The organism is Algoriphagus aurantiacus (assembly GCF_035156405.1).
Taxonomy (GTDB): Bacteria; Bacteroidota; Bacteroidia; order Cytophagales; family Cyclobacteriaceae; genus Algoriphagus; species Algoriphagus aurantiacus.
Genome location: NZ_JAXRUT010000005.1, coordinates 115,343 through 173,013, shown reverse-complemented (window position 1 = coordinate 173,013; position 57,671 = coordinate 115,343). Strand labels below are relative to the sequence as shown.

Sequence of the window (57,671 nt, the reverse complement as noted above, 5' to 3'; positions counted from 1 at the left end):
GGAAGTGATGGAAGCATTGGTGCAAAGAACAGAAGATCTGGAAGATCACAATATGCCGCTCATGCTTTGGTATGCATTAGAACCATTGGCAGACCTTGATGCAGACCGCGCGTTAGCCTTGGCAGAAAAAGCCTCCAACCCTCTTATTTTGAAATACACAGTGCAGAAACTGAGCGAGCTAAATACTAGTGAGGCAACTGCAGCATTGCAAAGACTCAGGAAATCACTGGATGAATCCGATTCACACAGCAATCATGCATTGAAAATACAATTAGCCAAAATCACTTTAAAACCTTAACAACAAAGCACTATGAAGAGTATCAATCTCAACAAAACTGGCAAGGGTCTGATTGGTTTATTAGCTTTTTCCTTCTTTACAAATACTGCCCTGAGTCAGGATAAACCTGAGTCTGACTTCAAAAAAACGGTGATTTCCCGGGATTTCCTTTCCGAAGGTGTCGCTGTAGCTGACATTAATAAAGACGGTCAACTCGATATTATTGCTGGTTATTATTGGTTCGAAGCGCCTGATTGGACACGACATGAAATCTCCCCATCGCAGACTTTTGACCCACGGAAAGAATACAGCAATTCCTTCCTGAATCTCGGGATGGATGTCAATCTGGATGGATGGGATGATGTGGTGATCATAGATTACCCAGGCACTCCAGCCTATTGGTTTGAAAACCCAAAAACTGAAAGTAGCAATTGGCAAAAGCACATCATTGCAGACTCAGTGGGAATTTCGAATGAATCACCAGGTTTTATTGATATTGACGGTGATGGCAGACTCGATATACTTTGTGGAGATCCGGAAAAGAAGCAAATCATCTGGCTTCAAGCTCCTACCAAACCCGGAGAAACTGAATGGAAACGCTTTGCAATTTCCGAAGAAAATGTACCCGGCACTGACCGTTTTTCGCATGGTCTGGGCTATGGCGATATTAATGGCGATGGGATCAATGATGTGGTGATAGCTGAGGGTTGGTTTGAAGGAAAAGCAGATAAAAAATCCGGCGATTGGACTTTCCACGAAGTCCAGATCAGTGAACCCGCGTCGCATATGCAGGTCTTGGATGTAAATGGAGACAAGAAAAATGATGTGGTCAGTGCATCGGCACATGCGCTAGGCGTATGGTGGCATGATCAAATAAATGATTCCACTTTTAAAACTCATCTGATTACAAATTTGACAGCCCAAACTCATGCCACAATCATGGCTGATCTCAATGGGAATGGGAATTTGGAAATGATCTCAGGTAAAAGATACTTGGCACACAATGGGAATGACGCTGGAGACGGCGACACCCCTTATTTGTTCTATATAGAATTCACTCCTGGAATCGAACCGTTTTTCCGTGAGCACATCATAGACAATGACTCAGGGGCTGGGTTGAATATCACGGTGGCAGATATGAATCAAGATCAAAAGCTAGATATAGTCATTGCCAATAAGAACGGAATTTTCCTTTTTGAAAATCAGATAAAATAAGGATCGAAGCAGTTCAATTTTATTTTCAATAATGCCTGATTAAAGAGTTTAAATCGTTGATTTAATTTATTTGACACACCATTTATCAATGTATTTCTCCTACGAACAAAGGAAAATGAGAAAACATGCTTCTTAAAATGGGATTCTAATATATTTGAAGGCGCAAAGCGCAACTTCCAAAACAATAAACCTCTTTCACACTTTTAGCATGTCTAAAAATTTATTCCCAATAATAGCCCTAATCAGTTCCCTTCTGGCATTTGGGTGCTCAACCCCGGATACTCGAAAAGCAGATCTAGAAGAGCTTTCTAATTTCTATCCAAAATCTACGGGGGACACTATAGCAGCTGACAGTACTGAGCTGATCATGACCAATTTTGCCGGTCCGGACATCGTCCCTAGTCCAGCTGCCCTGGCAGTATCTCCCAATGGAATTGTATTCGTGGGTGTGGATATGATGGGTTCACTTGGTAAAGAACCTGGAAAAGGTGCAATAGTTCGCTTAGTCGATAGCAATAATGATGGTGAACTGGATTCTCATACTGAGTTTGTGAAAGTGGACAATCCACGGGGAATCATCGCAGTGAGAGATCAAGTGTTCGTTCTTCACACGCAATTTTCTGAAGAAACCGGAAAGGCCGAAGGAATGAACTTGGTGGTTTTTGAAGACAAAGACAATGACGGCGTGGCTGATGGACCTGCGAAAATGCTCATCGAAGGCATCTCCTCTCCAGAATCTATTCGCTCCCGTGGTACCGATCACTCTACCAATGGTATAAGAATGGGTATCGATGGCTGGATTTATATTGCCGTAGGTGATTTCGGATTCCACAATGCGACAGATAGAGATGGCAAGCAAATGACCATGCTGGGCGGAGGCATAGTCCGTGTTCGTCCTGACGGAACAGAAATGGAAGAATATATCCATGGAACAAGAAATATCTACGATGTGGCTATTGATCCATTTATGAATATTTATACCCGTGGCAATACCAATGACGGTGGTGGCTGGAATATCCGCTTCATCCACTATACACAGTCTGGCGAATACGGCTACCCTAACTTTTTCAAAAACTTCACAGAAGAAACCATTCCTGCTCTAGCTGATCTAGGCGGAGGTTCTGGCACAGGAAGTTACTTTATGGATGATGATCGCTGGCCAGCCAAATACAATCACGTGCCGATGATGGCAGATTGGGGCAGAAGTCAATTGTATATACACCGCGTAACCATGGATGGACCAGGATTTACTCAAGAGGATGAGGAGTTTATCAAGCTTCCTCAGATTTCAGATCTTGATGTTGACGGTTCTGGACGTATGTTCCTTGCTGCCTGGGATGGTGCCGGATATTTTGGGAGCGAAGAGAAGGGTTACGTGGTACGCGTAGTTCCAAAAGATTGGACTTACGAAGCTTTCCCAGACCTAAAAACTGCCACGCTGGAAGAATTGACAGAATTGCTAAAAGCGCATAGTTCAGTTTCACGTTTTCATGCCCAGCGTGAAATGCTGGCCCGATTCCCAAATGAAGCTGGAGCTGCTGCACTTTCTGTAGCAAGTGACAAGACTTTATCGCTTGAAGTAAGAGTAGCAGGTATTTATACCTATGCGCAGGCAACCTGCGAAAGCGGCAATGGAGAATTGGTGAAACTAAGCCATGAAGAGAAAATTAGAGAGTTCGCACTGCGTGCATTGGCAGATCGCAAGACCTGCCTTCAAGGTGTTCCGTTAGATCCATTTATCGAAGGAGTGACTGATCCAAATGACAGGGTGAAATCAGCAGCAATCGTTGCGTTGGGAAGAATTGGAAATCCAGAAGCAGCTGAGGAATTATTGAAGGTCAAAGTACCAGGTTCATTCAAGCAGCCAGAGAAAGGAACAGAAGGTCCTCACGCTACTCCAAATTCAGCGATTATTCTACCACACATAGCTGTGAAAGCACTGGTTGAACTTAATGCAGTTGATGCCGCGGTAGATGCCATTGGCACAGAAAATTCTAAGCTTGCACTTTGGTCCTTACGCTACATGCATGATGCAAAAGCAGTGGATGGGTTAATCAAAGCCTATGGCGACACAGATGACATGGAGTTGAAGGCTGAGATCTTGGGTACACTTTCTCGATTGTACAAGAAAGAAGCTCCCTACGATGGATCTTGGTGGTGGGGCACTCGCCCTGACACACATGGACCTTATTACAAAGGAATTACTTGGGAGTCCTCGGACAAAATTAAAGATTTCTTGATCGGCGAGCGTGATGCCTTTGCCGACCCTACCAAAAAGCAGTTCTTCGCTGATCTCAACGAGAGAAACAGAATGGAAATTGAAGAGTTTGGTGCCGATGAATCAAACTTGGTCATCCAAGAAACTGAAGTTGATCTGGAAGAAATAAAGAGCAAAAAAGGCCAGGTTGGTGCCTCGTCTATAGAGGATGTCATGATCGCAGTAGCAGACATTGAAGGTGATCCAGTGAAAGGGAAAACACTTTTCACCAGTCAAGGATGTGTGGCTTGTCATAGCATAGAAAAAGGTCAGCCGCTGAAAGGTCCATTTATGGGACAAATCGGTTCGATCATGAATCGCTCTCAGATCACTGAATCTATTCTGAAACCAAATGCTTCTATCTCACAAGGCTTTGCTTCTGTATTGATTGATACCAATGACGATAAGAGTTACATGGGTTTTGTCACGGCAGAGACAGCAGATGAAGTGGTGATTCAGGACATCACTGGTACAGCTACCAAACTGGATAAAAACACCATCAAAGCACGGAAGGTAATGGAAACATCCATGATGCCTCCAGGCTTAGCCAATTCACTTTCCTATGAGGAACTGGCTTCATTGATCACTTATTTGCAGCAGCAGAAATAGGCAAACGCTATTTTAATTGATTACCGAAACACTTTGGGATGTTAGAATCCCAAGGTGTTTTTTTCTATCATTTTTTACCATATGGATCGTTAATGCAAAGTCAATTTTAATGGAATTTCAAAAATTAGAAATTTTAAAATCTCACATGAAATTTGATAATAATAAGATCGGAGTACTTACCAAAAATAATTATGTAATAGGCACATCTAAATCAGCGATTTGGCGTCTGGCTTATTTTATCCAATATTCTTTCTTTTATGAAAAAACAATGAATTAAAACGTTAGTAAAATATTGATATTAAACCAAAAACAAAATATAATTTTTTTTGTCGACAATTAATTTTTTATGTGAACTGAATCATACATTTGGTGCTTTAATCCATCACCATTTATGAAAAATCCATTCCTTTATTTAATATTATTTGTAGTTGTTTTCTCGTGTGACACAGCAGATCCAGATCCAGTGATTGATGATGAGCCGGAAGTAATTTCAGAAGGTGTCTTTACGGTAGATCTCCCAACAGGCTACCCTTTCGGTACAAGCGAAGTTTGGCTAATTCTTCATGATCTTGAGGGTAATCCGATTGATTACGAGAAAGTAGGTTTAGGCGGAAAGGCGGAATTTGACGTGGATAGAAAACAGAGATACCATTTGAGCTTGTATATGCGAACCACATCTTTTGATATGGATATCAATTTCATTCAAACTTACACGAATATCAAAGCTACACGAGATATAACTTTTGGATTATCAAGAACAGGATATAGTATTCCAGAACCAACTGGTAATTTTGACGTGACGATTAAGCTGAGTGATTATGGGAATACAGCATACACTTCCACTTCATTTAATACCTATAATCCTATTACAAACTTTCTTGAATACGATATCCAATTGATAGCTCCTATATATCCAAATGAAAAGAAATACTTAGTAACTGCTGAAAGTAAAGGAGAAAGCAGATACACATTTATCACAGATCCTGTGAAAGACAAATCCTATATTTTTGATTTTGAATCTCTGAAAACCTTTGATAAGGTCATTAGTATAGGAGATATTTCATCAACTAATATTTATTATTCAGTAAATGCAATGAATGAGATGGATGGCTTTTACCTTTCTGGATATCTGGTCAGTAGTAACAAATTTGGTAGCTCTTCACTAGAATTAGGCTATCTAAATGAATTCCAAATTTATTCAACTTCAGTTAATGCATCTCAACGTACAGATGCTAAGACTACATCTAATTACTATAAAATTGGTGAGATACCTGAAAAAATCAACCTCCTTGATATCCCTGAAATTCAGGTGCAAAAGAAACAGGTTACTGACTTCAGCGTTTCTCTTTTCACTGGGTCAACAGATTATGTTGTTGTATTCGATTACCCAAATTTATCCACCTATCCCGAGCCCATTAAAAATGTGAGATGGTTTGTTTATGGCAACTCCTCCACATTCAATCTTGAACTCCCTGAGGAAATAAAAAACACCTATCCACTACTATCTGATCTTAACAAATTGCAACTGGAATCAGTAGATATAAATAAAAGCAGTATATCCTATGATCAGTATATTATCGATGAATTAGTGGAGGCTCCAATTCTCAAAAAAGTTGAAATATCATCCATTCGACAATCCTTTCCGAAGAATTAGCAGCACTTAGTTTCTTTATCCCCACTCACTTAGTTTCTTTATCCCCACTCATTAATCAGATCATATTGTGAATTACTCACCTTAGAATCTATGAATTCTAAGGTGTTTTTTTGGAAAAAGAATCTAACCAATGTTGATGCAGGGGGTTTACATGGATAGCATGAATTAATATTATTCAAGTTCCGCTTGATTCAAGCCTGTGTATTAACTGTGACCACGAAGTGGTATGTAATGAGGGGATTAAAAATGGTCAGGATTTGCTATAGCAACCCAGAAAGGGTTGAACTCTAAGTGCACTATTTTTCCCTCGCCACGGGTCTGCGTCATAGACTACTTCTCCGCCGCCGTGGGCTGTGTCCTCACAGCCCACATCTCTGTCTACTCCTTATTCGTGACAAAATAAACCATCGAGGTTCTGAATACCTCAACGGTTATTGCAACACACTATGCTTGCTATGTGGTTGATAAAATGATCAATTTTCAATTCTCAAATTCAAGGATCAAGGAATTACCAATCGTAATAATCATAGGCTTTTTGGTTATAAAAATCTTTGCCCTGGTATAATAACCTAGACCACGGCAAAGAATACCCAATAATCAAACTCTACTTTTCGACTAAGATCATGCTTCCAGACACATCCACTACATCTGCGATCTTTGAGAACACAATCGTTGGGATTTCAATCTTGTAATCTTCCAGTTTCACTGGGAATTTGAAGTCAAGCTTCAGTTGCTTTCCATCGGACACAATCGTACCGGGAATTAGGATCTGATGGGAAACTCCATGTATGGTCAATGTGCCTTCTGCAGTTACCTGATAAGTGCCAGCTACAGTAAAGTCACCCTTTTCTTTGATCTTTCCCTTAAACACACTTGTAGGATACTTCTCACTTTCCAGATAGTTTTCATTGAAATGTTCCTGCATTAGTTTGTTTGGAAACTGGAAGTCTGTAATCTTCATCTGAACTGCCATTTCATTGGTTTCAGCATTGATTATGGCAGCTGTTTTTGAATTATCAGCTTGAATATCTTCCAAAGGCGTGTCTGAGTAGAATGACACGGTTCCCTTGGTCGTGGAGAATAAATGCTGCGCAAACAGGGTAATGCTGAAACAGCTCAGCAGGAGTACTAGGGATATTTTTTTCATTTTCATCTGTTTATAATTGATTTTTAATGGTCAGATGGAATCACGCAGGTCATATAATCATACCTCTATGTGACTCTTGAATCACGCTCGATTTCATTTGTTTTTATTTATCACGACTTAAACTGAATGTTCTTGCGATATTGAATCCATAATAGATATCTGCATTTTCCCAGGTACCCGTATTCAGCGCGATAAAATGTCGCTCCACCATTCCTCTTGCATTGGTGAAATGAAGTTGGAACACATGCCCTCCTGTTTCTATATCCACTCCCACGGAAAGTGAGTTATGATAGGGATATGGATTGCTTGTCGCCAGTTGAAAACCATCCCGATCTACAAAATTGTAATAGTATTCCGCAGACAAGGTTACTCTTTGGGTCACCTTATACCTACCTCCCATTCCAAAAGAAAAGAGGTTATTGTCCATGTAGGTATTTTCCACCTTGTTCATATGGATGAAGGTCGGAATCAATTGCAAAGAAATTTTTTCGCTGAATTTTCTTCCGATCAGCACTTGACTGGTATAGGTAAGTCTCTCCTCATTCGAGTAGAATTTCATTTGACTTTCCGAGTTCATCACATATCCTGTAGCCATGGTATTCAAGGCCATACTACCATAGGCCGAAAGCGTAAATGGGAATACATCGGACTGTCTGAGCACCTTGTATTTGGTATAGAAGTCATAAGTCTTCTCTTCCGAGCTTCTCCCCACTCCTACCAGCAATCGATCAGTAATTCCATATTCTAAACCCAGACGAATTCTGGCTTCATCCAGTCCAAAGAAATTGGAAATAAAGCCACTGTTCACGGAGCCAAATCGATGGGAAATCCAAAAGTTTAAATGGTTTTTGGAAATTGTCTCCATCGTCTGCCCATTGATCAGACGTGTTGCTTTGAAAGTTGCCTGAGTATATATAGTCTCTTTGGGCAATTCTTCATTCAACATATTCAACAAGTCATCCTGCCCATAAGAGGCATGGACGCTAAGTAGCACAGTAAGCAATGCCAGAGTTTTCTTTAGCCCTTTCATATGATTATAATTTGTTTTCAATGGCCATATGGAATCTCGCTTGATAGATAATCATCCCTCTGTGTGTCGCCTTCGACATGCTCGATTTCATGTGTTTATAATTTGTTTTTTATAGGTCACATGGAATCTCGCATTATGGATAATCATCTTTCCGTGTGACGCTTGAGTCATGCTCGATTTCATGTCAGTTTATCAGAAGGATCAGGCAAAGACATGAAGTGAGTTTCCAGACAATTCTGCTTTATAGGCTTGGATGCCTTTCATTCCATCAGAATTCAGACCGGTACCAGTAAGGTTATATCGTGCTCCATGCTCAGTGCAATAGAATTCATTATTCTTATAGATCACACTGGATTTATTTTCATGCGAGCAAACTTGAGTCACAGCTGCAAAAGTATCAGCAGAAACTCGGGCTATCACAATCCTATTTACAACGAGATACCCACCTGTCTTCAATAGTTTTGCATTGGCAGAATCATTAAGATCGAGCGTGAAATCCACGCCAGTAGGTCCATTCGTTGGATCACCTGCTTCATTGATACAGGAAGTAATGGCTGAGGCACCGCAGTAGATTGCAAGTAGAGAAGCCCCTTTGAATCCCATTGATTTAAGGAATTCATTTCGTGAAATTTTCTCTTTCATGATTTCTAGTAATTTTATGGTAGATATAGTCGTTGAGCACATGCCCAGCAGTTTTCGTTTAAACTTTATTTTTCAGTTCTCATCCTAAATTTACTCCGAACAGGTATCCAATGAGAGCAGTAATTCCCATATCCCCTGTCCTCCAGAAAGTAATCCGGTGTACAGGTTTGAGAATAGGTGAACCACTAGTCTTAGCAGAAACAGCCCCGATAGCTAAGCACGATGTGAACAAAATCCCATCATTTGCACCTAGCACAGCGGCTCTTAGCCAATTGCTTCGCTGGACAAAAAGCACGGCCAGACAATCATCCTCTATTTCTGCTTTCATTACCTGAATTTATTTCTTTTGCCTTTAAAACTGGCCTACAACTTGGCCTTTGACCATATCTTAAGCATATCTTAAGCTCCTCTTAAGCTCCTCTTAAGTTTTCTCTGTGGAACAGGGCTATTCTCCATCCATCTACAAGCTGCAACTCTTCCCAACTACCCAAACCTTTTAGGTCCGGAAGCTCTTTCTTCAGAATCCATATAGAATGATTTGGTGCTTTTTCAATGATCCATCTAGAATCTGACTTCAAATTGATCAAGGGTGATTCCCACTCATTATTCTGCTGAAACCGCGTCTCGCGATTCAAACTTTCATCTCCACCATAAATCGAAATCACTTGCATATCCGAATTGAAAAGAATTGACGGCAGCTTCCTGCATGAAGTTTATATGAATTCTGACAAACGGGATAGTTCGTATTCCCTGATTTTATACTTTTGAAAGCTAGTCTATACTAAAACCCATCTCCATGCGAATCACCCTTTTTACTCTGCTTACATTTTTAATTGCAAGTTCTTCATCCTTTGCACAGAAGTCTTTTCACAAAAACAAAGTAATCGCCCATCGTGGTGCCTGGAAAGCTCAATCCCACCCGCAGAATTCTATTGCTTCCCTAAAAGAAGCTGTGGAACTAGGTTGTGAAGGTTCTGAGTTTGACGTTTGGATGACTTCCGATGGGATTTTGGTGGTGAATCACGATGCGGATTTCGAAGGGATGGACATCGAAACTTCAACTTATAAGGAGCTTTTAACCAAAAAACATGAAAATGGAGAGAAGCTCTCTACGGTGGAAGAATACCTGAAAGCAGGTAAAAAACAGAAAGGTACCAAGTTGATTTTTGAAATAAAGCCTTCCAAAATCTCTGTAGAACGGAGTATTGAAGTGGCAGAAAAGTCAGTGTTGGCCGTGAAGAAAATGAAAGCTGAGAAATGGGTGGATTACATCACATTCAGCTACGAAGGAGGATTAAAAGCAATTGAAATGGATCCAGAAGCAAATGTCGCTTATCTCACCGGAGACAAGACTCCAGTAGAACTCAAAGACGCTGGATTTTTTGGATTTGACTACAATATCAATTTGCTAAGAAAGAATCCTCAGTGGATCAAAGAAGCTAAAGATCTAGGATTGACTGTAAATGCCTGGACAGTGAATAATCCTGAAGACCTGAAATGGTTCCTAGATCAAGACCCGGATTTCATCACTACCGACGAACCGGAATTACTTTTTCAACTTATGGAGGAACGTAAGTAAGGAATACCGACAAATATTATTGGAGCAAATACATTCTCACGACTCGACTTTAGTTAAGGGCCGCCATTTTTTAATTATATTTTGCTAAGTAAAATTGCCATTACTTAGCAGCAGCATTTTTTAGGATCATGAATGAAGCAATCAAGCTATATAACCAAAGCCAAGATTCAACAAACAACGAAATTTGTGATAGGCTTGCCTTGTCCATTGATGAAATTTTGACCGAAGCAGAATGTAAGATCTGGCATGGCCATCCAGTGTGGTTTTTGGAAGGAAATCCAATAGTGGGATATAGCAAGCAAAAACCGGGAATACGGCTAATGTTTTGGAGTGGGGCTGATTTTGAAGAAGATGATCTGAACAAGAAAGGTGAAAAATTCAAAGACGCATCTATTTTTTACAATTCAATCCTGGAAATCGACAAAATCAAATTGGAACGGTGGCTTGATAAATCAAAAAATATCCAATGGGACTACAAAAACATAATCAAACGAAAAGGGCGACTTGATCGATTGAAATGAAGGCCTAGCATCCTCGATAAAAAGTAGCGCAGCCTACAGTAATTTAATTTTTTTGAATTTATAAACCTCTATTGGTTGATTTGGTTAAGTCCTAATCTGGTAATCATTACCTGGCCCGAAGACCCGCACTATCAAAAGATCAATATTATCCACTTAGGCCTTGTTTTTGGGCTCGTTATTAGGGATTAACCCAAAATTTATGGATAAGATTTTAAGAAATATTTTTACAGCTAGCGCATTGCTTTTTTCTTTTATCCTATCCAGCTATGCTCAATCATCCAATTATACTTTTCAGATCAATGATCAGCTAGACGAGAGAATCTATGCCATCGACAGATTGACTTTTTATGAAGATGAAAGCAATGAACTTGGGTTAGCTGATATTCTTTCAAGCCCCATTTCCGACAAACTTAAGATCAATCCTGACTTCAGTAAAAATCAATTTTCTACTGAAAACACGTATTGGGTAAAGGTGGCTATTCAGAAAACCCCTCAGAGTGAGAAGCGATGGCTTTTGGAGTTTTATGATCAGACGATAGATCAAATAACTGCCTATATACCTTCAGAAGATGGATTTCGTGAATTAAAATTGGGGGATAAAGCGCCATTTGGAGACAGGGTTTATTCCCATAAAAACTTCCAAATCCCCGTAGACAACGATTCCGCTGGTATCGCAACCTACTATTTTAAAATCAAATCCTCCCAAAAAGCTGACATACGGATAGCATTCAGATCTTACAATCGATTCATTTATTATGCACTGAATGAGTATTTTCTTTACGGGATTTTCTATGGGATGATCCTTATTATTTCTCTCTACAATGGCCTGATTTATTTGGCGATTAAGGAAGTGAAATACCTCTATTATGTCTTCTATCTAATGAGTGTAGCGATTTTTGCAGCCTGTATGGACGGTATTGCATTTCAGTATTTATGGCCAAATCATCCCGAATGGAACCAACCATTCTCAGGGTTTTCCAGCTATTTGATTGTGGTCTTTGCGTTGCTTTTCTCTACTCATTTTCTCAATTTGAAGAGAAGATTCCCCAGCATGCATCGCTCTTTTCAGGTTATTCTAGCCGTTAAGACAATTCTTTTCGCAGGAGGAATTGTGTTTTTACCCGCACTATTGGAGATTCAGATTTACGATATTATTCCGTTTTTTCTGATTCTATTTTCTAGTATTTATGTCTGGGTGAAAGGCTATAGTGTTGCCAGACTTTTTGTGATTGCTTATGGGATTTTATTTTTGGGAGTAGGGCTGAAAGCTATGGTTCATACCGCTGTCATCCCTCACAGCACAGTCTTGTACTACAGTCTTCATATTGCATTTCTGTTGGAAATGCTCCTCCTCACATTGGCACTTGGAGATCGGGTAAAAATACTTAAGGACAACCGAGATAGAGCTTTACTTAGATCCCTGAGACAGGCAGAAGCCAATGCTCAATTGAAAGAAAAAGTCAACCGTGAACTGGAGCAACGTGTGGACGAAAGAACTCAAGAACTGGAAAAGAAGAATCAGTTACTATTGGATTACAATCAGCAGATCCTGGCAAAAGACGAGGAAATCAAGCGTATCAATTCATTACTGGATAAGGATATCTGGAAGCTAAAATCGCAGATCAAAGAAAACTTACAGGCTAGAATCACAAATAAGCGAATGAGCTATGCCGATTTCAAGAAGATCTTTCCAGATTCGAGCGCTTGCCTTCGCTACCTTGAGCAAGTCAAATGGGAAAACGGTTTTACTTGCAAGGCTTGTGAGCATGGCAAGTTTTCTAAGCAGTCAAAGATTTTTCACCGGAGGTGCTCAAGGTGCGGACATATAGAATCGGCTACGGCAGGGACAATTTTCCATGGCATCCGGCTTCCTCTTGAAAAGGCATTCTACCTTTCCTACACGGTCATCGCTGAGCACAACAAACTCACTTTGGAAGATCTTTCGAAGTTGCTTGATCTGAGAGTAAATGCCATCAGTAGCTTCCGGGTAAAAGTGAAATTACAGCTTGAATTTAAGGGGATTCATTATCCAGATTGGGAGGATATAGTGCTTGAGAGATCACACGAGCTCAACTGATTTTGTCCTATAATAACTAATGAAAAATTCCTGATAATAAAGCGTGAATCAAATAAAAAAATAGGCTCTATTTCAAATCAAGAGTATTTTTTAATGCAATTAAAGGAGGAATTGGAGGCTTAACTTTTAAAGTTTTTAAAGGGTTTTTCATACGATTTCGAAGTTATTATAAAGAAGGAGTCATCTGGCTGACTAGTTTCAGTTGTGGCTCGATATGATTCGCATCACACAACGAAAACTATAACCAAACCCAATTAGCTCGATGGAAAAATTGCTACCTGAGAGGGAAAATGCTTGGCATCACAGCAAGTATTTGATGTTATCCCTTATTCTATTCTCATTGTTTATCGTCCAAGATTCTTTCGGACAAACCAATGTTCCCGTTCAGGGAACTGTACTCGAATCCTCTGGGCAGCCGCTGCCCGGAGTGAATGTGGTCATTAAAGGAACCACCAATGGCACCGTCACAGGTCTTGATGGTAAGTACTCCTTAGAAGTACCCGAAGACGCCGTGCTTGTTTTTACCTTTGTAGGATTCAAAACCCAAGAAACTCCGTTAAATGGTAGATCTACCATAGATGTCACGCTGGAGGAAGATCTGGGTGATTTGGATGAGTTCGTAGTCGTCGGATATGGTATTCAGCGGAAAAGTGATCTCACGGGAGCAATATCCAGTGTGGATTCCAAAGACATTAGCCGTCTTCCAGTTTCAGACGTGACACAATCACTGCAAGGACGTGTGAGTGGTGTCCAAATTACCCAAAACTCCGGAGCGCCAGGAGCAGGTTCCACCGTCCGGATTCGTGGTGTCGGTACTCTGAATAACTCCTCTCCTCTCTATGTGGTAGATGGAATGCTTCTAGATGACATCAATTTCCTTAATCCAAACGATGTGGAATCTATGGAGGTGTTGAAAGATGCTTCAGCAACAGCCATTTACGGTTCCCGAGGTGCAAACGGAGTAATCATCGTTACTACAAAGCAAGGATCATTTGATGCTGAAACCCGAATATCTGTAGATGCATATACTGGTGTGCAGCAAGTAGCCAATAAAATTGACTTGGTCAATGCTCGGGAATTTGCTCAGCTAGCTAATGAGCTTGAGCAAAATGTAGGAAACCAGCCTATCTATAATGTGAATGATTACAATGAAGGGACGGATTGGCAAGATTACATTTTCAGAAATGCTCCTATCAACAACGTAAGCTTAGGTGCAACAGGAGGATCGGCAAAATCGAACTTCAATCTGAGCGTAAATTATTTCAATCAACAAGGCGTTGTAAAGGAGTCTGAATTTGAGCGACTGACTTTCCGATTGAATAATCAATACAAATTCAGCGATGCGGTGACTTTCGGTCACAACCTTTCCTTCATTTATTACAATCAGCAAAACGAACCCGGAGTAATTGGCAATGCCTATCGAGCTTATCCGATTTTTGACCCAATGCAGCCGGATGGCAGCTATACGAATACCAGTCCTGTAGGAAACGCTGCCGCTCAGTTTGAATACAACTCAAACAATCAGACCAACAATTACCGTGGAGTTGGTAATTTCTTTATGGATGTCAAATTCTTAAAGAACTTCACCTTCCGAAGCAATTTAGGCTTGGATCTGGCTTTCCAAGATTCTAAAAGTTTCACACCTGTTTATTTCGTATCACCAACTCAGCAAAATCCTGAGAATTCGGTTAACGTAGGAAATCTTAGAAACAGAAATATTCTTTGGGAAAACACAATTAACTATTCCAAAGAGTGGGAAGACCATCGTCTTAACTTGCTCGGAGGTATTACCACACAAGACTTCTACACTGAGTCTCTCGGCGGAGGCAGAAGAAACCTGCCTGGTCAAGATCCTTCACTTTGGTACTTGAATGCTGGCGAACTAACCACCCAAACCAATTCCAATTCTGCTGGAGACTGGGCGATGCTTTCATATCTTTTCAGAGTAAATTATACGTTCAGAAACAAGTTCCTCTTCACAGGAACTCTCAGAAGAGATGGCTCAAGTCGATTTGGTGAAGAAAACAGGTTCGGTAATTTCCCTTCTGTTGCTCTCGGATATAACATCATCGAGGAAGCATTCCTTCAGGATCAATCATTCCTTTCTAATCTTAAACTCCGGGGGAGCTGGGGTAAAGTCGGAAATGACAAAATCGCCTTTTACGAAGGAAGACCAGTCGTTACTGGAAACCAAAATGCTGTTTTCGGTGAAAATGAAGACCTGATTTACGGTGCAACCTTAACTAGACTGGCAAATCCTTTTATCAAATGGGAAGAAACCGTGACTTCAAATATCGGTTTGGAGTTTGGCTTGTTTGATGAAAAACTGACCGGAGAATTTGATTATTACACTCGTCAAACCAATGATATTTTAGTGGGTGTTCCTATTCCTAATTATGTAGGGTCTGCAAACAATCCTATCATCAATGCGGCCAGTGTGAAAAATAGCGGGATTGATCTGACTTTGAACTGGAGAGATCAGAAGGGTGATTTTGCCTACAACTTTGGCATCGTCGCTTCTACTGTGAACAACGAGGTATTGGACATAGGTGAAGGAAATGAAGCCATCTTTGGCGGTGGTGTAGGTATCAGCGGATATTTAGGTTCGAGAACTACCATAGGGCAATCAATCGGACATTACTATGGCTACAAAACTGTTGGGGTTTTTCAAAACGAGTCAGACTTATATTCCATTCCAAAACGCGGACCGGAAGTAGCTGGTGATTTGATCTTTCAGGACACGAATGATGACGGGGTTGTAGACAATAATGACCGGGTAATCTTGGGAAGTCCTATTCCTGACTTGGTCTTCGGATTCAACCTTGGTTTTGATTACAAAGGTTTTGATTTCAGTACCGATTTTAACGGAACGTATGGCAACGAAATCTACAATGCCAAAAAGCAAACCCGCTTTAACACATATAATTTTGAAACAAGCTATCTCGACAGATGGACAGGCCCAGGCACTAGTAATACGGAGCCTAGAGTGACAAATGGTGGACACAACTACGAAGTCTCAGACAGATTTATCGAGGATGGTTCTTTCCTTCGCCTAAGAAATGTGCAAATAGGTTACAGCTTCCCTGAGGTGGCTTTGAACAAATTCAAAGTTCAAAACTTCCGAGTTTACTTATCAGGGACAAACGTATTCACCTGGACAAAATACTCTGGTTATACTCCAGAAATCGGCGGTGGGAATGTACTCGGAACCGGATACGATAGCGGTCTTTACCCACTCGCACGAACCTTCAACGTAGGTGTTTCAGCTAGCTTCTAAACCCAATAAAACCATGCAAAATAAGATTAAATATAAAATAGCAGCAGTTGGACTCAGCATTCTGATGAGTGTAGGTCTGATGTCCTGCGAAGATTATTTGGATAAAGCACCTTTAGGTGAGCTCACTTCTGAGAATTTCTTCAAAGATGAACTGCAGGCAACACAAGCTGTGAATGCAACCTATTCACATCTGAGAAACTTCAACGTACATGTATTCTCCTACATTGGAATCACAGATATTGCTTCAGATGATGCCGACAAGGGGTCTGTGCCAGGCGATGCAGGCTTTCTTCAGGATATAAACGACTTCACCTTTGATGCAAATAATACTGCTGTCAATGGGATCTGGTCCGGATACTTCCAAGGAGTCTTTCGTGCAAATCAGGTGATCGCAAACGTGCCTGAAATCGATATGGATGGGCAATTGAAAACAAGACTTATCGGTGAAGCAAGATTCTTAAGGGCATATTTCTACTTCTTTCTCGTTCGTACCTATGGTGATCTTCCATTGATCGATCATCCGCTGAATCCAGATGAATACAAGCAAACCCGCGTTTCAAAAGATTTGATCTATGACTTCATTGAAGAAGACCTAAGCTTTGCGGCAGCAAATCTTCCTGAGAAATCTGAATACCCAGCCTCTGAGTTGGGAAGAGCTACAGCAGGAGCTGCAAAATCGTTTTTAGCAAAAGTGCATCTCTTCCAAAATGATTACCAAGAAGCATTTGATCTAGCCCAAGAAGTCATTACTAGCGGTGAATATGAACTATACCCTGATTACGAAGAAATTTTCCGCAGAGAAGGCGAGCATTCTTCAGAGAGTATTTTCGAAGTTTCCACCGTAGCTCTAGAAGCAGGCGGAGGCGGAGCCCAGTTCAATGAAGTGCAGGGAATCCGTGGCAATCCAAATAACGGCTGGGGATTCAATAGCCCCTCAGATGATTTGATGGCAGCTTATGAGGAAAATGACCCTAGATTAGCCGCTACAATCATCAATGATGGAGACACATTACCTTCCGGAGAAGTAGTGGCAGCCGATCCTAATATGGGTGAAAATGCGCGATTCAGCAGAAAAGTTTGGCTTCCTGAGAGACCACCTTCTGGTTTTGGAAACAGTGGTGCAAATATTCGTTTATTCAGATATGCTGATCTGCTATTGATTGCCGCCGAGGCTGCGAATGAGATTGGAAATCCTACCCAAGCATTAGAGTATGTAAATATGGTGCGTGAAAGAGCACGCCAAGGTGATGACAGTATTTTACCAGATGTGACGGTAACTGATCAAGCCGACTTGAGAACAACTATTTACCAAGAGCGTAGAGTAGAGCTTGCTATGGAGCAGCACCGCTATTTTGATCTCGTAAGACAAGGTCGTGCTCAGGAAGTCTTTGCAGAATTGGGCATCACTTGGACACCTAATAAGCATGAAGTCTATCCTGTGCCTCAGTCTGAAATCGATATTAGCGGAGGTTCTATTATCCAAAACCAAGGCTACTAAGCACATTGACTCCTGCCTACTTACGTGGGCGGGAGTCTCTACTTTATCCTTACTTTCCAATTATTTTTAAGTCATGAAATCGAGCATTTTGCAAGCAACACACGGAGGGATGATTATCAACTATGCGAGATTCTCCCGAATCAAGTTCGGAACAGGCTATATGACTATTGAAAAACAATTATAAACAGATGAAAACCCAATCCATATTCTCCTTAATCTGCCCGGCAGTACTTACTCTTGCATGCTCTAAATCTGAAGAACAAGTAAACACCATCAAAGCAACCCCATACGATATTCATGTGGAACTGGCTTGGGAAAAAGCTCCAGAGGTAGATTCCTATGAGGTCTGGGTCAGCATGGATGATGAAAATTATACGAGAAGAGCGGTGCTGGAAGATACTATTTACCTGGATTTTGTAAACGATCTGGGGACCGAACTTGAGCTGGATTATGAGATAAGGGCTCACTCCGGAGATGATTCTACAATCGTCGGAAGAGCCACTACCAAAACCCATAAAATGACGGATGAAGAGCTGTTGGATATGGTGGAGTTTTACACGTTCCGCTATTTCTGGGATGGTGCAGAGCCTAATTCAGGAATGGGACCAGAACGGATTCACCTGGATGGGGAATATCCGCAAAACGATGCTCATGTAGTGACCACCGGCGGATCTGGAATGGGAATTATCGGGCTGATCGCAGGAATGGAAAGAGGTTGGATCACCAAAGAACAGGGAGTTGCACGATTTGAAAAGATCGTGGGATTTCTGGAAAAAGCAGACCGATTCAAAGGAGTTTGGCCACATTGGATTAATGGTCAAACGGGTAAAGTGCAACCTTTTGGACAGAAAGATAATGGTGGTGACTTGGTGGAATCAGCCTTCTTGATGCAGAGTCTGATCGCTGTGCGGGAATATTTCAAAGAAGGTGATGATCGCCAAAAAGCTGTAGCATCCCGAATTGATCAACTATGGAAAGAAATGGACTGGAGCTGGTACACGCAGGATGGACAGGATGTGCTTTACTGGCACTGGTCTCCCGAATATGCGTGGGAGATGAATTTCCCACTGGAAGGTTACAATGAATGTCTGATTACATATGTGTTGGCTGCATCCTCACCTACCCATACTGTAGATCCGGATGTTTACCACAAAGGCTGGGCAAGAAGTGGTGGGATCAAAGCTAAAAATGAAGCTTTCGGCTATGAGCTCCAACTCAAACATAACGGTGCCGAAAAGATGGGTGGACCGCTTTTCTGGGCACATTATTCCTATCTGGGTTTGAACCCAATGGGACTTAAAGATCAGTATGCCGATTACCAAAAGGAAAACACTAATCATACACTTATCAATAGGGCTTGGGCGATTGAGAATTCAGGTGGATTTGCAGGATATGGTGAAGATCTGTGGGGACTCACTGCCTCCTACTCTATCAATGGTTACAATGCCCATTTTCCTGGTAACGACACAGGAGTTATTTCTCCGACAGCAGCTATTTCCTCCATTCCTTACACCCCTGAGGAATCTATGAAAGTGATCAAAAACCTCTATTACAATTACGGTAAAAAAGTTTTGGGCAGATACGGTTTCTATGATGCGATGAGTCCTGAGCATGACTTTTACCCTAATCGATATCTTGCCATCGACCAAGGCCCGATGGTCACCATGATTGAAAATTACAGAACAGGATTGGGCTGGAAATTATTTATGGGCGCACCGGAAATTCAGGAGGGATTGAAAAAACTTGGATTTGAGAGTCCCTCAATCTCTAATTAATATGTAAGACAAAGCTAAAATCACTATTCCTCTAGCCAATTTCCAATTGAAATAGTTTCCGGTTGAAAACAAAACAGCAGGCTACATCATTAATGGAATTGCTTTTGCAAAACAAAAAAAAATTAAATATTTCAGGGAGGTTCATTAAATGCCTTCATCAAAACTATCCGAATGTAACCCCGAATTTAATTTGGATCCACTTCTCAAAATCAAATACCCACCAGTAATACCGAGTGCAATCCTAAGTGCCATGTTTCCTTTGGTTACCGCCAAAGACAATACATAAGTCCCTGCAATCAAGGAGGTCAGTCCTTCTGAAAAATTCGTGACTCTTTTTATACCAGACATAAGATTTTGTTTTTCGTATTTCATATTGTTATGTGAGATAGTTTAGTAGATAGTTACAAAATATATGCTAGAGGCAATATCATGGTCTTGAGACTCCCCAAAAGAACTCACTTTTGAAAATCTGAATTGCTGTCAAACTTTACAACCTTGAACAAAAAACACTTTAAGTATAAATAGAACCATACTTGCATGGCGCTACTCTAAATTTAAATCAAATTAATCAAAAAGCACATAATTGCTTTTGCAAAGTGAATGACTTGTTTAATTGAGCTACATGGGGAAATAAATCCCAGATTCTGTACCAGATCACTTAGGGCTTGAATAGAAACTTTAGTTTTTTAGCAGGGTTATGGGACAACCTCAAAACTTTGAACCTTAACGACACTTTTACTAACTAATATCTGTCAACTCATTGAAAATCAGTTGCAGCAGACATATGAGGAATATTAAAACCAAAAAAAGAGGACTTCGTCTATCAAATTCTTTAATTTCCACATACTTAGTCTTTTCCCTAGATGTGACAGGAATTGAATCTATTTTTGACGTATGGACACCATGACTATGGACAGAATCATTTCGATCCGAGGGCTTTTTCGGATCAGCAGACCTATTAATCTGCTGATGGTGGGGTTCGCACAGTTAATGACGGCTTATTTCTTAATAGGGACTACCAATTCAGGTTTGCCTGTACTTCAGGACTATAAGCTTTACCTTCTGGTATTGTCCACTATGATGATCACTGCAGCGGGCTATATGATCAATGATTATTACGATGTCAAAATCGACTATGTCAATCGACCTAGAAACGTAGTAGTAGGCAAGGGAATTAAGCGACGCATGGTGATCTTTCTTCACACTCTTCTTAATTTTACGGCCATAAGTTTAGGCTATCTGGTGAATCCTGCCGTTGCCTTGATCAATTTTGTAGCAGCTTTTTTGCTTTGGCTGTACAGCAATCAGCTTAAGAGGCAACCATTTATTGGCAATTTCACAGTTGCGCTGCTTACGGGTATTTCCATTTATTTGATTGGTTTCTATTTCCAAAAATCAGAATTATTGGTTCTGACCTACGCCATTTTTGCATTCTTCCTCAACCTAATCCGGGAGATTATCAAAGACATCGAAGATAGACAGGGAGACAGAAAGCACGGCTGTCGTACACTTCCAATTGTTCTTGGATTTCGTAAGACCAAAGCGGTTATTTTCCTGATTGCCGCAGTATTTGTCTGTGCAATATTGATCGTAACCTTCAAATTAAATCGACCATTAATTTTCTATTATTTCGGAGGTATGGGGATCTTTTTCACCTATTTCATGTATAGGATTTACATTGCTGACCGCAAAGATCACTTTACTCAATTAAGTGCAATCGCCAAGATCTTGATGCTGGTAGGGACACTGAGCATGGCGTTATTATAAGCTGGATTTACATATTATCCAGATTAACTATGTACGAATTTCAATAATTGTTCAAAGCCTCATTCTATTTTGGAGTTAAACTACACACAGCTAAATAATCTCTTGTAACTAATAAATCACGATATGGAAATAATTATATCCGATAGAAGAAATATAAAGATTGAAGCCATTTTAGAATTATATCGTGCCAACAAATGGAGCTCTGCAGACAAACCAAGTGAGCTCTATAACGGACTAATGAATTCCCATTCCCTATTCTCAGCATGGGACAAGGATAGACTTGTTGGAATTGGCAATGCTATTTCAGACGGTTTTCTGGTCGTTTACTACCCTCATTTACTTATTCACCCAGATTTTCAAGGAAAAGGAATTGGAAAGATGATTATTAGTAAAATGCAGGAAAAGTATGGGCATTTTCACATGCAAATGTTAACAGCAGACGGAAAAGCAATCAATTTCTATCAAAAAGCCGGTTTCACAAAAGCAGGAGATACAGAACCCATGTGGATTTATAAAGGAAATGAACATGGCTAAACATTAAGTAATAAATCAAGAGAGCTTATGAAACGAAATCAAAAAACATAAAGCACTCATGTTCCGGATAAATCCGCGGAACAGGGCCGTAAATCTTAAATCCAAGGTCATAAGTCCCAAATCTTCCCTATTTTCAGGCAAATTTTTCAATCATGCTAGACAGCAAATTACTTGTAATCAAAATTGGGTCGAATGTACTCACTCAGGAAAACGGACTTCCTGATTTAGAGCGCATGGAGAAGCTAGTGGCGCAAATTCAGAATTTGACTTCTCGCGGGAAGAAAATCGTGCTGGTGAGCTCTGGGGCGGTGGCATTTGGGAGACAAGCTATTCCACTTCCTGATAAGCTCAATCCCGTGTTTAAAAAACAAATATGGGCTTCTACTGGGCAGATTCGCCTGATCAATCAATACCAAAACTTCTTCGAAAAGCATAATCAGCCCGTTGCTCAGATCTTAGTGACAAAGGAGGATTTTCGTGATAGAAAGCATTTTCTAAACATGAAAAACTGCGTACAGGCTTTGTTGTCTCAGGGAATATTGCCAATTATCAATGAAAATGATACGGTCACAATCACGGAACTCATGTTCACTGATAACGATGAACTCGCGAGCCTCACAGCTGCAATGATCAATGCGGATACGATGATGTTGCTGACAAATGTGGATGGGATTTTCACAGGAAATCCTTCTGACCCCAGCTCTGAACTCATAGAAAAAGTAGCTTCCAGCATGCCTGAAGTCTCAAATTATATCTCAGCCTCTAAGTCATCTTTCGGGCGTGGCGGAATGCTAACCAAATACGCCATGGCCAAGAAATCAGCTGATCTGGGCATACAGGTTATCATAGCCAACGGCAAGCGTGAAAACGTTTTGGGTGAATTTGCAGACAAAACGTTGCGCTGCACCTGGTTTGAGCCGCAGAAAGCCAAGCAAGGCGCTAAGAAATGGCTGGCACATGGCGAGCATTATTATGTAGGAGAAGTTACAATTAATGAAGGAGCAAAAGGCTCTCTTACGGCCGAAGTAATCCGAAGTCTGCTGCCAATTGGAATTATTAAATTGAAAGGTGAGTTTTCCAAAGGAGACATCTTGCTTATTCGTGATGAGTCTGGCCATAAAATCGGCCTTGGTCGCGCGGAGTATTCCTCCAAAATAGCCAATGAAAGAATTGGCCAAAAGAACCAAAAAGCATTAATACATTACGATTACCTCTATATTTTCGATCATGACTGAGTACCAACATATATTTGAAGGAGTAAAAAAAGCAGCTAGGAAGCTGACCGGTCTCAGCAATGAGAAGGTCAATCAGGTGCTGCACAATCTGGCAATTTCGGCAGTGGAAAACACCGACTTTCTCCTTATTGAAAATCAAAAAGATCTGGATCGAATGGAGAAGGACAATCCTATGTATGATAGGCTCTTGCTAACTGAAGAAAGGATTCAAAATATCGCAGGGGAAATCATCCAGGTAAGTGCATTACCAAGTCCATTACATCATGTATTGGAAAGCAAAACGCTGGAAAACGGTCTTTCTCTAGAAAAAACGACTGTGCCTCTCGGAGTGATAGGAATTATTTATGAGGCTAGACCAAATGTTACTTTTGATGTGTTCACCCTGGCATTGAAATCAGGAAATGGCTTGGTACTGAAAGGCGGATCTGATGCAGATCATTCTAATCGAGCCATTATGAGTTTGATCCATCAAGTATTGGCTGTTAATGAATTGCCAACTGATGCATTCCAGCTTTTACCTGCAGATCGGGCGGCCACCAAAGCGCTTTTGGAAGCAGTTGGCTTTGTAGATGTGATTATCCCTAGAGGTTCGCAAGGTCTAATCAATTTTGTAAGGGAAAATGCAAAAGTGCCCGTAATAGAAACCGGAGCAGGAATAGTCCATACCTATGTGGATGAATCCGCTGATTTGGAGAAAGCAAAGGAAATAGCTTTCAATGCCAAAACCCGCCGACCAAGCGTCTGTAATTCTTTGGATTGTTTGCTGGTTCACGAAGTTCATCTTCCTGTCTTGAATGACATCATTCAGCCAATGCTTGAAAGCAAGGTTCAGATTTTCGCAGATGAAAAAGCTCTTGCTGCTTTGGTCAGCAATGAACTGATATCACTAGCTGAAGAGTCTCATTTTGGCACTGAGTTTTTAGGATTGAAATTAGCGATCAAGACCGTTGCTAATCTGGATGAAGCACTAGATCATATCGCCGCATATTCTTCCAAGCATTCTGAGGCTATTGTGGCAGAAAACCAGGAAGTCATTGAAAGATTTCTTCTTGAAGTGGATGCTGCTGCTGTGTATGCAAATGCCTCCACAGCCTTTACCGACGGCGCTCAATTCGGACTTGGAGCCGAAATCGGTATCAGTACCCAAAAACTTCACGCCCGCGGCCCAATGGCTTTGGAAGAACTATGCAGCTATAAGTGGATAGTGAGAGGAAATGGGCAGGTGAGGGGTTAGTCATTAGTGATCAGTTTTCAGTCTGTCATCCTGAGCAGCTAGTCTCGGCTCGGCGGAGAGTTGAAGGGCTAAACATTCAGAGTCAAAACTGTCTTGGGTCCAAGACAGTTTGTTCCATAATTTGTCTTGAACTCAAGACAATGTTTAAAAAATATTCCGTTTGGTCTGTGAGACAGACCTCGGCGTAGGAACTTAACAGCAATGCTTTCGAGTTTTTATAAACTTCAACAGTTTAAAAACTCATTGCGTCTTTGCTTCTTTACGTGAGATAACCCTTAATTTCGTACCTCATCAAAACCCCATAATCCTTTGAAACGCCTCGCAATCTTAGCCTCCGGAAGCGGTAGTAATGCTGAAAAAATCATGGCTCACTTCCAGAATTCTGAAAAAGCAGAAATTGCGCTGGTAGCATCCAATAAGGCAGAAGCTTTTGTATTGGAGCGGGCAAAGAAATTTGAAGTCCCCACGTTTACTTTTACCCGCAAGGAAATGGATGCTGGTATTTTACTTGAGAAACTCCAATCAGAAAATATCGATTGGGTGATTCTGGCAGGTTTTTTATTGAAAATCCCAGTCGATTTGATCAGAGCTTTTCCAGATAGAATGGTGAATATACACCCAGCTCTTTTACCTAAGTATGGAGGAAAGGGTATGTATGGAAGTTTTGTGCACGAAGCTGTAAAAGCCGCAGGTGATTCCGAGACAGGAATCACTATCCACTTGGTCAATGAAAATTACGATGAAGGAAGAATAGTTTTCCAGGCTTCCACCCCAATCACCGATTCCGATACACCCGATTCCATAGCTGAGAAAGTGCATACTCTGGAGCACAAGCACTTTCCTGAGGTGATTGAAGGGCTTTTATAAAGCATAGCACAAAAGCTTATGAGCTGAAAAGTAAGCATCCTGTGAAAAAGATATCGATCAAACTATATAAAAAAATCTCTGCCGTTTAAAACTGTGTTGAGATCAATACGTTTGGGAATTTATTCATACTATTGATTCGGAAGTCTTCAAAGACTAGCACTTCTAATAAACTACCTCATGCATCACAAGACGCCAACTTCCTTCTATTTTATTCTCACATTTTTCTTGGTCTCACTGACTACCTTCACACCCATCACCGGTGCTATAGGTCAGGGAATCAAAATCCCAAGTAATGACGAAATCAACTCTGGCCTGAAAGAAGCCCTGGAAAAAGCCACAGGAATCAGTGCGGAGCGTCTGGGGGCGAAAGACGGGTACTTGGGAAATCTTGATGTCAAAATCCTTTTTCCGGAAGAAGCTAAAAATATTGAAAAAACGCTTCGCTCCATGGGCTTGGACAACATGGTAGATCAGGTGATCACTAGTGTCAACCGCGCTGCCGAAGATGCTGCCATGGAAGCTAAACCTATATTTACGGATGCGATCAAACAAATGAGCATTGGTGATGTAAAAAACATTCTTTTGGGAGAAGACAATGCCGCCACCAGCTACTTCAATACCACAACTTCTCCCGCGCTCACTGAGAAATTCTCGCCGATTATAGATGGCAGTTTGAAGAAAACCGATGCCACAAAATACTGGGAGGATGTGATGACCAAATACAACAAAGTTCCTTTTGTGAAAAAGGTAGACACCGACCTTACGGCCTATGTGACCAGAAAAGCGATTGATGGCCTATTTGTAGAAATAGCGAAGGAAGAACTTAAAATCAGGGAAAGCATCACTGCCCGGTCTTCCCCCTTACTCCAAAAGGTATTTGGCTATGCCAAGGAAGCGGATAAATAAGCATCCTCAGAAATTTAGATCCTAGTTAAGTTTTGGAACAGTAGAAGGCTAGTTCTAAGCTTCAGTCTTCGCTATTTGACATTCAGCATTCATTATTTCAATGCTATCTCACCTACAGCGGACAGTTTTGTCGTCCGCTGCGGTGTTCTCAAGTTGCCTTGAAAAGCCAGCATTTTTATTCTCAATTCTAAACTCTTGGCTCCTACCTTCAGTAGGCAGGCTTGATCTGATTCTTGATTCTAGAATCTTGTCTCATGATTCTTGGCTCTCCCTAACAGCTTTATTTGATTTCGAAAATCGTAATTCTAAAATCGCAAGTCCAAAATCATCTCACCTGCATCCACTTCTTGCTCTCCCTATCTACAAATGTGATGGGTACAAATTTATCCGTGGGAGCTCCTATGTAATACACTGTCCAATTTGGGTCATGCTTGGTCAGCATTTCCGAAATGCAATCTGCTCTGTGTGCAGTGGGATTTTGGCAATCATCCCAGTAGAATAGCTCTACTTTATAATGTAGCGACTTTACCTCGTTGTTGATGATCACCTGGATATCAATGTTTTGTTTCCCGGGAAGGTTTGGGATTGGAATGGCGATGTGACTCATGGGATTTAGATGTTTAAGTGTGTAGTTATTGATGCATGTATTTTGGTTCTAAAGTGTCACCCTGAGCGTCCCGCATAGCTATCGGGGTCGAAGGGTTGTAATACTATTATCTTGGCTCTTTGCCCTTGATACTTGATACTTGTTACTAACTATTCATTCACTTTTCAGACTATCCACAGGATTAGCATAGGCTGATTTTAGGGTTTGACTTCCTACGGTAAGCATTGCGATCAACAGAATGAAAATCGAAGGAATGCCAAATAAGTCTAAGCTTAAATCAAACCTGTTGGCATAATTCCCTAACCAGGATTGTATCAAAAAGTAGGAAATGGGAATAGCTATCAGGCCCGACAAACCGACTATTCCAAGAAAGCCTTTGGAAAGAATCCATATCAAAGAAGGTTTGGATGCTCCTAAAACCGTTCTGACTCCTATCTCTTTGGTACGGATCTGTACCATAAATGCTGACAAACCATACAAACCTAAGCCGGCAATCACAATAGACAGAAACGTAAATAACAAGACTGTCTTTCCGAATTGTTGCTCCTGATGGTATTGGGCATTGTACATGTCATTCAGAAAATAATAATCATAACTGAAATCAGGATACACCTGCTGCCAAATTTCCTCCAGCCCCGCAACAGCTGTTTGAGAATCCTGCGTATTCAGTTTGATAATAAAATTAGGTGATGCATCACTTTTCCATAGAATAAGTGGCATGTAGGCTTCCTTCGGTGAGCGTTGATGAAAATTCTTAAATACCCCATGAATTTCTGATGGCTTATCGCTTAGATAAAAGGAGATTTTTTGCCCTATTGCCTCCTCAGGAGAATTGAAACCTATCTGCTTCATGGCGGTTTCACTGATTAAAACCTGCTCGCCAGGAGTCTCAGGCTCTAGGGGATTTCCCGCCAAAAATTCAAGTCCCATTACCTTAGGGTAATCATTCTCAATACCATAATGATAATAGGTATAGCTTCCCTCCTTCTCATCTTCTCCTAATTTTCTCACACCACTGGAGGAGTTCATATCCTTAACTTCTGATCCCGGTACAGAGCCCGCTCGGGTGACTTCCCTCACCCAGCTACTTTGCTCAGCCAGACTTTCAAATTTGTGGATCAAACTATTATGTAAGGAATCAGAGTTTGCACTTTGAGGAGTACGAATGACCAACGTATTGTCAATAGCTACTCCCAAGTCCTGGGAATTGAGAAATTTCATTTGTTTGAAAACGGCAAAGGACACGCAGAGTAAAACCACTGAGGCAATGAACTGCACATAAACCAAGCTCTTTCTGAGGACTACACCCTTGCCTGTATTACTGAATTTGCCCTTTAATACAAGCATTGGCTTAAATCCCGAAAGCACTATAGCGGGATAAAACCCAGAGACCAAGGTTCCGAAAAATACCAATCCCATCACTAAAAGAAGGAGCTTAAATTCTCCAAAGTGATGTACTGAAAGATCTACCCCACTGAAGTTTTTGAAGTACGGTAAAAGTGATAAGAATATTACAACTGAAACTGCAGCAGAAATCAAGTTGATCAAAAATGCCTCACTATAAAATTGCAAGATCAATTGCATTTTACTCGAACCGATCGTCTTTCGGACACCAACTTCCTTTGCCCGATCCATCGCTTTGGCCGTGGACAAATTGGTATAATTGATCCAAGCTAAAACCATCACCAGTATTCCTATCAAGAACATGAAATTAACAGTCTGTGCACTGCCGTTAACTTCCGGTTCATAGGTCTTATTTGAATACAAATGAATATCCTTAATAGGCTCAGCAAGAACTATCTCATTTTTGATTTGCACATGATCCTCAGAATATTTCACCAGCTTTTCGTTAAAATCAGCCAAGTCACCCCCTTCATTCATCAAGAGAAAAGTGTACTCATTGTTACCGTTCCAAAGGTTATCAGCATACCACCCTTGGAAAATAGGCAGTGTCACATGTGAGATCAGCAAATCATATTTCAAATGGGTATTCTGTGGCAAATCCCGCATCACCGCCACTACTTCCAGCGGAGTAGAATCATAAGGAAAGTGGAGTATCTCACCCACAGCATCAGATTTTCCAAAATACTTATTAGCCAATGTTTCCGAAATAATCACTTTAAAAGGCTCCGAAAATTTGGATATAGCCTGATTATTTACGAATTCAAATGAAAAAATATCCAGCATGGATTCATCTACCATATATACTTTGGACTCATAGCTCTTTACATTGGTAGAAGGAGCTTTAAACTCCATAGGTTCCATTGGAAACATCCGCACATAATCTTCTACTTCAGGCATTTGCTCCTTTAACTCCTGTCCCACCAATTGGTAGATCTGGGCATCATTAAGTACAAATTCATTTCCATTGTAAATATCCAGTGTGATGCGATAAATACGATCAGCTTTGGAATGCATATCTTCATAACTGCGCTCAAAATTAACATAGAACAGGATCATCAAGGTGGAAACCAACCCAATACTCAGCCCTGCAATATGGATGAAGGAAGAGGTCTTACTACGGAGTAAATTTCTAATCGAAAGAGTAAAGTAATTTTTCCACATGGCCCTATTGTTGAAAGATTGGAAGGTTGTATTGTTCCATTCCGGTTCTTGATTCTAGACTCCTACCTTCGGTAGGCAAGCTTGATACTCGCTACTCTTCTACTTCCATGCCATTCGAAACCCCTCAAATTGGCTTGATTTGACATATAAGCTACTTAACGCAACATATCCATCGAACAATTTTGTTCGCCAGTGGGCAAAGATCCTTGAGTTATAAAAAAGCACGATGAGTTCACTCAGTCTGTTGTGGAAATTAAACAGTCAAGCTTTAGAGAAGACTAACTAATATTCACCATCACATTTAAAAAGGTATTGTGATGGTTTTTACTTAAAGAAAAATTTCTTTTCAAAGACAAGCTCTACCTGTAGGCTGTACATTTTAGTATATTTTAGATGAAACTATTTCATTCCTTTTCTTCACTTCGAAATAACCGAAGACTAAAAAGTTGCTTCCAATTTCAAAACGACACAAGACTTATTGTCGGTAATAGTATCCAAAGACTGGTCATTCTTTACTTACAACCTTAACTCTTTACATTTCTAATGTCATTCCTGCCCAAAATCACCTTCCTTTTCCTATTCATTCTCACTTCACTAGGATTTGCTCAGGCACAACGTACACCTGATGATTCCAAAGGTTTTGTTGCCCATGATCCGGTAATGATCAAACAGAACAGTATTTATTACTTATTTGTGACTGGAGGAGGAATTGCCAAAAGTAATGATTTGGAGCATTGGATCAGGATCAATCCCGTGCCCAGAAACTTAGATTGGGTGACAGAGGATATTGTTCCGGGATATAAGGGTGGCTATTGGGCACCTGACATTCAGTATTACGAGGGGTTGTATTATCTCTACTATTCTCCTTCTGCCTTTGGTAAAAACACTTCAGCTATAGGCGTAATGACTAATAAAACCCTCGATCAATCCAGTCCGGATTATGGATGGGAAGATCATGGAATGATCGTACAATCTATCCCAGGAAGAGATTTTTGGAATGCTATTGATGCCAATGTGTTTTTTGATCAGGATGAAGGGGCTAATACAACTGGATGGCTGTCTTTCGGTTCTTTTTGGGGAGGCTTGAAACTAGTCAAATTAGCCCCAGATATGATTTCCTTGGCCGAGCCGCAGGAATGGTATGGGATAGCAAAAAGAGAACGGAGTTTTGGCCCTCCTGACAGCAATGCCGGAAATGGCGCGATAGAGGCGCCTTTTATATATCAAAGAGACGAATATTACTATCTATTTGCCTCAATTGATTACTGTTGCAAGGGATTGGAAAGCACCTACAAAGTAATAGTAGGCAGATCCAAAGACATAAGAGGACCTTACCTTGATCAGGAAGGTAAACCTATGCATGCCGGAGGAGGAAGTATTATTGCTGCTGAGACCAAAAACTTTGCAGGAATTGGGCACAACGCAGTTTATGATTTTGAAGGAAAAACACTCTTTGTAGCCCATGGCTATGATAAGCATGACAATGGTAGGTCAAAATTGATCATCAAAGAAATTGAATGGGATCTATCTGGCTGGCCTATGATTGATTTCTGATGATTCAAAGCGATAATTCCTGCAATCACACAGGTGAAAAATCGTCGATTAAAAAATTCCTGACTTTTATCTAACATAAAATTGATCAATAAATTACACTGTAGAAAACCACTTTTCACCACTCCAGTGTGACTAGTGATTAGAAAAAATGGATAGTAGGATCCATTTAAAAGACAAGATATGAATGAAAAATCTTAGTATCTGAAAAATCCCTTAGCCAATTCTAAGGGATTTTGAGCTTTCCATCGACTAATCAAAATGACCTATTCGATTATCTACCAGAAGCATACGTCTCAGCTAAATACTTTTTCAGAGAAGTTGGCTTCTTGCCTAGCAAAGTTTCCAGATCAGATTTCTCAGCTTCAAATTCTCCCTGTTTGATCGCTTCAGCAAAACTGATAAACAAGCCAATATATTCAGCAGGAACCCCTGCTTTTGTAAGCGCATCAGAGTAAACGTCACCACTTGGGCTTATGTATGTGATCCCTCTCCCCGTCACTGAAGACAGTTCGGTTGCAATGGTTTGAAAAGTATAATTCTCAACATTGTTCATCGCATATTCCTTGTTTTCATGGCCTGTCCCAATGAGCACATTGGCAGCTGCTTCAGCGAGGTTGTCACGGTCCGCAAATGCAACTTTTCCTTCTCCCGCAGGGAAAAAGATACCAGTATCCAATACTTGCTCACCTACGAACATGGGGATTACACTCAAATAAAGGTTGTTTCTGAAAATGGTATAATTCAACCCACTTGCCTTGAGGGCTTGATCTGTTTCGATATGCGATTGGGCCAGAAGAGCCATGGGTGAATCGGCACCTTCGTTTTTACGCTCAAAACTCGTGTACAAAACATGGTTAACTCCAGCCTCTTTAGCAGCATTTATAACATTTTTGTGTTGGACAGAGCGATTTTGTAGATCAGTCCCAGAAATTAGCAATAGCTTATCAGCACCTTGAAAAGCTGCTACCAGCGAATCATAGTTATCATAATCCCCCACTTTTATAGTAACACCTTGCTCAGCCAATTCCTTTGCCTTAGACTCATCTCTTACCAAAGCCTTGATTGCGGATGCTTGTACTCCTTTTTCGATAAGGTAGTTAATTGTGGATTTCCCGAAGTGGCCAGTAGCCCCTGTGATCATTATTTTGCTCATGATGATGTAGTTTGTATTATAATGTTGATTACTTAAAGAGTTTAAGTTACTTTTGGTAACTCAAAGGTAGTATCAAGCTAAAAGCCATACAAGAAGGCACTGCTGAGTCAGCAAGTAACCTTCAGGTAATTAATACTGAAAATCAATAAGATAGCATGAAAAAAATTTTGGAATTATATCAAACAACGTTTGATTGCCCCGTGCGGACAGTCCTGGATCGCATTGGGGATAAGTGGTCCATGCTGGCGATTCTGATCCTTGGTGAGCAAGAAACCATGAGATTCAATGAGCTGCAAAAATCCATGAATGATATTTCTCAGAAAATGCTGACGGTAACGCTGAGAAAACTTGAATCAGATGGACTAGTAAGTCGAACAGTTTATCCTGAGATTCCTCCACGCGTAGAATATAACCTTACAGACAGAGGGAATTCACTTTTACCTCATATCCATAGCCTGTCCGACTGGGCAAAAGCAAACATTGAAGGAATTAAAAAATCCCGGGAGGCATCCATTAAATAAGGCTCAATTTCAAAGGCTGACTGACACCAAGTGATTCTAGAAAACCCAAAAATAAACGCAGCATAAATCCCTCTCTACCTTCTGAGGAATTATACCTGTCTATCAAATCCTTTCCTTTTCCACTTCGTATCTTATTCAGTGAGAAAATTTATAATACCAACTATTGCTACGCTTATTTTTATTGCAGGACTAGTTTCGATGGTGCTGCCATTTGTACCGCTGGGCTGGTTACTTATAATGCTAGCCTCCTTGCTGATGTCACCTTATTTCAAGTTCATGCGGAAATTCATCGGCTGGCTAGCCAAAAAAGACAAGACAGGTTTGGTGGAAAAAGCCGGCAAAAAGGCCTCCAAATTATACGAATGGGCAGGCGATGACAAAAGGGCTGATGAAATGGATACCATTATTGACGAAAACAGCCAAAACTCCGAAAGTTCTAAAGAGGATAAGTAAAGAAATTAATCATGAAAATCCTTGAACGAAAAAGAGGATTCTATCAGATTCGGTATATATGGGGATTGTTTGATGATAATAATGAGGATCCAGTTTTACTTCCAAAACTGAAAAAACACCTTCTAAACGCAATTTGCGTCTACACTTTTATAATTTTTGGAATGTATACTGTCAGACGATGATTAAGGGTTAAAATATCACCCTATAGTTTTGTTACTGATCACTGATCCTCTGATCACTGAGTATTCACTACTCTACTCACTTTTCAAACTCTCCACAGGGTTCATCAGTGCAGCTCTAATCGCCTGGAGACTGATGGTAGTTGCACCAACTACCAGTGAAGCGAATCCTGCAAAAGCAAATATTCCGAATGTCAAATCAATTCGATACGCATAATCCTGTAACCAATAATTTGAAGTGTACCACGCAATGGGAGCGGCTATGACAAATGAAATGAGGATAAGTTTTAGAAAATTAGCTGAAAGCAAAATTAAGATTTCTGACACTGTCGCTCCTAAAACTTTTCTAACTCCAATTTCCTTTATCCTTTGGTTAGCAGATAAATGAGCCATACTAAATAAGCCAAAGCAACAGATTATAAAAGATAGTGATGCAGCAGTGTTTACTATTTTCTGCCAACGTTGCTCTTGTACATATTCTTGGGCATTCAACTCGTCCAAAAAGTCATACTCAAATACGGCATCAGGCATCGCTTTTTTGTAAGCCTTTTCCAAAGCTGCAATAGCCTCCTGCCCTCTTGACTTTTCAAATTTCACTACGATTTGACCGTATGGAATTTGGGACATTGATAGTACCATGGGCTTGATAGATTCTCTAAGTGAACCAAAATGAAAATCCTTCACTACCCCAATGATCGTCTTTGCCTCACTGTAGGCTTCTGCTTCATTCAGTTTTATTGTCTTACCTATTGGATCATTTAAATCGCTTTCATTGATAAAAGCTTCATTCACAATTGCAGAATTAGCAAAATCAGTTTGGAAATCGGAAGAAAAATTACGCCCAAGAAGGATTGGGATTTCAACAGCTGTCAGGTAGTTTTCATCTATAGCTTGGAATAAAGATTCGATTTTTTGATCATCAACTTTTACATTCTCCGAAAAACTATTTCGGACAGAAGACACGGACTCTATGCTTGATTCTTGGGACAACTCTTCTTTCAAAAGTCTCCAAACAGCTTCGTAATCTCTGTTTCCGGTAATAGAGGTTTGGACTATTTGGTTCGGATTATACCCCAGACTTTTGGTTCGTATATATTCCATCTGCGAATGAATAACAATAGAGGAAATAAGCAGAAAAATACCCAAGGAAAACTGTAAAACCACTAATCCACGACCTACCAAATTCCTACCTCCCGACCGTAGCTTATTATACAACACTTCAGATGCCCGGAAATTAGAGAGCACAAAAGCAGGATAAAAGCCCGTCAGTGAAATAATAAAACCAAAAATCAAGACAAGAGATAAGACCAATTGCGGCCCGAATATTTCTGAGAAGATAATCTGCTTACCAGTCAGATTATTGAACAGCGGCAATAGAATATCCAATGCCAAAAGAGAAATAATAAATGAAAAACCACAGAGCAAACCGGATTCAATGAGATACTGGAAGATAATTTGACTTCTATTCCCTCCGGCTATTTTCCTGATACCTATTTCCTTAACTCTATTCAATGAGTTGGCTAAACTGATATTAATGAAATTAATTGCCGCCATTAATAAGATAAGTAGAGCAATCACTAAAAAAACAATAGAATAAATAGGGTTGCTGCTATTTCCAATTCCGCTCTCTCCATTAAAATCATTGATACTCAAACGAGGTTGCAGGTGAACCTCAGTGATTTTTTGCAGGCCGTAGTTAATTTCAGAATCGAACCCATATCGGGCTATATTTTGGGACAATTGCTCTTTGGCATAGGTTGCAAAAACCCGGTTGAACTTTTGTTTAACATCTTCCAAATCAGAGTTTGGTTGTAAAACCACGAAAGTACCCAAGTAAGCATTTAGCCAATTCGTATCTTTAAAAGATAGTCCAAGAAAATCGAACGGAAGTAATATGTCAAACTGGATGGAGGAATTTTTAGGAGGGTCTTTTGCCACAGCCGAAATCACCAGTGGCTTTTTCAATCTTTGATAAGAAGGATCAGAATTCATCTGTAGTACTTCTCCGACTACATTGGTGCTGTTGAAAAGCCGTAAAGCTGTACTTTCTGATATGACTACAGAATTTATCTCTTTTAAAGCCGTTTGCTTAACACCGTTTATTAGAGAAAAACTAAAGACATCGAAAAAACTATCATCTACAAAAAGGGACTTCAAACGAAGTGTTTTTTCATCGGTGGAAATATCATTGTAAATCTCACCGCCCATTACCCGGGAATAATTTTTCACTTCAGGGACAGCTTCTCTAAATGCAGGACCTTGTACTTGCCCTGTCACTCCTACTGTTTTTGGATCAGCACCTTTCTTCTCAATGAACGTGGTGGTGACTCTGTATAGGTTTGGATTATTGGCATGAAAGTCATCAAAACTATGCTCATCATTCCAATAGACCACAGCAAGGATTAGACACATGGTAGCTGCTGCAAGTCCGACAATATTTATCAGCGAATAAAGCCTATCCTTCCACAAATGGCGAAAAGCGATTTTCAGGTAGTTTTTGAGCATTTGAATTGAAAGATTTTAAGACTGGAAGGTTCCCAACAACTTCATCATTCGATATTCTACATTCAGTATTTCTTATCTAGCCTCTTATTTCTTGATTCTCGGCTCTTGATTCTATCTACTTGATACCTGATACTTCATATCAGATACTATCTTCACTCACTTTTCAGGCTCTTCACCGGATTCATCAGTGCAGCTCTGAAGGCCTGCGAGCTCACCGTCGCCAGGGCAATCAGAATAGCGACCAACCCTGATGCCGCAAAAACCCACCATTCTATTGCTATCCGATAGGCAAAATCCTCAATCCAGCGATCCACCACATACCAGGATATAGGAATTGCTATCAGGATTGCCACCAAAACCAGTTTGATAAAATCTTTAGAAAGTATTGTAACAACTGTAGCCACAGAAGCTCCCAAAACTTTGCGAATGCCAATCTCTTTCACACGCTGCTCCATCGTGAAAGAGACCAAACCAAAGAGTCCGAGGCATGAGATCAGAATAGACAACACTGTCAGCATCCCAACAATGCTATTTACCGTCCGATCAGCCCGATATAACTCATTGAAGTGATCATCGAGAAACTGATATTCAAATTCCCGCTCAGGTATCTGAGTATTCCAGATGGACTCAATTTGGGCAAGTGCTTCAGATACATTTTCGCCTCTTATTTTTACAGACAACTCCCCAAATCCCCAATTGCGCTGATTAAAAATTGTAAGCGTTTCTATCTTATGATGCAGGGAATTAAAGTTAAAGTCCTTGACGACTCCTACTAGTCTACCCGCCGAGTCCATTCCGCTAAACCCAAATTGAGAACCTACCAATGACTCTATATCCTTGCCTTCACCATCCTTCTGAATAAGCTCAATTGCAAGAGATTCATTGATCAAATAAGTATTTCCGTTATCCGCTTCACTGTCGTTGAAGTTTCTTCCTGCTATCAATTCTATCTCATATACATCCAAAAAGTCTGGATCCACTACCACTTGCGAAGTAGCCAGATTTACAGCTGGACCTGCACCATGAAAAGTAATTGAAGTCTGATGGAGATTGTTTCCCAGCCGCTGACCGGAAGCTGATACTTCCTCCACCTGCGAACTCCTAAGCAAAGCCTGTTTCAACGTTTCATACCGTTCGGTGTACCGCTGGCCAAATGGGATGGTAATAATTTGTTCATGGGTAAATCCTAGGTCTTTTTCCTGCATAAATCTCACTTGACGTGACGCAAACAGGGTGGAAATAATCAGGAAAATCGCACAGCTAAACTGTACAACTACCAGCACATTTCTAAAATCAGCTTTTCTTTTTCCCGTCACCGGAGAGCCTTTCAATACTTTCACCGGCTTAAAGCTGGAAAGGTAAATAGCAGGATACAAACCAGAAAGACCCCCTACCATTACTGCACCCAACAGCATTGCTCCAAAGAATAGTGGATCACTAAATAATGGAAATTCGAGTTGGCGCTGACTGAACTGGTTCAGAAAAGGTAAAGCCAGTGCCACGAAAATCGCCGCCAGCACCATCGCCATAAGGCTGATTACAATAGATTCGCCAATAAACTGTAAGTACAATTGGGACTTGGAGGCACCCGAAGCTTTTCTCACGCCGATTTCCATGGCCCTGCTTACTGACTTGGCAGAGGATAAGTTGACGAAATTAATCCCTGCGATAAAAAGCACGATCAAGGCAATGTAAAAGAATATTTGGGTATATGCTCCGTCAAATTTTTGGAAGTTGATGTAATCATGCGTGATGTCAGTAGAACCTGCATGAACATCACTTAAGGGCTGCAAAAAAAGCTCATAACCTCCTGCTCCCTCTTCTCCCATATGAGAAAGCAGATATGCCGGAAATTTTGCTTCCATAGCCGGAATGTCGGTTTCTTTTCTCAGTTCGAGGTAAGTTGTCAGCCAATTGCCTCCCCAATTGTTCATAGCCTCCGGACCTGCATAGGTATAGAGGGATACTAATCCTTCAAATTGTAAATGCGAATTATCTGGAATGTTTTCTACAACGCCGGTAACTGTAAAAAAACTACTGTCCTGATTTGCTAACGCCAACACCTTTCCGAGAGCTGGTTCGTCACCGAAGATTTTTCCTGCACTTGAAGTGGTAAGGACCAGACTATTGGGTTCTTTCAAAGCAGAAGCCGGATCTCCAGATACCATTTTGAAATCAAAAAGCTCAAAAAATGTAGAATCAGCAGAGAGTGATGACGCCAAAACAACGTGCTTTTTCTCATGGAGGAACCTCATCTCACCATTCCCTGTGATGCGGGTATAATTTTCAATTTCCGGAAATTCTTCCAACAAAGTCGGCCCCATGGGATACATGGACAAAGCCACATTTTGTGGAGCCACCATTCCTTCCCAGTTCTGTACCTCATTCAGTCGGTAGATATTCTTAGTATGGATCGAGTCAAAATCACGTTCATAATTCACAAAAAGCAGGATCAGAATACAAACCGCCATTCCAATGGACAGTCCAGCTATATTCAGAAACGAGAAAAGCTTGTTCTTTCGAATGTTTCTAAAGGCGATTTTCAGGTAGTTTTTTAGCATGGTTTTATTAGGTTGAAAAGTTGGAAGGTTGGAAGGTTTCTCACAACTTTATTCTTCAGCATTCGATGTTCATCATTCAATATTTCTTATCTAATATCTTGTTTCTTGGCTCTAACATCTTGATTCTAAATACTAGTTACTTGATACTTTGTACTTATTGGGAGATTGCCACACTCCTACGTCGTTCGCAATGACGATTCATATTCCTCATTTTTTATCTTTAAAATTCTGACTTCAAACTTTATATTTCTGACTTCTCACTCACTCTTCAGACTCTTCACAGGATTCATCAATGCTGCTTTGAGCGCTTCAAATCCTACAGTCAGCATAGCCACAGCTATTCCCAAGAATCCTGCAAGGCCAAAGAACCACCACTGGATCTCAATCTGATAGGCAAACTCCTCCAGCCAGACTTGGGCTCCATAATATGCAATCGGAAATGCTAACACTATGGCGATCAGAACTAATTTAACAAAATCAGAAGAAAGCAAGGCTACTATGTTTGCCACAGAGGCTCCCAAAACCTTGCGAACGCCTACTTCTTTGATTCTGGATTCGGCATTGAAAGCCGCCAAGCCAAACAGTCCGATGCAGGACACGAAAACGGAGAGCATAGCTGCAATCGTTGTGATCTGCTTCCACTTTTGCTCCCGCTCATATTTCATCAGGTTATTCTGATCCTCAAAGCTGTAGGAAAATGGCATAAAAGGGACAAACTTTTTAAATACTGTCTCGATGGATTTGATTGTCCCGGCAGTGTTGTTTGGATTGAGTCTGATGAAAAGTGATTGCAGGCCATAATTAGGATCTTGCGTCATCACAAGAGGGGCTATTTTCTCCTTGAGGGATGCATAATGATAGTCTTCTACTACTCCGATAATGTACATCTTCTTATTTTTCCACTCAAACTCCACCTCCTTCCCCACCCCGGAAGTCCAGCCCAATTCGTGCAAAAATGCCTCATTCACTACAATCGCATCGGTGGGGTCAGTGCTGTACTCCACTGAGAAATTCCTTCCCTCTACCAATGCAATCTCCATGGTACTCAAGAAATTATCATCCACGCCGATATAGCCAAAATCTATCTGCTCATTCCCAACTTTGGCACCGGTTCCGTTATAGTTCCCATTAAATCCACCCACAGATTCTACGCCCGGAAGTGACTGGATTTCCCGTTTGATTCCACTTATCCCACCTTCTATTCCGCGAAGGCCGCTTAGTTTCATCAGATTATCATCGTTATATCCAAGATCCACCCTAGTCAGATAATTGAACTGGCTAAAAATCACGATAGTCCCAACTACCAGGCAAATAGAAAGCGTGAACTGAAATACGACCAAGGCTTTGGTCAGGAAGTTCTGCTGCAAAAGCTTCGCCCGATTATACAAACTCTTCGATGGACTGAAGCCTGAAAGCACCAAAGCCGGATAAAATCCTGCTACCAAACCAGTGACTACAAACAAGACAACAAAAAGGGAAATCAACTGAAAGTCCAACAAATAAGAAAGCGCTAGTTGCTTATTGGCGAGCTCATTGAAAGCAGGAAGAGAAAGCTGTGTAAAAACAAATGCCAACACCAAAGCAATGAATGTCATTAAATAAGACTCGGTGAGAAACTGTAAAATGAGCTGTCTTCTGTGGCTGCCGATTACTTTTCTGATCCCGATTTCCTTGGCTCGCTTTAGAGACCTTGCCACAGCCAGATTCACAAAATTGATGCAGGCAATTGCCAACAAAAACAACCCAATACCAGATAATATGTAAGAATATACCGGGCTACTGGCCTTCTCCAGTCCATTTCTGCCGCTGCCGATTTCAGCATCCAGATGGATATTCATAAAGGGCTGCAGTCCAAAACTTATCTTGCTGTCAAAACCGGGAGAATCCTTCAGTTCCTGCGCCACATTTTGCTCAAAGATCTTATTCATTTTCGCCGCCACTTCTTCCAAATTTGCCCGCCCATCCAGCTGGACGAACGTATTCATATAAAACCCCAACCACTCCGTATCCGTCCAGCCATTGACCTCCTCGAAGGCAAAAGAGATCACAGAATCAAACTGAAGAGAGGAGTTTTGGGGGATGGTTTTAGCCACTCCCGATACAGTGAATGGTTTGAATTCCTCTTTGACCTTAAGCTCTATCACTTTCCCCACCGCATCAATCGTATTGAAATAAGTCCTCGCCATATCCTCTGTAATCACAATAGAACCAATATCAGAAAGCACGACACTTGGATCCCCATAAACCAGGGGAAGTGTAAAGACCTCAAAAAATCCCGGATCGGCAAACAAGACATTGGTACTAAGCATTTCATCTCCTTTTCTCATGACGAAAGGCTGACTTTGGGTACGGATTACCTCAGTGATCTCGGGGATTTCCTCCTGGAATGTGGGGCCATGAATTGCATTGGTACTTGCGATAGTATTTGAACCTTCGGCATTGGACATGGTAACCTTTATGCGATAGAGGTTTTCACCATTTTCCTGAAATCTGTCAAAGCTCGCTTCATCCTTCACGTAAAGTAAAATCAGTATGCAACAAGCCAAACCTAGCGCAAGTCCGCCAATATTGATAAATGAGAAGATCTTGTTTCTCTGTATATTTCTCCAAGCTATTTTAAGGTAGTTTTTCCACATAATTTATGAATTGGCAAATTGAAAGATTAGGAGTTGGAAAGTGGAAAGGCTTATAAGTAGTTTCTTATATCCCTAGTCTCTTGCTTCTCTTTGTCCCTTGGCTCTTCTCTACTACCACCTTTTCTCCTCATCGCTTATCGCTTATTTAATCACTACGAAGGCTTTCCACTGGATTGGTCATAGCGGCACGCAGCGTATTTAGACTTACAACTACTAAAGAAAGTATCAGCACGGCCACGCCGACAAAAGCAAACAGCCACACGCTTATGGTAGTATGGTAGGTATAGCTCTCAAGCCAATTGTTCATTTGCCAATAGGCAAATGGTACCGCAATACAGAAGGCAATCAGCACAAGCTTTAGAAAGTCCTTGGAAACAAGTAGCAGAACTTGGGTGACAGTAGCTCCCAATACCTTTCGAACACCGATTTCTCTAGTCCGCTTTTCAATTGTAAAAGAAGCAAGACCAGCCAGTCCAATACAACAGATAAAAATCGCAAGTCCGGAGAAAATATTAGTAAGCTTGGCGATGAGCTCCTCAGTCACGAATTTTTGAGCAAACTCTTGATCCACAAATTGGTACTCAAAAGGTGCAGCTGGGTTTAATTCTTTAAAAACACTCTCCACAGATTGAAGGCCAGCCTGAACCTGCATTCCATCTTTGAAGCGAATGCTGATCGAGTAAGTTTGCTCTGGGTCGAAAAAGATCATCATCGGATCTACCGGGTTGAATGGAGAATCCATGACGATATTGTCTGTGACTCCAATCACAGTGTAGGTGGAGTTTCCATACTTCATTTGCATTCCTATAGGATCCTCCAAACCCATTCCCTCTACCGCTGCAAAATTCAACAGCATCGACGAGGAATCAATCGGCATTCCGGTAAAATCGGTACCTTGAAGCATTTTCACTCCCATAGTCTCGGAGAAATCCAAGTCTGAATACATCCCTGCGATTAACATATTCATATCGGTTGGCTTTCCTTCCCAGTCTGGTGCAGGTGATCTCCACCATATGCTGGTGATAGGTGAATATGTTCTGGTGACCGCCTGGATCATTCCAGTTTTGAGCAGTTTGTCTTTAATTGCACCAAAGTTTTTCTGCGTGTCCGAAGTGGAGGACACCATAATGAGGTTATTTGGGTCATATCCGATTTCGCGATTTTTGATGTGCTGGATCTGTTGGTATACAATCAGTGTACACGAAATCAACAAAATGGAGACGACGAACTGGCCAATCACTAAAACATTCCGCGGGAGAGCCGCTTTTTCCCCCACCATAAAAGTCCCTTTCAATACTTTTACCGGACTAAAAGAAGAAAGATATAAAGCAGGATAGCTGCCGGCTATCACTCCTGTGAAGAGTACAATTGTGAATGCGACAATCCAAAAAACAGAAGAAGTGAGATCCAGGGTGAGGGTTTTATCCACCAATTGATTGAAGGAAGGCATCAATGCATACACCGCAACCACAGATATCAGAAATGCTAGCAGGGTAAGCACCATCGACTCAAAAAAGAACTGGATTACCAATTCTTTTTTACCGGAACCCAATGTTTTGCGAATTCCTACTTCCTTAGCCCTTCGCTCCGAGCGGGCCGTCGACAGGTTCATAAAATTGACACAGGCAATCAAAAGTATGATCACGGCTATAATTGAAAATAGCCGGACATATTCAATCATTCCTCCCGTATTCTGCCCTTCTTTAAATTCCCTGTTCAGCCTCCATTTACTCATGGGAAATGCGAAGTATGTACTTATGTCCTTGTCATTGGGGTTATTCTTAATTTTGATGGCAGTTATTTTTTCGGACAATTCCTGTGGATCAGTTCCTGGAGTAGCCTGGACAAATACGTTCCAGGAGGAATTGGCCCAGTTGTTCATAGCTCGCCTCAAGTTGTCATCCGAATAGTTGAATGCATGGATGTAATCAAACTGAAGGGTAGAATTTCCTGGTAAATCTCCAAGGATTGCAGTGACTGTCAATTCGTGGGAATTGTCAATTTTAACCATTTTGTGAAGTGGATCTTCATTTCCAAAAAGGGTCTTAGCCGCTGATTCAGTTAAAACAATGGAGTTAGGGTCAGGAAGTGCAGTTATGGCATTCCCCTGGATAAATTGCCAGGAAAAAATGTCAAAGAAATTTTCGCCTACGGTTATTCCGTTTTTTCGCAGCCTGGTGTCTCCGACAGTTAAGACATGGGATTCCGAATAGGTACTTACCACCGCATATTCCACTTCCGGGAGTTCTGCCTCAATGGTTTGTGCAAGCGGAAGAACCATATTTTGATCCGTGAAAATTTGATTATTAAAATCGCGGTGTGCCATGACTTGATAGATATCCTCATAGTTTTCATGAAACTTATCGAAAGTAAGTTCATCATAAACCCATAGGAGGATAAACAAAGTACAGGTGCAGCCAATACTCAGGCCTAGCAAGTTGGTCAGCGAAAAGATTTTGTTTCGCAACAAATTCCGATAAGCAATTTTAAAGTAATTGATCCACATTTCAGTTGGAATTAGTGTTGTTGGTTTACCCTTAAACAAATACTTAGAATGCAGATCAAACGGAAATTTATTCGCCTTTTCTCGCACCACATTTGCTTTCCCACTTTTGTGCCATGAAAAAAGGCTCAGAAATGCTTGATTTGAGCCTTTTATTATTTTTCATGTTTATACTTCGAACATTTTTGTTCGCTCTCGGGCGAAATCTAATTACTCGAATTAAAGCTAAGTTTCAATCCTTCTTTCATCTTTGATAAAGTATCATGTTCTCCAATTTTTCTCCTAAATCCCTTATATTTAAAGAGTAACATCCCAGAAAAACCATGTCTTTTATCTCCGTTTTCTACTTGTTTCTAATCTTTCAAACTCAGAAAGAACCTGCTTTTGAATCACAAATTCTTGATTCCGAAATATCCATTGGCTATGGAGTTGCTATTGGTGATGTGGACGGCGATGGCAAGGCTGACATCCTTTTGGCTGATAAAAAAGCCTTTGTCTGGTATGGAAACGGAGACTGGAAAAAGCATGTGATGGCAGAAAATCTTACTGAGGCAGACAATGTCTGCATTGCGGCGCAGGACATCGATGGGGATGGAAAAGTAGAAGTCGCTGTCGGCGCGCAATGGAATCCTGGAGAAACTTCAGACACTGAAAAATCCGGAGCAGTAATTTACCTTATCCGACCGGATGATCCCACCCAACAATGGACACCAAAACAACTCCATCATGAACCGACGACACATCGGATGCGCTGGGTAAAGACCGGCAATTCGGCACAATTGATCGTGGTTCCCCTGCACGGCAGAGGAAATGCAAACGGAGAGGGTACCGGTGTGAAAGTGATTGCCTATGAATTTCCGGAAAACCCCTCTGAAGAATGGGACTATAAGGTAATCGATCAAAGTATGCACCTGACTCATAACTTGGATGTAATCGGTGAAGCATCGGATAATGCTGTTCTTTTGGGAGGAAAAGAGGGGGTAAATTTCTTAACACGTTCAAATGCTACTTGGGAAAAGGAAAAACTCAACCTCCCTACAGACCCAAGTGTAGGAGAACTTCGGCTAGGGAATCGGGCTGGAAACAGCCATTTTCTGGCTACCATCGAGCCCATGCATGGCACGACGCTGGTAGCATATGAAGGTTTCGATCAAAACTTACAATCAAAAGAGCTAAAAAGAAATGTCCTTCACACCCAGCTCAAAGACGGTCACGCACTGGCAGTTGGTGATTTTCTGGGTTTGGGATCGGATCAAATCGCAGTGGGATGGCGGCTCCCCAATGAGGCTGGTGAATTTGGGGTCAAACTATTTATTCCCAAAAACGGCTCGTTTTCAAAATATGAGGAAATCTGGATTGACAAAAACGGAATGGCCTGCGAGGATTTACAGGCCGCAGATTTGGATGGAGATGGCAGGTTGGACTTGATAGCATCCGGAAGATCCACCAAAAACCTGAAGATCTATTGGAATAAAAGCAAGTGAGGTATCAGAATGGGCAGTGTTATTTTTTTCAAATCAAGGATATATATTAAAACGTTAGTGTCTCCACTAACGTTGGCGAGGAAATGTGGATAGACAAAAACGGAATGACCTGTGAAGATTTACAGACTGTAGATTTGGATGGAGACGGCAGGTTGGACTTGATAGCATCTGGAAGATCCACCAAAAACCTTAAGATCTATTGGAATAAAGTCAAGTGAGGCAACCAATTGGGTTAATGTCTTTTCTTAACCTGATGAATTAAAATCATGGTCTTTTTTGGAAAACGTCAGTGAAGACACTGACGTTGGCGAAGAACTTGAGCCGACTTCAATTGTTATCTGGAGAATTACAAATGTTTAGATCATTCTTTTCAATAAGACCACATCTTCCCCCCACTCTTCCATTTCCTTTTCATAGGCTGCCTGTGTCTTTATAATACGGAGGGTGTGGGGAGAACCTTGCCTGATGGTTTCAGTTCTCAAGTCAATCTTCACCTTTCTTATAGCTGATTCTAAGGCCTCTCTTTCCGCTTGTCTGCTCCTGAAATCAAGCACCTCCTCTGTCGCTGATTGTAAAAAACCAGAAAGGAAATTCCATAGCTTTTTATCGGAATTCACTACTGGAACTGGCCGCGACCAGTTGGCGGGGGATTGAGGTTTATTGTTTACTCTTAGCTGTAACTCTTCCTTTCCAAATAAAAATAATGCTTTGGAAAGGGAAGTTTCCTTCTCCAATTGAAGAACAACTGGTACAAGAACATAATTGACATAGTCTCTTTTGCGATATCCTGTCAGGGCTGACTTCATGGAGATCACCCATTCTTTATCCTGAGGTTGAAGACTTTCAAGATATAGTAGATTTTTCAATGCCTCAGCATTCACCAAGGCTTTATCATTTTCGCCTGAGGCCAAAAAGGAAAAATACTCTGGCAGTTTAGGCAACTGAGAAAAGACAATTTTCCCTCTAGAGTCTGTATCTGAGAGAGTTTTAAAAATTGACATCAGATGCCAAAGAGACGAAGCATCTCCTTTCTGGGTTACCGCTTTGAAGATAATTTCAAAATGTTTAGCGGGATAAGCCTCCACAAGTCTACACCAGGAATCAGGACTGATTTTTTGAAAATAACGCTTAAGCACCTGATATCCCAACTTGTCAAAGCAGGATTCGTCTTCATATCCAATTAACCAATCGGCGATTACATTGTAATCAACTTTTTGCATTGGCCCATCACTATCCAGTATGGCGCTCAGGATTGTTTCACAAGTGGTGGTTTCTATCTCGGAGAGCTGCTTTCTTACCGTATTGTAATAACCAATCCATTCCAGTTGATTTCCTATATCCTGGCCAAGCAGTAACTCATTATGCCCTATTTTTGGCCAAAATATCACCGCTCCATAATGATACCAGTGATCTAGGTCGGGTCCATAGTTCCCCATATATCCCGTGGATTCTTTCACAATCGGCTCTCCTTCGTTAAGCTGGAATGTGGCGAGCAGGTCTTCTTCACTAAACTGAATGCCACGTAACGGTGGATAGCCTTCTTCCAACCAATGTTCAATGTAAAGTGAATCATCATAGACTTCTCCCATTTCGGCATCATCATCAATTTCATCGTCCCAGTCGTATCCATCATAATTCGGTGAACCAGTCAGGTAAGAGGTGACCAGACACATTTTAGCATAATACCCGGCGGAATCAGCAGCCTTCAACAAAGCTTCTGCACGAGGACGGTCGTTTAGTTTCAGCTGTTCTAGAGAAAAATTTTCGGGAGTGTACTGATGTCCCAGCAAGACGATTCCGGGAAAAAACCCGTTGTCCACTAAGCTCTTTTTCAGAATGTCTGACAGTCGTGAAGCATGTCCGCTCAGAGGTTCGAATTGTATTTCTTTATCGGTTTTCTTCTGAACGAGATTATAAACAAGACAGACCCGGTATCCATCTGTCAGTGGTTTTACCTCATGTTCGCAATCTGCATAAAAAGCCACATAAGGAATTCTATAATCGTTGGCGGCTTCCTCAAAATGAACAGATTTTTCTTCCCCGTCAAACCGGATCAGCAGCTCGCCACCACAGTGATTGGAAGGCAGTCCAATGATCAGTGTACCAAACATTCCCCTTTCCTTTTCAGAATCCCTGTGAGCCAAAAAAAAATCACCTTTCTCGTAAATAAGCATCTTATAGAGATTGGCTTCCACCTCAAAATCTTCAATGCCTAATTCAGGTTTGATCTTCGTCAATACTCCCTGTATCAACTTATCCCACTCATTTCCGTTGAATTGCAGTTTATCCGAATCGATTTCCCATGCACTCCGGACGGCATCATCAACGATGGTCTGACTACCTTTTCCAAAAGGTGCTTTACGGGCTACTTGGATCAACGCCTTAGCCTGGAGTTCATTGACAGGAAACGAGATTTCTCCTAAGTTTTGAATGAGTAACCGGGGAAAGACAAAAGGGACAGCGTGACTTGTCATAAAAGACCCTTTCCCTTTAATCTGGTTGAGGCTATCCAGCAACTCAGCTCTGAAATTCTGCATGGGCGGTAAGTGAAATAATCAATCCAAAAATAAGGAAACCTGTTTGCAATACCAGAGAAAAATCCGATCAAAACTAAGGATAAGACCTGTGCTCTCACGGATCAAATTGACGGGGTCTAGCCACTTCTGCGGGATCAGAATCCTCACTACCCCTGTTGACTGAATTTATAATTTTTCTCCAAATATGAGTCAATAACACCCGTTGGAAAGCACTGGGAGGCTGATACATAGAATGAAAATGTAAATGGAGCAATGGCACGGGCGCAAGTGAGTTGCTAATCCCGTCCGCTTTTCAACAAAATTTCTGCCTTTTCATAATCAATGATAAAGCAATAGTTTTTCATCGTTTCAGAACCAATGATACCTGAAATGGTCATCCCTGTTTTATTGTGAATAGAGGTAATTATACTGCCTATATCCATTGAAATAAAATTGCCATAAATATGTTTTTCTCCGATCATCATATCAATATCATAGATATAATCAAAAGTGCGCTCCATACCATTGACACTAGCAAGCATTTCTTTGGATCCGATGTTTCTTCTATTAATTGAAATATTATACTTCTTGACAGCTTTACTATGCAAGAGGTCGATATCTGATCCTGTATCCAACAGTAAATAAGCCGGCTTGCCGTTTATGGTAGCTTTCACGATGGGTTTGGGATGGAGATTGTGAATTTTCACTGAAGAATAGCTTACTTGTGCTCTGGATAGCTTTGGCAAAAAGACAGTTAGGGCAATGATAAGAACTATTGATTTTATAGTAATGTAACACATAATGATTCGGAGTAATGTGATCACTTAATGACCCATGAATCAAACCAATGATCCATATCAGAGCACATTACCCTTTTCCACAACGATGCCAGCTAAAACACCCTGTAGAAGCCCCGCATTCGTACTTTGAATCAGTTTGAGCTCAAAAAGCGCACAGTTCCGCCCACTGGCGTGCAATTCAACTCTTGGAAACCCCATCAAAAATGAACCGTAATTACCACTGTCGCAGTCAGTTCCCTCCTTAATTACAATCAATGGAATCAATATTTCAAGCAGCAGTTTTGGTACATAGTACTTTGTACTATCCCTTAATCTTCACGGGATTCATCAGAGCGGTTAATAATCTGAAAGCTTAGGATCAAACCGGATATCAGGAAAATGACAATTCGCGAAATTAAAAATGTACCTATTCCTGTTTCTATTCTGTTGGCAAACTGCTGAAGCCATCTTTCCAGTACCATGTAGGTGATAAGAACTGTAATTCCAAAAGCTATTAACACCAAAAAAATAAATTCCTTGGAAAGTAAATAGAGATCAGATCAAAAAGGAATAAGCAATTAAAATCCCAGCATCTAAATCCCATGGAACACCATTGACAATTCGATAAAATCATCAAACAACTTATCATCAAAATAGACTGATTACAAGTAACTTACATAGATTTTTTTGTTAATTTTAAGTTATATCAAACTCCAAATGGCCATGATTAACTTAAAAAACACATCCCTTCTACTACTATTTATTCTAAGCGTCTCCTTTGTGTATCTGCATCATGGATGGGCTAACTATGACCAGACTAAAGTTCTGGATTTTGAATCCACCATTGAAGAATCCACTTTTGAGAATCCTCATACGATAGCTAAGATGAACTATCAGGATGAACTCTGGACGGTTATTCTCGCTCCGGCAAGCCGCATGACTGCACGCGGACTATCTGCGGAAATGATCAAAAAAGGAACTTCAGTAAGAATTATCGCATACCCCCATAAAACTGAAAAGGGAGAAATGCGAGCCGAAAGCATATTTGTTGACAAGAAGAGGTACGAGCTTAGATAGTTGTGCCGGAACTCCTTTATTGGCTAGAGAATTCAACCTGGGCGACTGCAATCCGCCAATCTTTATGGATGTATCCGGCTTTGGAGATTATCCATATTCTGGGTATTGTCCTTCTAGTGGGAGGTGCGTTGTTATTTGATTTTCGTCTATTGGGTTTTTCCAAAAATCTACCCTTGACAGGTATGTCCCGCTTTCTCTTACCATGGTCCCAGCGCGGGTTAATCTTGGTGATCCCTTCGGGATTACTATTATTTATCACCAATGCGGAAACACTGGGTTTGGATCCGACCTTCTGGTTAAAGATGTCATTGCTTATTGTGGCGGCATTAAACGCTCTTTTATTTCATAAATTTGTTTACAAAGGTCAAATTGACCCAAATATTACGCACTCCCTTTCCCTACGCTTTAAAATACCTGCACTAATCTCCATTGCCATTTGGATTGCCGTGATCACCTGTGGACGTTTATTGGCTTATTGAACTAAATTCTTGGATCACACTCTGCCCTGGTCTATATCGCTGTGGTCTGATCCTGAACTGACCACCTTTCCTTAAACACTAATTATGCATTAGAAAATCTACTACGGCTTCAAACCGCCTCAAGGTTAATTGGTTGTACTTCATTATTTATTATTCAGCCTTCATGATTCTAAAGGTTGTCAGGGTTATCTACATAGTAATTTTCGATTTGAATCAAGAATTATTATAATATGTTTTGGTTTGAATTTAATAACAAATGCAGATCAACCGATACCTTGAAGACACTATTAAAAGTCGCTTGTTTAAAGGAAAAGCTATCTTATTGTTCGGGCCACGCCAAGCAGGGAAATTAACGTTGATGGAAACGGTATTGGAAGAAATTGGCCAGCCATGGATATACTTTACCGGAGATGAGTCGTATACCCGAGAGCTATTATCAAACACAACTTCTACAAAACTTAAGGCTCTGATCGGCGAAAATAAAATCATATTTATTGACGAGGCGCAACGGATTCAGGAAATAGGGTTAACACTCAAAATCATCACCGATCAGTTGAAAGGAATACAGATCCTTGCATCCGGTTCCTCCGCATTCGAACTCGCAAACCGCGTCAACGAACCACTTACCGGAAGGAAATACAAGTTTATGCTTTTCCCCCTCATCTTTTTCAGAGATGTGTAAACACCATGGATTATTGGAAGAGAGGCGGCTGTTAGACCAGCGTTTACTATTCGGGTATTATCCTGAAATAGTAGTAAAACCAGGAGAGGAAATTGAATTACTGAAGCTATTGGCTGAAAGTTATCTTTACAGGGATCTGCTAATACTGGAGCAGGTAAAGAAACCCGCATTATTGGAGAAACTGGTTAAGGCCCTGGCTTTACAGGTTGGAAGTGAGGTTTCCTATCAGGAACTTGGACAATTGGTTGGTGCGGACAATAGCACAATAGAAAAATATAAACAATTGCTGGAGAAAGCATATGTGGTATTCGTCGTGCCTGCTTTTAGCAGAAATGTGCGAAATGAGATCAAAAAAGGAAAGAAAGTTTATTTTTATGATGTTGGGATAAGGAATGCAGTAATCAATAATTTCGGACAATTAAATAACCTGACGGATCTAGGATCACTGTGGGAAAACTTCTTCATTTCAGAGCGTAAGAAATACCACGAACACCAAAAACAGGGGCAAAATTGTATTTCTGGCGTACAACACAACAACAAGAAATAGACCTTATCGAAGAAACATCAGACAGCTTGCATGCTTTTGAATTAAAGTGGTCGGAAAAACGCAAAGTTCGCTTTCCTCAGACTTTTAAGTCAAACTATCCCGAAGCCAAGACAAGCATAGTCCATCCCGACAATATGGAAGAATACCTGATGGAGCAATAGCTAAACCGATTTTATGATAACAGACTTTCTGGAAACTGCCACCCTGCACTACTCACTCTTCAGACTCTTCACGGGATTTATCATAGCGGTTTTAATAATCTGAAAGCTTAGGATCAAACCTGATAGTAGAAAAATAACTACTCCTGAAATCAAAAATGTACCCATCCCTATTTCTATCCTGTTGGCAAACTGCTGAAGCCAGCTTTCCAGCGCCATGTAAGTAATGGGAACTGTAATCCCAAAGGCTATTAAAACCAGCAACATAAATTCTTTGGAAAGCAAATAGGTGATTTCCCATTCAGATGCACCCAGCACTTTCCTGATCCCAACTTCCTTGGTACGCTTGGCAGCAGAAAAAGTAATCAATCCGAATAAGCCCAAGCTGCAGATTATAACAGCCAAAACTGTAAACAAACCTATGATCTTACCAGCTCTCTCTTCAATTTGATAGAGACTATTCAAACGCTCATCCATAAAAGAATACCTAAATGAGGCTCCGGTATTCAACTCAGTCCAATAGGATTCTATTTTGGTAAGTGCTTGCTGGGGATTGCCCGGATTTAATTTTACAGAGACAAAAAGTTCATATGAATCTGTTCTGGAAAGGGCAATGGCCAGAGGTTTAACCTCATTCTTAAAATGCTCGAAATTAAAATTCCCAATCACTCCTATCACTTTGATTTTCTCACCAAAATGGTTGGTGAGATAGCTATCGATAAGTCCATCTTTCCCTAGCTGAGCCGCAGCCACTTCATTCAGTAGAACCGCAGCAGTATCGGTTGGGATGGCTTCAGAAAATCCCCTGCCTTCCAATACCTCTATATCGTACGTATGAAGGAAATCATAATCTGCATTCATCCAATAAAATTGAAAATCCTTATCCTCTCCCTCTTTTCTAAACAGACTTAACGCATCAAAGCTACTTCCGGGTACAGCATAAGAAAATGATGCAGCTTGCACCGCTGAAAGTGCCGTGAGTTTTTGTTTGAAAGCTTCACGATTTCCTTCAAAAGAATAAGCCCCCGGCATCACTACAACGTTTTCTTTGGTAAAACCGGGGTTTTTCTCCCGCATATAAGCCAACTGATCAAAAAGGGTAATAAAACATATCACCAAACTTATGCTAACAGCATATTGAAAAACAACAAAAGGCTTTTGAATACCGCTTCTACCTTCACTTTGTTTACCACTACCAATGCCTTTTACTGCCTTAATCGCTTTGACTGAACCTAAGTAAAATGCGGGATAAGCAGATGAAAACAGTATAATAGTTGCCAATAATCCCAAAAGTGCAACCCCATAATAAGGGGAGCTGAATTGAGATAAACTTAACTCTGTGCCCACAAAATTATTGAATGGACCTATCACTAACGGTACCGCGCTTAGTGCCAATGTAAGAGCGATCGTGCAAAGCAAAGTAGCTTCTACAAAGAACTGCTTTGCAAGCTCGTTCTTCCCGGCTCCCAACGTTTTGCGGATACCTACTTCTTTTATTCGACTGTTTGCGCTTGAAATAAATAGATTGATAAAATTGATGATGACCAAGAAAAGGATTAAGAAACCTGTGGTAGAAAATAGTAGGATGTACTTCAGGTTTCCATTTCTTACCAGATGAATCTCCAGAATAGGCTCAAGATAATAGCCATATTGAGCTCTATTGTTTTCCAGTTTGGCGATGGATGCTCCTAAATGCTTATTCAGCTGAGGCCATAGGAACTCTTCTTCAATCTGTTTAAACCTTGAATTAACCGACTCGATTTCAGAACCTTCTCTTAGAACCACATAATTCACTATACCTGCAGGCAACCAGGTTTCTTTACTATATCCGTTATTAATCAGTCCATGAATGGATACAATGGCATCAAACTGCAGATGGGATTTTTCCACAGGGGTTTCCAACACACCGGTAACCGTATATTCTTCTCCATCCAAAATAAGCGTTTTGCCTAATGCCTGATCGGAAAATACATTTTCTTGACCTTTAAATAATTGAGGAACAGTATTTTCGGAGATTACAATTGAATTACGTTCAGACAGTGCTGTTTGGGGATTTCCTGCCAAAAGGTTAAAATCAAAAACATTAAAAAACTCCCCATCAGCATGAAGGGTTCTAATCTCATCCACTATGCTGTCCTCGTATCGGAAAGAATAATCAAATGGTGCTGTGGTGCTTGTCAGGTACTCTACTTCGGGAAATTGATCACGCATTTTTTCGGCCAGGGGCACAGCTGTTTCATGCCAATCATAATCCTGATCCGCCATAAAGTAGTTATGTCGGATCATGTAGGTATTTTCTGCCCTGGTGTGAAATTTATCATACCCTACCTCATCCGCTACATACAGGAAAATAAACAGCGTAGTCAGAATCCCCACAGCCAGTCCTATAATATTTATCCCCGAGAACAGCTTTTTCTGCAAAGTATTTCTCCAGGCGATTTTCAGGAAGTTTTTTAGCATTTTTAATAGATTGGAAAATTGGAAGATTTTAAAATTGAAAGATTGCGTACGAGCAAGTTGGAAAGTGGTAAAGATTTAAAGTGGTAAAGTTGATTATTTTTCACACAAACATCTTGACACTGGATTCTTGACTCTAGTATCATGATTCTTGGCTCTAGAATCTAGAATCTAGATACTTGATACTAATCTACTCACTCTTCAAACTCTTCACCGGATTCATCAATGCCGCTTTTACGGACTGGAAACTGACGGTAAGCAAGGCAATCAGCATCGTCAACGCTCCCGCTCCTACAAAATACCACCATCGTAGGTCTATTTTATAGGCAAATCCGTCCAGCCAATTTGAAGTCAAATAATAACTCAATGGCAAGGCTATGGCAATAGCCACCAGTACCATTTTGGCGAAATCCCCGGAGAGCAGTCCCATGATCTTCCATTCACTGGCACCCAAAACTTTGCGGATACCGATTTCCTTGGTTCTTCTTTCAGCTGTAAAAGCAGCTAAACCAAACAGACCCAGACAGGAAATCAGGATGGCAAGGCCGCCAAAATAACTGGATAGAACAGAAACCCGTTGCTCGGCAACATATTGCGCCTGATAGGCCTCATCCATAAACTTATACTCGAAAGGGTAACCTGGATTGTAGGTATGATAGAATTCTTCCAATTTTTCAATGGCTTCCCGCTCTCTGCCAGCTGCTATTTTGGCCATGACAACATATGTTTCTTCCGGTCTTAAAATAAAAAACAAAGGTTTAACCTTCTTGTGAAGGGATTGAAAATGAAAGTCCTTTGCAACACCTATAATCTGCCTATCACTGCCCCGTACATTAATTACTTTTCCAATGGGATCCTTCATGCCCATTGCTTCAATAGCAGCTTCGTTAAAGATGATCTTATTATCTTCTGAACCAAAGTCAGGAGAATAGCTTCTCCCTTCTTTTATTTGAATACCAAGTGTTTCGATCATCCCATAATTCACCCATACATTTTCGGTTTCAAGTATGTCCTCCGGATTCTTTCCTTCCCATTGCAGTGTACTTACGCTGTTCATGTAGCCACCATCTACGAGGCTATGCCCTATGCTCGAGGCATTGACTATTCCCGGTATATTTTTCACTTCCGCAAGAAAAGCCCCAGGATTTGACTCCACTTTTCCTTCCATGTCAAAATAAATGATATTGTCTTTATCATATCCCAGATGTTGTGTCTGCACAAATTCTATCTGACGATAGATAACCAATATGGATACTATCAGAATAAGGGATACTGCAAACTGGAATATCACCAATCCTTTTCGTACCCACAGTTCACTTCCAGAACTTATAAAATTGCCTTTTAATATGGTGGCTGGACCGAAACGGGAAAGATATAAAGCCGGATAACTCCCCGCAATGAAACCTGTGAACAGAGCGATGCCTAAAAAAGATAAAACAAGATTTCTGTCAAAACCAATTGTGAGCTGTTTTCCTGTTATTCCATTAAATTCAGATAAAAAAAGTTGGACAAGTAAGACGGCAATAAACAGCGATAGAAAACTCATCAGCATGGATTCACCCATATACTGTAGGATCAGCATCCTCCGGTCGGCACCAACTACCTTTTTTATACCAACTTCCCTTATTCTCTGGGAAGCTTTTGCCGTAGATAAATTCATGAAATTGATGCAGGCGATGAGAAGAATAAAAAGAGCGATAATGGAAAAAATCTTCACATATTCTATCCGGCCGCCAGCCTGTATACCGTTGTCATATTTTCCGTATAGGTAATTGTCGGAATAGGATTTGGCAAATAATGTAACGTGTTTTTCCCCACCTTTTCTTACAACAAAGTCGGCAATTTTATGATTGAATTCATTAATGTCAGTTCCCTCATTTAGAATTAAATAAGTTGCATGGGCATTGTTCTTCCAATCCAAGACCCAGGGGGATGTATCTTTATATTCTTCATAAGACAGCAGAAAATCAAATTTTGTGGATGAATGATTGGGTACATCTTTGAAGACACCGGTGATCAGAAATTGCTTTTCCTTTTCAATCTCTATAACTTTTCCTATTAGATCTTCTGTAGTATTGAAGAGACGGGTTGCAAGGCTTTCGGATATAACAATGGCGTTTTTATCTGCCAATACCTGATCTTTATTTCCAGCAATAAGGTCATAGGAAAAAATATTGAAGAAATCTTTTCCTACATATTGCCCTTTTGCTTTGATATTTTTATCATCTATAGAAACTCTGTATTCACTTACCCAAGAGGCTGGAGATGCAAATTCCACTTCAGGCATTTCTTCAAGCAGTGATTCGGCCAAGAGGCCAGGTGTTGATTCCGTTGTATGGATCTCCCCAACCACCTTTAGGTTTTCCATCACCTGATAAAGCTGACTATCCTTTTCATGGAACTTATCCACACTGAGTTCATCATTCACCCAAAGAAAAATCAATAGGGAACAAGCCAGTCCACTAGACAAACCAATCAAATTGATTATAAATGTGCTTTTAAATCGCTTACAGTTTCTATAGAACAGGAGAAAATTATGACGTAGCATTGACAGATAAGTTTAGCGTTTTGGTTCTTGACTGTATGATCTAGTATCTTGATACTTGATACTAATCTACTCGCTCTTCAGACTCTTCACCGGATTCATAAGAGCTGCTTTAACCGTTTGAAAACTAATGGTCACCAAGGTCATAAACCAGACCAGCACCACGGGCAGAATCAGCATCCACCAGCTGATCTCCATCTGATAAGCGAAGTTTTGCAGCCATTTTTGCATAAAGAAGTAGATGACAGGAAGGATAATTATACTGACTATGCCCACTAGTTTTAGAAAATCCCCGGAAAGCATACTTACCACAGTGAAGACCGTTGCTCCTAATACCTTCCTTATCCCAATTTCTTTGCTACGCTGTAAGGTCATATAAGAAGATAGGCCAAAAAGCCCCAAGCATGCAATCAATATGGCCAAACCGGCAAACAGACTGAAAACTTTTGCGAACTGCCTGTCCGATTGATATTGGTTGTTGAAATAATCATCCAGAAAAAAGTAGTCAAATGGGCTTCCTGAAAATGCTTTTTCCCAGCTACTTTGTATTTGTTCTAATGCCTTTGGATAATCAGTAGCTGTGATTTTGAGAGAATAATATTCCCCCGCCCATGGGGCATTCAGATACTCTTTCAGAGCAAAGACCATAGGCCCAACTTCTTTGTGTAAGGATTCCTGATTGAAATCCCTGATTACCCCAAGAATTTCTTTCGAGTGCTGATCATTATCCGCTTCATCCCAGATGACCGTTTGTTGAACCGCTTCCTCGGGACTGTTGAATCCCAGTTGCCTAATGGCTCTTTCATTAAAAATGACGGCTCCGCGGTCAGAAGAAAACTCATGCGAAAAGCTGCGGCCTGCCAAGAAATCAGTACCATATAATTCAAAAAAATCCTCATCCACTGCGATGATATGAACTTTTTGCCTGTTCTCGGGCTCCGCAGGTTTATAAAAGGCTCTGGCCCAGCTCAGTTGTTGTCCCGGAATATTGGATGATACACTGACTTTCTGCACTACGGGCAGTTTTTGTGCTTCGCTTTTAAAAAAGTTCAATTGGTTTTGGTAAGTAGAATCCTTGATGCCAGGCCCTTTCACGATAAGGGTTTGATCTATATTCATCCCCATGTCCTGCTGTTGCATAAAAGCCAACTGTTCACGTACACCTAGGGTACCTGCAATCAAAGCAATGGAAGTAGCAAATTGAAAGGCAACCAAGCCTTTTCTCAACAAAACTCCATTTTTGAAGTTTGGAAGACTTCCCTTAATCATCTGGGCAGGCTGATACGATAATGCCACTGCAGGATAAATTCCCGAAAAAAAAGTCCCTAACAAAAACAAGCCTAAGATGCCTATTCCCAGTTCTGCATCAAATACCGGGGCAAAGTATCCCGAAGTGAGTGTTTGAAACGGAGTCATCAAAAGCTGTGAAACCACAATTGCCAGTACCGCAGCTATCAAATTGACCAGAAACGATTCTGACATAAACTGGAAGATCAATTGCGCTCTGTTTGATCCAACCACTTTTCTAATCCCAATCTCTTTAGCCCGTTCTATTGCCTTGGCAGTAGTCAGGTTTAGGTAGTTGATCCAGGCAATAATCAATATAAAA

At 40.8% G+C, this 57,671-nt stretch carries 44 protein-coding genes (2 of these 44 running past the window's edge); 26 read left to right on the top strand and 18 right to left on the bottom strand.

Annotated elements, in window-relative coordinates:
* The 4 genes from SYJ56_RS07285 to SYJ56_RS07270 all read left to right on the top strand — a co-directional run.
* A protein-coding gene (locus SYJ56_RS07285) for a PVC-type heme-binding CxxCH protein (protein ID WP_323832989.1) crosses the window boundary here: on the top strand, positions 1–298 show its end. Its footprint begins 2,558 nt before the window's first position; only the last 298 of its 2,856 coding nucleotides appear in the window; the start codon falls outside the window, past its left edge; its stop codon occupies positions 296–298.
* Between the two features lie 12 nt (positions 299–310).
* A complete protein-coding gene (locus SYJ56_RS07280) occupies positions 311–1,492 on the top strand; it encodes an FG-GAP repeat domain-containing protein (protein ID WP_323832988.1) in 1,182 nt (393 codons plus the stop codon).
* Positions 1,493–1,700: 208 nt separating this feature from the next.
* On the top strand, positions 1,701–4,358 hold the full coding sequence (locus SYJ56_RS07275; RefSeq protein WP_323832987.1) for a DUF7133 domain-containing protein: 2,658 nt from the start codon (positions 1,701–1,703) through the stop codon (positions 4,356–4,358).
* Between the two features lie 391 nt (positions 4,359–4,749).
* Positions 4,750–6,012, top strand: coding sequence for a hypothetical protein (locus tag SYJ56_RS07270; protein WP_323832986.1), 1,263 nt, complete (start codon positions 4,750–4,752; stop codon positions 6,010–6,012).
* A 604-nt stretch (positions 6,013–6,616) separates the two neighbouring features.
* On the opposite strand, the gene SYJ56_RS07265 is transcribed toward SYJ56_RS07270, so the two are convergent.
* The 5 genes from SYJ56_RS07265 to SYJ56_RS07245 form a co-directional block, all read right to left on the bottom strand.
* On the bottom strand, positions 6,617–7,159 hold the full coding sequence (locus SYJ56_RS07265; RefSeq protein WP_323832985.1) for a YceI family protein: 543 nt from the start codon (positions 7,157–7,159) through the stop codon (positions 6,617–6,619).
* Between the two features lie 103 nt (positions 7,160–7,262).
* Positions 7,263–8,189, bottom strand: a complete 927-nt coding sequence (locus tag SYJ56_RS07260; protein WP_323832984.1) for a DUF5777 family beta-barrel protein — start codon at positions 8,187–8,189, stop codon at positions 7,263–7,265.
* Between the two features lie 201 nt (positions 8,190–8,390).
* Positions 8,391–8,831: a Rieske (2Fe-2S) protein gene (locus SYJ56_RS07255; RefSeq protein WP_323832983.1), complete on the bottom strand. Its 441-nt coding sequence runs from the start codon at positions 8,829–8,831 to the stop codon at positions 8,391–8,393.
* Positions 8,832–8,910: 79 nt separating this feature from the next.
* Complete coding sequence (locus SYJ56_RS07250; RefSeq protein ID WP_323832982.1) at positions 8,911–9,159, bottom strand: hypothetical protein; 249 nt, start codon at positions 9,157–9,159, stop codon at positions 8,911–8,913.
* A gap of 82 nt (positions 9,160–9,241) precedes the next feature.
* Positions 9,242–9,502 carry a hypothetical protein gene (locus tag SYJ56_RS07245; protein WP_323832981.1) on the bottom strand — a complete coding sequence of 87 codons (261 nt, stop codon included), beginning with the start codon at positions 9,500–9,502 and terminating at the stop codon, positions 9,242–9,244.
* 125 nt (positions 9,503–9,627) lie between these two features.
* On the opposite strand from SYJ56_RS07245, the gene SYJ56_RS07240 reads away from it, so the two are divergent.
* The 6 genes from SYJ56_RS07240 to SYJ56_RS07215 all read left to right on the top strand — a co-directional run bounded on the left by SYJ56_RS07240 (position 9,628) and on the right by SYJ56_RS07215 (position 19,558).
* Positions 9,628–10,410, top strand: coding sequence for a glycerophosphodiester phosphodiesterase (locus tag SYJ56_RS07240; RefSeq protein WP_323832980.1), 783 nt, complete (start codon positions 9,628–9,630; stop codon positions 10,408–10,410).
* A 128-nt stretch (positions 10,411–10,538) separates the two neighbouring features.
* Positions 10,539–10,931, top strand: a complete 393-nt coding sequence (locus SYJ56_RS07235; RefSeq protein WP_323832979.1) for a DUF1801 domain-containing protein — start codon at positions 10,539–10,541, stop codon at positions 10,929–10,931.
* Between the two features lie 199 nt (positions 10,932–11,130).
* Complete coding sequence (locus tag SYJ56_RS07230; RefSeq protein ID WP_323832978.1) at positions 11,131–13,008, top strand: 7TM diverse intracellular signaling domain-containing protein; 1,878 nt, start codon at positions 11,131–11,133, stop codon at positions 13,006–13,008.
* A 262-nt stretch (positions 13,009–13,270) separates the two neighbouring features.
* Positions 13,271–16,285, top strand: a complete 3,015-nt coding sequence (locus SYJ56_RS07225) for a SusC/RagA family TonB-linked outer membrane protein (RefSeq protein ID WP_323832977.1) — start codon at positions 13,271–13,273, stop codon at positions 16,283–16,285.
* 13 nt (positions 16,286–16,298) lie between these two features.
* Positions 16,299–17,783 (top strand): RagB/SusD family nutrient uptake outer membrane protein, encoded by a 1,485-nt coding sequence (locus SYJ56_RS07220; RefSeq protein WP_323832976.1) that lies wholly within the window; start codon positions 16,299–16,301, stop codon positions 17,781–17,783.
* Between the two features lie 188 nt (positions 17,784–17,971).
* Entirely contained in the window at positions 17,972–19,558 is a 1,587-nt protein-coding gene (locus SYJ56_RS07215; protein ID WP_323832975.1) for a glucoamylase family protein, read from the top strand.
* Between the two features lie 144 nt (positions 19,559–19,702).
* Here the strand turns inward: SYJ56_RS07215 and SYJ56_RS07210 are convergent, their stop codons facing one another.
* Positions 19,703–19,906, bottom strand: a complete 204-nt coding sequence (locus SYJ56_RS07210) for a hypothetical protein (RefSeq protein ID WP_323832974.1) — start codon at positions 19,904–19,906, stop codon at positions 19,703–19,705.
* A 555-nt stretch (positions 19,907–20,461) separates the two neighbouring features.
* Between SYJ56_RS07210 and SYJ56_RS07205 the strand changes: the two genes are divergently transcribed.
* The 6 genes from SYJ56_RS07205 to SYJ56_RS07180 all read left to right on the top strand — a co-directional run bounded on the left by SYJ56_RS07205 (position 20,462) and on the right by SYJ56_RS07180 (position 26,101).
* The gene (locus tag SYJ56_RS07205) at positions 20,462–21,325 is read left to right on the top strand and encodes a geranylgeranylglycerol-phosphate geranylgeranyltransferase (RefSeq protein WP_416377790.1); all 864 of its coding nucleotides are present in this window, start codon (positions 20,462–20,464) and stop codon (positions 21,323–21,325) included.
* A 123-nt stretch (positions 21,326–21,448) separates the two neighbouring features.
* The gene (locus SYJ56_RS07200) at positions 21,449–21,859 is read left to right on the top strand and encodes a GNAT family N-acetyltransferase (RefSeq protein ID WP_323832972.1); all 411 of its coding nucleotides are present in this window, start codon (positions 21,449–21,451) and stop codon (positions 21,857–21,859) included.
* A 152-nt stretch (positions 21,860–22,011) separates the two neighbouring features.
* Entirely contained in the window at positions 22,012–23,094 is a 1,083-nt protein-coding gene (gene proB, locus SYJ56_RS07195) for a glutamate 5-kinase (protein WP_323832971.1), read from the top strand.
* Positions 23,087–24,328 (top strand): glutamate-5-semialdehyde dehydrogenase, encoded by a 1,242-nt coding sequence (locus SYJ56_RS07190; protein ID WP_323832970.1) that lies wholly within the window; start codon positions 23,087–23,089, stop codon positions 24,326–24,328. The genes proB and SYJ56_RS07190 overlap by 8 nt, the downstream gene beginning before the upstream one ends.
* Before the next feature lie 309 nt (positions 24,329–24,637).
* A complete protein-coding gene (gene purN / locus SYJ56_RS07185) occupies positions 24,638–25,195 on the top strand; it encodes a phosphoribosylglycinamide formyltransferase (protein ID WP_323832969.1) in 558 nt (185 codons plus the stop codon).
* 177 nt (positions 25,196–25,372) lie between these two features.
* Entirely contained in the window at positions 25,373–26,101 is a 729-nt protein-coding gene (locus SYJ56_RS07180) for a DUF4197 domain-containing protein (RefSeq protein ID WP_323832968.1), read from the top strand.
* Positions 26,102–26,426: 325 nt separating this feature from the next.
* Here the strand turns inward: SYJ56_RS07180 and SYJ56_RS07175 are convergent, their stop codons facing one another.
* Both SYJ56_RS07175 and SYJ56_RS07170 read right to left on the bottom strand, forming a co-directional pair.
* Complete coding sequence (locus SYJ56_RS07175; protein WP_086498493.1) at positions 26,427–26,708, bottom strand: hypothetical protein; 282 nt, start codon at positions 26,706–26,708, stop codon at positions 26,427–26,429.
* A 153-nt stretch (positions 26,709–26,861) separates the two neighbouring features.
* Positions 26,862–29,273 carry an ABC transporter permease gene (locus tag SYJ56_RS07170; protein ID WP_323832967.1) on the bottom strand — a complete coding sequence of 804 codons (2,412 nt, stop codon included), beginning with the start codon at positions 29,271–29,273 and terminating at the stop codon, positions 26,862–26,864.
* 543 nt (positions 29,274–29,816) lie between these two features.
* On the opposite strand from SYJ56_RS07170, the gene SYJ56_RS07165 reads away from it, so the two are divergent.
* Entirely contained in the window at positions 29,817–30,827 is a 1,011-nt protein-coding gene (locus tag SYJ56_RS07165) for a family 43 glycosylhydrolase (RefSeq protein ID WP_323832966.1), read from the top strand.
* A gap of 271 nt (positions 30,828–31,098) precedes the next feature.
* Here SYJ56_RS07165 and SYJ56_RS07160 read toward each other — a convergent pair whose 3' ends face one another.
* The gene (locus SYJ56_RS07160) at positions 31,099–31,980 is read right to left on the bottom strand and encodes an SDR family oxidoreductase (RefSeq protein ID WP_323832965.1); all 882 of its coding nucleotides are present in this window, start codon (positions 31,978–31,980) and stop codon (positions 31,099–31,101) included.
* Positions 31,981–32,135: 155 nt separating this feature from the next.
* Here SYJ56_RS07160 and SYJ56_RS07155 point away from each other — a divergent pair, with 155 nt between their 5' ends.
* Together SYJ56_RS07155 and SYJ56_RS07150 are read left to right on the top strand one after the other, a co-directional pair.
* Positions 32,136–32,501 (top strand): winged helix-turn-helix transcriptional regulator, encoded by a 366-nt coding sequence (locus SYJ56_RS07155; RefSeq protein WP_323832964.1) that lies wholly within the window; start codon positions 32,136–32,138, stop codon positions 32,499–32,501.
* 138 nt (positions 32,502–32,639) lie between these two features.
* Positions 32,640–32,954 (top strand): hypothetical protein, encoded by a 315-nt coding sequence (locus tag SYJ56_RS07150; protein WP_323832963.1) that lies wholly within the window; start codon positions 32,640–32,642, stop codon positions 32,952–32,954.
* A gap of 254 nt (positions 32,955–33,208) precedes the next feature.
* Here the strand turns inward: SYJ56_RS07150 and SYJ56_RS07145 are convergent, their stop codons facing one another.
* From SYJ56_RS07145 to SYJ56_RS07130, 4 genes are all read right to left on the bottom strand, one after another.
* Entirely contained in the window at positions 33,209–35,638 is a 2,430-nt protein-coding gene (locus SYJ56_RS07145) for an ABC transporter permease (RefSeq protein WP_323832962.1), read from the bottom strand.
* 152 nt (positions 35,639–35,790) lie between these two features.
* Positions 35,791–38,199, bottom strand: coding sequence for an ABC transporter permease (locus tag SYJ56_RS07140; RefSeq protein ID WP_323832961.1), 2,409 nt, complete (start codon positions 38,197–38,199; stop codon positions 35,791–35,793).
* A 257-nt stretch (positions 38,200–38,456) separates the two neighbouring features.
* Positions 38,457–40,835, bottom strand: a complete 2,379-nt coding sequence (locus tag SYJ56_RS07135) for an ABC transporter permease (RefSeq protein ID WP_323832960.1) — start codon at positions 40,833–40,835, stop codon at positions 38,457–38,459.
* Between the two features lie 145 nt (positions 40,836–40,980).
* On the bottom strand, positions 40,981–43,341 hold the full coding sequence (locus tag SYJ56_RS07130) for an ABC transporter permease (protein ID WP_323832959.1): 2,361 nt from the start codon (positions 43,339–43,341) through the stop codon (positions 40,981–40,983).
* Positions 43,342–43,661: 320 nt separating this feature from the next.
* On the opposite strand from SYJ56_RS07130, the gene SYJ56_RS07125 reads away from it, so the two are divergent.
* Together SYJ56_RS07125 and SYJ56_RS07120 are read left to right on the top strand one after the other, a co-directional pair.
* On the top strand, positions 43,662–44,822 hold the full coding sequence (locus SYJ56_RS07125; RefSeq protein ID WP_323832958.1) for an FG-GAP repeat domain-containing protein: 1,161 nt from the start codon (positions 43,662–43,664) through the stop codon (positions 44,820–44,822).
* An 83-nt stretch (positions 44,823–44,905) separates the two neighbouring features.
* A complete protein-coding gene (locus tag SYJ56_RS07120; protein ID WP_323832957.1) occupies positions 44,906–45,040 on the top strand; it encodes a hypothetical protein in 135 nt (44 codons plus the stop codon).
* 138 nt (positions 45,041–45,178) lie between these two features.
* Here the strand turns inward: SYJ56_RS07120 and SYJ56_RS07115 are convergent, their stop codons facing one another.
* Positions 45,179–47,359: a 2OG-Fe(II) oxygenase family protein gene (locus tag SYJ56_RS07115; protein ID WP_323832956.1), complete on the bottom strand. Its 2,181-nt coding sequence runs from the start codon at positions 47,357–47,359 to the stop codon at positions 45,179–45,181.
* Positions 47,360–47,634: 275 nt separating this feature from the next.
* Complete coding sequence (locus SYJ56_RS07110; RefSeq protein ID WP_323832955.1) at positions 47,635–48,138, bottom strand: retropepsin-like aspartic protease; 504 nt, start codon at positions 48,136–48,138, stop codon at positions 47,635–47,637.
* A gap of 702 nt (positions 48,139–48,840) precedes the next feature.
* Between SYJ56_RS07110 and SYJ56_RS07105 the strand changes: the two genes are divergently transcribed.
* The 5 genes from SYJ56_RS07105 to SYJ56_RS07085 all read left to right on the top strand — a co-directional run bounded on the left by SYJ56_RS07105 (position 48,841) and on the right by SYJ56_RS07085 (position 51,063).
* A complete protein-coding gene (locus SYJ56_RS07105; RefSeq protein ID WP_323832954.1) occupies positions 48,841–49,194 on the top strand; it encodes a DUF6152 family protein in 354 nt (117 codons plus the stop codon).
* A gap of 2 nt (positions 49,195–49,196) precedes the next feature.
* The gene (locus tag SYJ56_RS07100; RefSeq protein ID WP_323832953.1) at positions 49,197–49,673 is read left to right on the top strand and encodes a DUF6644 family protein; all 477 of its coding nucleotides are present in this window, start codon (positions 49,197–49,199) and stop codon (positions 49,671–49,673) included.
* 256 nt (positions 49,674–49,929) lie between these two features.
* The gene (locus tag SYJ56_RS07095) at positions 49,930–50,355 is read left to right on the top strand and encodes an AAA family ATPase (RefSeq protein WP_323832952.1); all 426 of its coding nucleotides are present in this window, start codon (positions 49,930–49,932) and stop codon (positions 50,353–50,355) included.
* A complete protein-coding gene (locus SYJ56_RS07090) occupies positions 50,348–50,902 on the top strand; it encodes an ATP-binding protein (protein WP_323832951.1) in 555 nt (184 codons plus the stop codon). The genes SYJ56_RS07095 and SYJ56_RS07090 overlap by 8 nt, the downstream gene beginning before the upstream one ends.
* Positions 50,866–51,063, top strand: coding sequence for a hypothetical protein (locus SYJ56_RS07085; protein ID WP_323832950.1), 198 nt, complete (start codon positions 50,866–50,868; stop codon positions 51,061–51,063). Before SYJ56_RS07090 ends, SYJ56_RS07085 begins: the two co-directional genes overlap by 37 nt.
* 48 nt (positions 51,064–51,111) lie before the next feature.
* On the opposite strand, the gene SYJ56_RS07080 is transcribed toward SYJ56_RS07085, so the two are convergent.
* The 3 genes from SYJ56_RS07080 to SYJ56_RS07070 all read right to left on the bottom strand — a co-directional run.
* Positions 51,112–53,520, bottom strand: coding sequence for an ABC transporter permease (locus SYJ56_RS07080; protein WP_323832949.1), 2,409 nt, complete (start codon positions 53,518–53,520; stop codon positions 51,112–51,114).
* 187 nt (positions 53,521–53,707) lie between these two features.
* Positions 53,708–56,065, bottom strand: coding sequence for an ABC transporter permease (locus SYJ56_RS07075; RefSeq protein ID WP_323832948.1), 2,358 nt, complete (start codon positions 56,063–56,065; stop codon positions 53,708–53,710).
* 66 nt (positions 56,066–56,131) lie between these two features.
* Positions 56,132–57,671, bottom strand: the 3' portion of a protein-coding gene (locus SYJ56_RS07070; protein ID WP_323832947.1) for an ABC transporter permease. 902 nt of this gene lie beyond the right edge of the window; only the last 1,540 of its 2,442 coding nucleotides appear in the window; its start codon lies beyond the right edge, outside the window; its stop codon occupies positions 56,132–56,134.

Bases quoted from the DNA above. Each gene is read 5' to 3' on its own strand.
- SYJ56_RS07280 (WP_323832988.1), top strand. From the start codon at position 311: ATGAAGAGTATCAATCTCAACAAAACTGGCAAGGGTCTGATTGGTTTA.
- SYJ56_RS07275 (WP_323832987.1), top strand. From the start codon at position 1,701: ATGTCTAAAAATTTATTCCCAATAATAGCCCTAATCAGTTCCCTTCTG.
- SYJ56_RS07270 (WP_323832986.1), top strand. From the start codon at position 4,750: ATGAAAAATCCATTCCTTTATTTAATATTATTTGTAGTTGTTTTCTCG.
- SYJ56_RS07265 (WP_323832985.1), bottom strand. From the start codon at position 7,159: ATGAAAAAAATATCCCTAGTACTCCTGCTGAGCTGTTTCAGCATTACC.
- SYJ56_RS07260 (WP_323832984.1), bottom strand. From the start codon at position 8,189: ATGAAAGGGCTAAAGAAAACTCTGGCATTGCTTACTGTGCTACTTAGC.
- SYJ56_RS07255 (WP_323832983.1), bottom strand. From the start codon at position 8,831: ATGAAAGAGAAAATTTCACGAAATGAATTCCTTAAATCAATGGGATTC.
- SYJ56_RS07250 (WP_323832982.1), bottom strand. From the start codon at position 9,159: ATGAAAGCAGAAATAGAGGATGATTGTCTGGCCGTGCTTTTTGTCCAG.
- SYJ56_RS07245 (WP_323832981.1), bottom strand. From the start codon at position 9,502: ATGCAAGTGATTTCGATTTATGGTGGAGATGAAAGTTTGAATCGCGAG.
- SYJ56_RS07240 (WP_323832980.1), top strand. From the start codon at position 9,628: ATGCGAATCACCCTTTTTACTCTGCTTACATTTTTAATTGCAAGTTCT.
- SYJ56_RS07235 (WP_323832979.1), top strand. From the start codon at position 10,539: ATGAATGAAGCAATCAAGCTATATAACCAAAGCCAAGATTCAACAAAC.
- SYJ56_RS07230 (WP_323832978.1), top strand. From the start codon at position 11,131: ATGGATAAGATTTTAAGAAATATTTTTACAGCTAGCGCATTGCTTTTT.
- SYJ56_RS07225 (WP_323832977.1), top strand. From the start codon at position 13,271: ATGGAAAAATTGCTACCTGAGAGGGAAAATGCTTGGCATCACAGCAAG.
- SYJ56_RS07220 (WP_323832976.1), top strand. From the start codon at position 16,299: ATGCAAAATAAGATTAAATATAAAATAGCAGCAGTTGGACTCAGCATT.
- SYJ56_RS07215 (WP_323832975.1), top strand. From the start codon at position 17,972: ATGAAAACCCAATCCATATTCTCCTTAATCTGCCCGGCAGTACTTACT.
- SYJ56_RS07210 (WP_323832974.1), bottom strand. From the start codon at position 19,906: ATGTCTGGTATAAAAAGAGTCACGAATTTTTCAGAAGGACTGACCTCC.
- SYJ56_RS07205 (WP_416377790.1), top strand. From the start codon at position 20,462: ATGACTATGGACAGAATCATTTCGATCCGAGGGCTTTTTCGGATCAGC.
- SYJ56_RS07200 (WP_323832972.1), top strand. From the start codon at position 21,449: ATGGAAATAATTATATCCGATAGAAGAAATATAAAGATTGAAGCCATT.
- proB (WP_323832971.1), top strand. From the start codon at position 22,012: ATGCTAGACAGCAAATTACTTGTAATCAAAATTGGGTCGAATGTACTC.
- SYJ56_RS07190 (WP_323832970.1), top strand. From the start codon at position 23,087: ATGACTGAGTACCAACATATATTTGAAGGAGTAAAAAAAGCAGCTAGG.
- SYJ56_RS07180 (WP_323832968.1), top strand. From the start codon at position 25,373: ATGCATCACAAGACGCCAACTTCCTTCTATTTTATTCTCACATTTTTC.
- SYJ56_RS07175 (WP_086498493.1), bottom strand. From the start codon at position 26,708: ATGAGTCACATCGCCATTCCAATCCCAAACCTTCCCGGGAAACAAAAC.
- SYJ56_RS07170 (WP_323832967.1), bottom strand. From the start codon at position 29,273: ATGTGGAAAAATTACTTTACTCTTTCGATTAGAAATTTACTCCGTAGT.
- SYJ56_RS07165 (WP_323832966.1), top strand. From the start codon at position 29,817: ATGTCATTCCTGCCCAAAATCACCTTCCTTTTCCTATTCATTCTCACT.
- SYJ56_RS07160 (WP_323832965.1), bottom strand. From the start codon at position 31,980: ATGAGCAAAATAATGATCACAGGGGCTACTGGCCACTTCGGGAAATCC.
- SYJ56_RS07155 (WP_323832964.1), top strand. From the start codon at position 32,136: ATGAAAAAAATTTTGGAATTATATCAAACAACGTTTGATTGCCCCGTG.
- SYJ56_RS07145 (WP_323832962.1), bottom strand. From the start codon at position 35,638: ATGCTCAAAAACTACCTGAAAATCGCTTTTCGCCATTTGTGGAAGGAT.
- SYJ56_RS07140 (WP_323832961.1), bottom strand. From the start codon at position 38,199: ATGCTAAAAAACTACCTGAAAATCGCCTTTAGAAACATTCGAAAGAAC.
- SYJ56_RS07135 (WP_323832960.1), bottom strand. From the start codon at position 40,835: ATGTGGAAAAACTACCTTAAAATAGCTTGGAGAAATATACAGAGAAAC.
- SYJ56_RS07130 (WP_323832959.1), bottom strand. From the start codon at position 43,341: ATGTGGATCAATTACTTTAAAATTGCTTATCGGAATTTGTTGCGAAAC.
- SYJ56_RS07125 (WP_323832958.1), top strand. From the start codon at position 43,662: ATGTCTTTTATCTCCGTTTTCTACTTGTTTCTAATCTTTCAAACTCAG.
- SYJ56_RS07120 (WP_323832957.1), top strand. From the start codon at position 44,906: ATGTGGATAGACAAAAACGGAATGACCTGTGAAGATTTACAGACTGTA.
- SYJ56_RS07115 (WP_323832956.1), bottom strand. From the start codon at position 47,359: ATGCAGAATTTCAGAGCTGAGTTGCTGGATAGCCTCAACCAGATTAAA.
- SYJ56_RS07110 (WP_323832955.1), bottom strand. From the start codon at position 48,138: ATGTGTTACATTACTATAAAATCAATAGTTCTTATCATTGCCCTAACT.
- SYJ56_RS07105 (WP_323832954.1), top strand. From the start codon at position 48,841: ATGATTAACTTAAAAAACACATCCCTTCTACTACTATTTATTCTAAGC.
- SYJ56_RS07095 (WP_323832952.1), top strand. From the start codon at position 49,930: ATGCAGATCAACCGATACCTTGAAGACACTATTAAAAGTCGCTTGTTT.
- SYJ56_RS07090 (WP_323832951.1), top strand. From the start codon at position 50,348: ATGTGTAAACACCATGGATTATTGGAAGAGAGGCGGCTGTTAGACCAG.
- SYJ56_RS07080 (WP_323832949.1), bottom strand. From the start codon at position 53,520: ATGCTAAAAAACTTCCTGAAAATCGCCTGGAGAAATACTTTGCAGAAA.
- SYJ56_RS07075 (WP_323832948.1), bottom strand. From the start codon at position 56,065: ATGCTACGTCATAATTTTCTCCTGTTCTATAGAAACTGTAAGCGATTT.